Annotated in this window: 50 protein-coding genes (2 of these 50 only partly in view); 30 read left to right on the top strand and 20 right to left on the bottom strand. The window is 64.7% G+C overall.

Translation table 11 applies throughout. From position 1 onward, the window contains the following. On the top strand, positions 1 to 1,709 hold the 3' portion of the coding sequence (gene htpG, locus ABID59_RS04325) for a molecular chaperone HtpG (RefSeq protein WP_354082535.1). 166 nt of this gene lie to the left of the window's left edge; 1,709 of the gene's 1,875 nt are visible here — the last part of the coding sequence; the start codon falls outside the window, past its left edge; its stop codon occupies positions 1,707 to 1,709. Positions 1,710 to 1,721: 12 nt separating this feature from the next. On the opposite strand, the gene ABID59_RS04320 is transcribed toward htpG, so the two are convergent. Beyond that, the gene (locus ABID59_RS04320) at positions 1,722 to 4,856 is read right to left on the bottom strand and encodes an efflux RND transporter permease subunit (RefSeq protein WP_354082534.1); all 3,135 of its coding nucleotides are present in this window, start codon (positions 4,854 to 4,856) and stop codon (positions 1,722 to 1,724) included. Positions 4,857 to 5,282: 426 nt separating this feature from the next. Here ABID59_RS04320 and ABID59_RS04315 point away from each other — a divergent pair, with 426 nt between their 5' ends. After that, a complete protein-coding gene (locus tag ABID59_RS04315) occupies positions 5,283 to 5,573 on the top strand; it encodes a DUF3551 domain-containing protein (protein WP_148751751.1) in 291 nt (96 codons plus the stop codon). Between the two features lie 61 nt (positions 5,574 to 5,634). Here the strand turns inward: ABID59_RS04315 and ABID59_RS04310 are convergent, their stop codons facing one another. Continuing rightward, a complete protein-coding gene (locus tag ABID59_RS04310; protein WP_148751752.1) occupies positions 5,635 to 6,615 on the bottom strand; it encodes a Bug family tripartite tricarboxylate transporter substrate binding protein in 981 nt (326 codons plus the stop codon). A 223-nt stretch (positions 6,616 to 6,838) separates the two neighbouring features. On the opposite strand from ABID59_RS04310, the gene ABID59_RS04305 reads away from it, so the two are divergent. The 6 genes from ABID59_RS04305 (at position 6,839) to ABID59_RS04280 (ending at position 12,781) form a co-directional block, all read left to right on the top strand. Next, entirely contained in the window at positions 6,839 to 8,653 is a 1,815-nt protein-coding gene (locus ABID59_RS04305; RefSeq protein ID WP_354082533.1) for a long-chain-acyl-CoA synthetase, read from the top strand. 152 nt (positions 8,654 to 8,805) lie between these two features. Then, positions 8,806 to 9,051 carry an acyl carrier protein gene (locus ABID59_RS04300; RefSeq protein WP_008135396.1) on the top strand — a complete coding sequence of 82 codons (246 nt, stop codon included), beginning with the start codon at positions 8,806 to 8,808 and terminating at the stop codon, positions 9,049 to 9,051. Continuing rightward, the gene (locus ABID59_RS04295) at positions 9,038 to 10,420 is read left to right on the top strand and encodes a class I adenylate-forming enzyme family protein (RefSeq protein ID WP_354082532.1); all 1,383 of its coding nucleotides are present in this window, start codon (positions 9,038 to 9,040) and stop codon (positions 10,418 to 10,420) included. The genes ABID59_RS04300 and ABID59_RS04295 overlap by 14 nt, the downstream gene beginning before the upstream one ends. Continuing rightward, positions 10,413 to 11,135 carry an SDR family NAD(P)-dependent oxidoreductase gene (locus ABID59_RS04290; RefSeq protein ID WP_148751754.1) on the top strand — a complete coding sequence of 241 codons (723 nt, stop codon included), beginning with the start codon at positions 10,413 to 10,415 and terminating at the stop codon, positions 11,133 to 11,135. The genes ABID59_RS04295 and ABID59_RS04290 overlap by 8 nt, the downstream gene beginning before the upstream one ends. 124 nt (positions 11,136 to 11,259) lie before the next feature. Then, complete coding sequence (locus ABID59_RS04285) at positions 11,260 to 11,469, top strand: hypothetical protein (protein ID WP_148751755.1); 210 nt, start codon at positions 11,260 to 11,262, stop codon at positions 11,467 to 11,469. A gap of 169 nt (positions 11,470 to 11,638) precedes the next feature. Then, entirely contained in the window at positions 11,639 to 12,781 is a 1,143-nt protein-coding gene (locus tag ABID59_RS04280; protein WP_354082531.1) for a DUF3095 domain-containing protein, read from the top strand. A 133-nt stretch (positions 12,782 to 12,914) separates the two neighbouring features. Here the strand turns inward: ABID59_RS04280 and ABID59_RS04275 are convergent, their stop codons facing one another. Then, on the bottom strand, positions 12,915 to 13,355 hold the full coding sequence (locus ABID59_RS04275) for a DUF2147 domain-containing protein (protein WP_354082530.1): 441 nt from the start codon (positions 13,353 to 13,355) through the stop codon (positions 12,915 to 12,917). 99 nt (positions 13,356 to 13,454) lie between these two features. Next, positions 13,455 to 13,982 carry a GNAT family N-acetyltransferase gene (locus ABID59_RS04270; RefSeq protein WP_354032841.1) on the bottom strand — a complete coding sequence of 176 codons (528 nt, stop codon included), beginning with the start codon at positions 13,980 to 13,982 and terminating at the stop codon, positions 13,455 to 13,457. A gap of 210 nt (positions 13,983 to 14,192) precedes the next feature. Between ABID59_RS04270 and ABID59_RS04265 the strand changes: the two genes are divergently transcribed. The 9 genes from ABID59_RS04265 to ABID59_RS04225 all read left to right on the top strand — a co-directional run bounded on the left by ABID59_RS04265 (position 14,193) and on the right by ABID59_RS04225 (position 21,039). Beyond that, complete coding sequence (locus ABID59_RS04265) at positions 14,193 to 14,789, top strand: superoxide dismutase (RefSeq protein WP_063985730.1); 597 nt, start codon at positions 14,193 to 14,195, stop codon at positions 14,787 to 14,789. 193 nt (positions 14,790 to 14,982) lie between these two features. Then, positions 14,983 to 15,231 (top strand): hypothetical protein, encoded by a 249-nt coding sequence (locus ABID59_RS04260; protein WP_148751759.1) that lies wholly within the window; start codon positions 14,983 to 14,985, stop codon positions 15,229 to 15,231. A gap of 2 nt (positions 15,232 to 15,233) precedes the next feature. Then, positions 15,234 to 15,989, top strand: coding sequence for a metal ABC transporter ATP-binding protein (locus ABID59_RS04255; protein WP_354032842.1), 756 nt, complete (start codon positions 15,234 to 15,236; stop codon positions 15,987 to 15,989). A 6-nt stretch (positions 15,990 to 15,995) separates the two neighbouring features. Continuing rightward, complete coding sequence (locus ABID59_RS04250) at positions 15,996 to 16,865, top strand: metal ABC transporter permease (protein ID WP_148751761.1); 870 nt, start codon at positions 15,996 to 15,998, stop codon at positions 16,863 to 16,865. A 5-nt stretch (positions 16,866 to 16,870) separates the two neighbouring features. Beyond that, on the top strand, positions 16,871 to 17,734 hold the full coding sequence (locus ABID59_RS04245; RefSeq protein WP_354082529.1) for a metal ABC transporter solute-binding protein, Zn/Mn family: 864 nt from the start codon (positions 16,871 to 16,873) through the stop codon (positions 17,732 to 17,734). A 55-nt stretch (positions 17,735 to 17,789) separates the two neighbouring features. Beyond that, positions 17,790 to 18,833 carry a CobW family GTP-binding protein gene (locus ABID59_RS04240; RefSeq protein ID WP_148751763.1) on the top strand — a complete coding sequence of 348 codons (1,044 nt, stop codon included), beginning with the start codon at positions 17,790 to 17,792 and terminating at the stop codon, positions 18,831 to 18,833. Beyond that, positions 18,833 to 19,852 carry a WD40 repeat domain-containing protein gene (locus ABID59_RS04235; RefSeq protein WP_354082528.1) on the top strand — a complete coding sequence of 340 codons (1,020 nt, stop codon included), beginning with the start codon at positions 18,833 to 18,835 and terminating at the stop codon, positions 19,850 to 19,852. Before ABID59_RS04240 ends, ABID59_RS04235 begins: the two co-directional genes overlap by 1 nt. 30 nt (positions 19,853 to 19,882) lie before the next feature. After that, positions 19,883 to 20,599 (top strand): MgtC/SapB family protein, encoded by a 717-nt coding sequence (locus tag ABID59_RS04230; RefSeq protein ID WP_354032844.1) that lies wholly within the window; start codon positions 19,883 to 19,885, stop codon positions 20,597 to 20,599. A gap of 101 nt (positions 20,600 to 20,700) precedes the next feature. Next, positions 20,701 to 21,039, top strand: coding sequence for a hypothetical protein (locus ABID59_RS04225; protein WP_354082527.1), 339 nt, complete (start codon positions 20,701 to 20,703; stop codon positions 21,037 to 21,039). Positions 21,040 to 21,170: 131 nt separating this feature from the next. Here ABID59_RS04225 and ABID59_RS04220 read toward each other — a convergent pair whose 3' ends face one another. The 5 genes from ABID59_RS04220 to ABID59_RS04200 all read right to left on the bottom strand — a co-directional run bounded on the left by ABID59_RS04220 (position 21,171) and on the right by ABID59_RS04200 (position 25,979). Next, the gene (locus tag ABID59_RS04220; protein ID WP_354082526.1) at positions 21,171 to 22,613 is read right to left on the bottom strand and encodes a homospermidine synthase; all 1,443 of its coding nucleotides are present in this window, start codon (positions 22,611 to 22,613) and stop codon (positions 21,171 to 21,173) included. Positions 22,614 to 22,661: 48 nt separating this feature from the next. Then, positions 22,662 to 23,051 carry a RidA family protein gene (locus tag ABID59_RS04215; protein ID WP_148751768.1) on the bottom strand — a complete coding sequence of 130 codons (390 nt, stop codon included), beginning with the start codon at positions 23,049 to 23,051 and terminating at the stop codon, positions 22,662 to 22,664. A 145-nt stretch (positions 23,052 to 23,196) separates the two neighbouring features. After that, a complete protein-coding gene (locus ABID59_RS04210; protein WP_354082525.1) occupies positions 23,197 to 23,784 on the bottom strand; it encodes a GNAT family N-acetyltransferase in 588 nt (195 codons plus the stop codon). A gap of 133 nt (positions 23,785 to 23,917) precedes the next feature. Continuing rightward, positions 23,918 to 25,060, bottom strand: coding sequence for a type III PLP-dependent enzyme (locus ABID59_RS04205; protein ID WP_148751770.1), 1,143 nt, complete (start codon positions 25,058 to 25,060; stop codon positions 23,918 to 23,920). Between the two features lie 664 nt (positions 25,061 to 25,724). Continuing rightward, positions 25,725 to 25,979, bottom strand: coding sequence for a hypothetical protein (locus ABID59_RS04200; protein WP_148751771.1), 255 nt, complete (start codon positions 25,977 to 25,979; stop codon positions 25,725 to 25,727). A 135-nt stretch (positions 25,980 to 26,114) separates the two neighbouring features. Here ABID59_RS04200 and ABID59_RS04195 point away from each other — a divergent pair, with 135 nt between their 5' ends. The 3 genes from ABID59_RS04195 to ABID59_RS04185 are packed head-to-tail and all read left to right on the top strand — an operon-like array spanning position 26,115 to position 29,949. After that, positions 26,115 to 28,196, top strand: a complete 2,082-nt coding sequence (locus ABID59_RS04195; protein WP_354082524.1) for a M3 family metallopeptidase — start codon at positions 26,115 to 26,117, stop codon at positions 28,194 to 28,196. Between the two features lie 5 nt (positions 28,197 to 28,201). Further along, positions 28,202 to 28,834, top strand: a complete 633-nt coding sequence (locus ABID59_RS04190; RefSeq protein ID WP_354082523.1) for a DUF1007 family protein — start codon at positions 28,202 to 28,204, stop codon at positions 28,832 to 28,834. Continuing rightward, entirely contained in the window at positions 28,831 to 29,949 is a 1,119-nt protein-coding gene (locus tag ABID59_RS04185) for a nickel/cobalt transporter (RefSeq protein ID WP_354082522.1), read from the top strand. The genes ABID59_RS04190 and ABID59_RS04185 overlap by 4 nt, the downstream gene beginning before the upstream one ends. Before the next feature lie 186 nt (positions 29,950 to 30,135). Here ABID59_RS04185 and ABID59_RS04180 read toward each other — a convergent pair whose 3' ends face one another. Beyond that, complete coding sequence (locus ABID59_RS04180) at positions 30,136 to 30,534, bottom strand: MAPEG family protein (RefSeq protein ID WP_354082521.1); 399 nt, start codon at positions 30,532 to 30,534, stop codon at positions 30,136 to 30,138. Positions 30,535 to 30,616: 82 nt separating this feature from the next. On the opposite strand from ABID59_RS04180, the gene hemH reads away from it, so the two are divergent. From hemH to ABID59_RS04160, 4 genes are all read left to right on the top strand, one after another. Next, a complete protein-coding gene (gene hemH, locus ABID59_RS04175) occupies positions 30,617 to 31,654 on the top strand; it encodes a ferrochelatase (RefSeq protein ID WP_354082520.1) in 1,038 nt (345 codons plus the stop codon). A 10-nt stretch (positions 31,655 to 31,664) separates the two neighbouring features. Then, positions 31,665 to 32,627 (top strand): ABC transporter substrate-binding protein, encoded by a 963-nt coding sequence (locus ABID59_RS04170; protein WP_354082519.1) that lies wholly within the window; start codon positions 31,665 to 31,667, stop codon positions 32,625 to 32,627. Between the two features lie 207 nt (positions 32,628 to 32,834). Beyond that, complete coding sequence (locus tag ABID59_RS04165) at positions 32,835 to 33,827, top strand: SPFH domain-containing protein (protein WP_354082518.1); 993 nt, start codon at positions 32,835 to 32,837, stop codon at positions 33,825 to 33,827. A gap of 54 nt (positions 33,828 to 33,881) precedes the next feature. Further along, complete coding sequence (locus tag ABID59_RS04160) at positions 33,882 to 34,325, top strand: NfeD family protein (RefSeq protein WP_148751780.1); 444 nt, start codon at positions 33,882 to 33,884, stop codon at positions 34,323 to 34,325. Positions 34,326 to 34,366: 41 nt separating this feature from the next. Here ABID59_RS04160 and ABID59_RS04155 read toward each other — a convergent pair whose 3' ends face one another. Then, a complete protein-coding gene (locus ABID59_RS04155; protein WP_148751781.1) occupies positions 34,367 to 34,705 on the bottom strand; it encodes a winged helix-turn-helix transcriptional regulator in 339 nt (112 codons plus the stop codon). Positions 34,706 to 34,777: 72 nt separating this feature from the next. Between ABID59_RS04155 and ABID59_RS04150 the strand changes: the two genes are divergently transcribed. After that, on the top strand, positions 34,778 to 35,329 hold the full coding sequence (locus ABID59_RS04150) for a carboxymuconolactone decarboxylase family protein (protein WP_354082517.1): 552 nt from the start codon (positions 34,778 to 34,780) through the stop codon (positions 35,327 to 35,329). Positions 35,330 to 35,441: 112 nt separating this feature from the next. Here ABID59_RS04150 and ABID59_RS04145 read toward each other — a convergent pair whose 3' ends face one another. Further along, positions 35,442 to 36,449, bottom strand: coding sequence for a KpsF/GutQ family sugar-phosphate isomerase (locus ABID59_RS04145; RefSeq protein WP_354082516.1), 1,008 nt, complete (start codon positions 36,447 to 36,449; stop codon positions 35,442 to 35,444). 185 nt (positions 36,450 to 36,634) lie between these two features. Here ABID59_RS04145 and ABID59_RS04140 point away from each other — a divergent pair, with 185 nt between their 5' ends. Further along, positions 36,635 to 38,380 carry an outer membrane beta-barrel protein gene (locus ABID59_RS04140; RefSeq protein ID WP_354082515.1) on the top strand — a complete coding sequence of 582 codons (1,746 nt, stop codon included), beginning with the start codon at positions 36,635 to 36,637 and terminating at the stop codon, positions 38,378 to 38,380. A gap of 168 nt (positions 38,381 to 38,548) precedes the next feature. On the opposite strand, the gene ABID59_RS04135 is transcribed toward ABID59_RS04140, so the two are convergent. Together ABID59_RS04135 and gltB are read right to left on the bottom strand one after the other, a co-directional pair. Further along, positions 38,549 to 40,000, bottom strand: a complete 1,452-nt coding sequence (locus ABID59_RS04135; RefSeq protein WP_354082514.1) for a glutamate synthase subunit beta — start codon at positions 39,998 to 40,000, stop codon at positions 38,549 to 38,551. A 145-nt stretch (positions 40,001 to 40,145) separates the two neighbouring features. Continuing rightward, on the bottom strand, positions 40,146 to 44,879 hold the full coding sequence (gltB, locus tag ABID59_RS04130; protein ID WP_354082513.1) for a glutamate synthase large subunit: 4,734 nt from the start codon (positions 44,877 to 44,879) through the stop codon (positions 40,146 to 40,148). Between the two features lie 489 nt (positions 44,880 to 45,368). Here gltB and ABID59_RS04125 point away from each other — a divergent pair, with 489 nt between their 5' ends. Next, on the top strand, positions 45,369 to 46,115 hold the full coding sequence (locus ABID59_RS04125) for a hypothetical protein (RefSeq protein ID WP_354082512.1): 747 nt from the start codon (positions 45,369 to 45,371) through the stop codon (positions 46,113 to 46,115). Between the two features lie 97 nt (positions 46,116 to 46,212). On the opposite strand, the gene ABID59_RS04120 is transcribed toward ABID59_RS04125, so the two are convergent. Together ABID59_RS04120 and ABID59_RS04115 are read right to left on the bottom strand one after the other, a co-directional pair. After that, on the bottom strand, positions 46,213 to 46,983 hold the full coding sequence (locus tag ABID59_RS04120) for an alpha/beta fold hydrolase (RefSeq protein ID WP_354082511.1): 771 nt from the start codon (positions 46,981 to 46,983) through the stop codon (positions 46,213 to 46,215). Positions 46,984 to 47,130: 147 nt separating this feature from the next. After that, positions 47,131 to 47,592, bottom strand: a complete 462-nt coding sequence (locus ABID59_RS04115; protein ID WP_354082510.1) for an Hsp20 family protein — start codon at positions 47,590 to 47,592, stop codon at positions 47,131 to 47,133. 222 nt (positions 47,593 to 47,814) lie between these two features. Here ABID59_RS04115 and ABID59_RS04110 point away from each other — a divergent pair, with 222 nt between their 5' ends. Next, entirely contained in the window at positions 47,815 to 48,762 is a 948-nt protein-coding gene (locus ABID59_RS04110; RefSeq protein WP_354082509.1) for an alpha/beta fold hydrolase, read from the top strand. Between the two features lie 143 nt (positions 48,763 to 48,905). Here the strand turns inward: ABID59_RS04110 and ABID59_RS04105 are convergent, their stop codons facing one another. Both ABID59_RS04105 and ABID59_RS04100 read right to left on the bottom strand, forming a co-directional pair. Further along, a complete protein-coding gene (locus tag ABID59_RS04105) occupies positions 48,906 to 51,713 on the bottom strand; it encodes a di-heme-cytochrome C peroxidase (protein WP_354082508.1) in 2,808 nt (935 codons plus the stop codon). Between the two features lie 176 nt (positions 51,714 to 51,889). After that, positions 51,890 to 53,686, bottom strand: a complete 1,797-nt coding sequence (locus ABID59_RS04100; RefSeq protein WP_354032866.1) for an adenylate/guanylate cyclase domain-containing protein — start codon at positions 53,684 to 53,686, stop codon at positions 51,890 to 51,892. 225 nt (positions 53,687 to 53,911) lie between these two features. Between ABID59_RS04100 and ABID59_RS04095 the strand changes: the two genes are divergently transcribed. Further along, positions 53,912 to 54,544, top strand: coding sequence for a LysE family translocator (locus ABID59_RS04095; protein ID WP_354082507.1), 633 nt, complete (start codon positions 53,912 to 53,914; stop codon positions 54,542 to 54,544). A gap of 29 nt (positions 54,545 to 54,573) precedes the next feature. On the opposite strand, the gene ABID59_RS04090 is transcribed toward ABID59_RS04095, so the two are convergent. Next, positions 54,574 to 55,326, bottom strand: coding sequence for a sulfite exporter TauE/SafE family protein (locus ABID59_RS04090; RefSeq protein WP_354082506.1), 753 nt, complete (start codon positions 55,324 to 55,326; stop codon positions 54,574 to 54,576). A gap of 96 nt (positions 55,327 to 55,422) precedes the next feature. Here ABID59_RS04090 and ABID59_RS04085 point away from each other — a divergent pair, with 96 nt between their 5' ends. Beyond that, positions 55,423 to 56,313 carry a LysR substrate-binding domain-containing protein gene (locus tag ABID59_RS04085; protein ID WP_354082505.1) on the top strand — a complete coding sequence of 297 codons (891 nt, stop codon included), beginning with the start codon at positions 55,423 to 55,425 and terminating at the stop codon, positions 56,311 to 56,313. Positions 56,314 to 56,394: 81 nt separating this feature from the next. Here the strand turns inward: ABID59_RS04085 and ABID59_RS04080 are convergent, their stop codons facing one another. Further along, a protein-coding gene (locus ABID59_RS04080) for a Bug family tripartite tricarboxylate transporter substrate binding protein (RefSeq protein WP_354082504.1) crosses the window boundary here: on the bottom strand, positions 56,395 to 56,539 show its 3' end. Its footprint extends 845 nt past the window's final position; only the last 145 of its 990 coding nucleotides appear in the window; its start codon lies beyond the right edge, outside the window; its stop codon occupies positions 56,395 to 56,397.

Below are 56,539 nucleotides of genomic sequence, written 5' to 3'. Positions count from 1 at the left end.
CCAGTCCTGCACTGCTGGGTGAGGGCGACGCGCTCAAGATCCGGATCATCCCGAACAAGACGGCCACGACGCTCACGATCGCCGACAACGGCATCGGCATGGAGCGGCAGGAGCTGATCGAGCATCTCGGCACCATCGCCCGCTCCGGCACCAAGGCCTTCGTGTCGAAGCTGAAGGAGGCCAAGGACGGCCTCGGCCTGATCGGCCAGTTCGGGGTCGGCTTCTATTCCGCCTTCATGGTCGCCGAGAAGATCGTCGTCGTCAGCCGCCGCGCCGGCGAGAGCGATGTCTGGACCTGGACGTCCTCAGGCGGCTCCGGCTTCGAGATCGCACGCGCAAGCGACGAGGAGGCGGCCCGCGTGGCGCGCGGCACCGAGATCGTGCTGCACCTGAAGGACGATGCGAAGAAATATCTCGAGACCTACGAGATCGAGCGCATCGTTAGTGCCTATTCCGACAATATCCTCTTCCCGATCGAGCTCGTGCCGGAAGAGGGCGAGCCGCGCCAGATCAACTCGGCGAGCGCGCTGTGGCAGCGCTCGAAATCCGAGCTATCGACGGAGGACTACAAGAAGGCCTATCAGCAGATTGCCTCCGCCTTCGACGATCCTGCGATGACGCTGCATTATCGCGCCGAGGGCCGCTACTCCTACGCCGTGCTGCTGTTCGCGCCGTCGACCAAGCCGTTCGATCTGTTCGAGCCGAACCGCAAGGGCCGCGTCAAGCTCTATGTCCGCCGCGTCTTCATTACCGATGATGCGGATCTCTTGCCCGGCTATCTCCGCTTTATCCGCGGCGTCGTCGACAGCGAGGATCTCCCGCTCAACATCTCGCGCGAGATGCTCCAGAACAACCCGCAGCTGGTGCAGATCCGCAAGGCCGTTGCGACCCGCGTCGTCAACGAGCTCGAAACCCTCGCCGAGAAGGATGCGGAGAATTTCGCAAGGATCTGGGACGCCTTCGGTGCGGTGCTGAAAGAGGGCATCTACGAGGATTTCGAGCGCCGCGAGAAGTTGCTCGCGCTGTCTCGCTTCACCACCACCACCGGCGAGAAGCGCGCGCTCAAGGACGTCGTCGCCGATTTCAAGCCGAACCAGACCGAGATCTATTATCTCGTCGGCGACAGCATCGAGCGGCTGAAGTCCAGTCCGCGGCTGGAAGCTGCGACCGCACGCGGCATTGAGGTGCTGCTGCTGTCCGATCCGGTCGATGCGTTCTGGACCTCGATGCCGACCGAGTTCGAGGGCAAGCCGCTGAAGTCGCTGAGTCAGGGCGATCTCAATCTCGACCTGATCCCGCGCGTCGACGAGAAGGACGAGGCGAAGAAGGACGAGCCCGAGGCGGACGAGGCCGCCACCATCGCGGTGATCAAGGCGACGCTTGGCGAGCGCGTCAGCGATGTCAAGGCCTCGACCCGCCTCACCAGCTCCGCCTCCTGCCTCGTCGCCGACAGCCAGGGTCCGAGCCGCGAGCTCGAGCGCATCCTGGCGCAGCAGAACCGCGGCATGCGCACCAGGCCGATCCTGGAGATCAATTTGCGCCATCCCATGGTCACGGCGATCACCAGGGCGCAGGCCGGCTCGAAGACGGTCGACGATCTCAGCCTGCTCCTGCTCGAACAGGCGCAGATTCTGGACGGCGAGCTGCCGGAGGATCCCGCCGCGTTTGCCGCAAGGCTGAACCGGCTGGTGCTGCAGGGGCTGGGTTAGCGCGAGCCCAGCTCACTCCGCCGCGTCCTTCTGCTCTTCGCTCTCGGCCTCCGGCTTCGGCTTCTTCTCCATCCAGCGTGACAACGTGTTGGAGAAGCGGTCGAGGTAAAGGTAGATGACGGGGGTCGTGAACAAGGTGAGCGCCTGGCTGACCACGAGACCGCCGACCATGGCGTAGCCGAGCGGTTGACGGATCTCGGCGCCGGTGCCGGTGCCGAGCATCAGGGGGACGCCGCCGAGCAGCGCCGCCATCGTCGTCATCATGATCGGCCGGAAGCGCAGCAGTGCTGCCTGGCGGATCGACTGCTCTGGCGTCAGATGCTGCTCGCGCTCGGCGGCGATGGCGAAGTCCACCATCATGATGCCGTTCTTCTTGACGATGCCGATCAGGAGGATGACCCCGATCAGGGCGATCAGGCTGAAATCAAAGCCGAAGACCATCAGGATCGCGATCGCGCCGACGCCGGCCGACGGCAGCGTGGACAGGATGGTCAGCGGATGGATATAGCTCTCGTACAGCACCCCCAGCACCAGATAGACCACGACGAGTGCGGCGAGGATCAGCATCGGCACGGTGCCGAGCGACTGCTGGAACGCCTGCGCAGTCCCCTGGAAGCTCATTGACAGCGTCGGCGGCGCACCCATCTCGCCGACCGCGCGCATTACGGCGGCGGTCGCCTGTCCCAGCGCAACGCCCTCGGCAAGGTTGAAGCTGATCGTCACCGCCGGAAACTGGCTCTGATGCGCGATCGCGAGCGGCCGCACCGGCTCGTTGGTCCAGCGACAGATGACAGAGAGCGGGACCTCGTCGCCGCTCAGCGGCGACTTGATGTAGAGCTTGTCGAGCGTGTCGAGCTTGCCTTGCAGCGCCGGCGTGATCTCGAGCACGACATGATAGCTGTTGGTCTGCGTGAAATATTGCGCCACCTGGCGTTGGCCGAAGGCATCGTAGAGCGTGTCGTCGATCAACTGCGGCTGGATGCCGTAGCGTGCGGCGGTGTCGCGATTGATCGTGAGCTGCACCGTCGTGCCCTCGGTCTGCTGGTCGGTGGCTACGTCGCGAAGCTCCGGCAGGCCTCTCATCTCCGTCAGGATCTTGGGCGCCCATGCGTCCAATTCGGCGAGATTGGCGTCCTGGAGCGTGAACTCGAACTGGGTGCGGGTGGCGCGACCGCCGAGCCGTACGTCTTGCGAGGCCTGCATATAGAGGCGCGCGCCCTCGACCTTGGCGAGCTTCGGCCGCAGCCGCGCGATGATCTGTTGCGCATTGGCGTCGCGCTCCCCGAGCGGCTTCAGCGTGATATACATGCGCCCCGAATTGAGCGCCGTGCCACCCCCGCCGATGAACATCGCGATGGAATCGACGGCGGGGTCGGCCTGCACAATGGCATTGAGCGCCTCCTGCCGCCGCTTCATCTCGGCGAAGGAGATGTCCTGGGGCATTTCCGACACCGCGGTGAGGAATCCGTTGTCCTGCTGCGGGAAGAAGCCTTTGGGGATCAGGATGAACAGCAGCGCCGACAGCGCGACGGTGGCGAAAAAAACGCAGAGCGTGACGAGACTATGCCGCAGCGCGAGGTCGAGCCCGCGCTCGTAGGCGCCGAGCAGCCGCTCGTACAGCCGCCCGCTCCATTGGTAGAAGCGGCCGCCGCGGGCCTCGTGGCCGGAACGTAGAAAACGCGAGGCCATCATCGGCGTCAGGGTCAGCGACACCACGAGCGAGACGAAGATCGCCATGGACAGCGTCACCGCAAATTCGCGAAATAGCCGGCCGATAATGCCGCCCATCAGCAGCAGCGGGATCAGCACGGCGACCAGCGATATGCTGATGGAGACGATGGTGAAGCCGATCTCGGCCGCGCCCTTGTAGGCGGCGGTGACCGGGTTCTCGCCCCGCTCGACATAGCGCGTGATGTTCTCCAGCATCACGATAGCGTCGTCGACCACAAAGCCGACCGCGATGGTCAGCGCCATCAGCGAGAGATTGTCCACCGAGTAGCCGAACACCCACATCAGCGAGCAGGCCCCGAGCAGGGCCAGCGGCACGGTGATGCTCGGGATGATCGTGGCCCAGAAGCTGTGCAGGAAGATGAAGATCACCATCACCACCAGCGCGATGGTGATCATGAGCGTGATCTGCACCTCGTCGACCGCGGCGCGGATGGTGATGGTGCGGTCGCTGATGATCTTGATGCTGATCGCGGGCGGGATCGCCGCGATCAGCCGCGGCAGCTTCTGCGTGATGCGGTTGACCGTCTCGATGACGTTGGCGCCTGGCTGCTTGAAAATGACGAGGAATACGCCGCGCTTGCCGTCGGCCCAGGCAGCGGTCTTCATGTCCTCCGGTCCCGACACCGCCTCGCCGATGTCGCGAATCCGCAAAGGCGCTCCGTTACGATAAGCGATGATCACATCCTGCCACTGCGTAGCCTCGAGCAGCTGGTCGTTGGCGTAGACAGTGTAGGCGCGCCGCGTGCCGTCGATGTTGCCCTTCGGGCTGTCCGTGGTCGCAACCGCGATCTGGCTGCGCACGTCCTCCAGCGACAGGCCCTTGGCGACCAGCTTGGCCGGATCGACCTGGATGCGCACCGAGGGCTTCTGCTGCCCGCCGACAAACACCTGCGCGACACCCGGAATCTGGCTGATCTGCTGCGCAAGCTGGGCGTCGGTAAGGTCGCTGACGGTGGTCAGGGGCAGCGTGTCGGAAGTTGCCGACAGGATCATGATCGGCGAGTCCGCCGGGTTGACCTTGCGATAAGTCGGCGGCGAGGGGAGGTTCTTCGGCAATTGGCCGCTCGCTGCGTTGATCGCAGCCTGCACGTCGTTGGCGGCGGCATCGATCAGGCGATTAAGATCGAACTGGATGGTGATCGATGCCGAGCCGAGCGAGCTCGTCGACGTCATCTGCGCGATGCCCGGGATTTGCGCGAGCTGGCGCTCGAGCGGCTGCGCCACGGAGGAGGCCATGGTTTCGGGGCTACCGCCGGGAAGCGACGCGGAAACCTGGATGGTCGGAAAGTCGACCTGCGGCAGCGGCGCAACCGGCAGCAGAGGGTAGGCCACGAGGCCAACGAACAGGATGCCCGCCATCAGCAGCGAGGTGCCGATCGGATAGCGGATGAACGGAGACGAGAAGCTCTCTTGCATGCTCTGGGACCAAAGGTTGGCCAGCGCATCTTCTCCCCGCGCACGGCGGAGCCGCGCTCAAAAGCCCGAGCGCGAATGTGCGTTTCCTCCAGCCCATATGTTTGTTGATTGCCCTGGAACGTCATCGGGCCTGGGCCAGCGTTGTGATCGAGAGACTAGTCCGTTCGCCCAGACGTGCGAACGGATTCCTGCGCCGGTGGCGTGCGACCTTGGTCGAAGGATGGTTGTACGGAGATATGCGTTCAGTGCGGGTCGGGCACGGAGCGCCTTCACCGTTTCGGATCGTTACGGCGCCGTGTCGGATCGTTTTTGATGCTTGTCACAAGCGGGAGAGGTATGAGTAGGAACGATCGCTTCTTTCGCGCCGTTGTGCCATATCGAAATGGCATAACGCCTGCCGTTGCTACCAATTCGAGGAAATGTCCGATGCGCCTGCCTCTCCTGACCCTCACCGCCATTGCCACGCTGTTCGTTGCGGCAGATGCCAGCGCCCAGACCTATGATCCGCGTTACCCGGTGTGCATGCACAAATACACGGGTGGTGGCGGCGGCTTGGGTGGTGGTGGCGGCGGCGGCTATTTCGACTGCAGCTTCACTTCGCTGGAGCAGTGCCGCGCCACGGCATCGGGCCTCGCGGCCAGCTGCGACGTCAATCCCTATTACGCTTTCGATAAGCCGCCGCCCCCGCCACGCAGGCGTCATAAGCAGGTGTACTGACGGATTGTGATGCGGTCGTCCGGGATGACGATCCGCTTGCTTGGCGCGTAGAAGCCGCGAGCTATTCTTTCCTGATCCCCGACAGCTCCACCACCTTGCGCCAGCGCTCGGTCTCGGCGGTCAGCATGCCGCCGAACGCGCCTGCATTGCCGTGCAGCGGGATCGCGCCGAGCTCGGCGAGGCGCGCCTTGATCCCGGCGTCGGACAGCGCCGCGTCGACCTCGCCATTGAGCAGGTCGACGATCTCGCGCGGCGTGTCGTAGGGAGCGCCGACGCCGTAGAACGAGGATGTCTCGTAACCGGAAAGTGTGTCGGCGATCGGTGGCACGTCAGGCAAAATCTCCGAGCGATCGCGCGTGGTGATGCCGAGCGCGCGCAGCTTGCCGGTGCGCACCAGCTCGAACGACGAGGTGACGTTGTCGAACATGCCCTGGATCTGCCCGCTCATCACGTCGGTCAGGCCCGGCGCGGAGCCGCGGTACGGCACATGCGTGAACTGGACGCCGGCCATCGACTTGAACAATTCGCCGGAGAGATGCAGCGAGGTGCCGATGCCGGAGGAGGCGATCGACATCTTGCCGGGATTGGCCTTGGCATAGGCGATGAAGTCGGAGCCGCTCTTCACCGGCAAATCGTTGTTGACGACCAGCACCAGTGGAATGCGCGCAACGCCGGCGACCGGCGCGATGCCCTTGGCGAAATCGTACGGCAGCGCCGGATCGAACGAGGCGTTGATCGCATTCGCTGTCGAGGTCAACAGCAGCGTGTAGCCATCTGGCGCGGACGTGATCACCGCCTGTGTGCCGATATTGCTGCCGGCGCCGGGTTTGTTCTCGACCACGAAGGTCTGGCCGAGCCGGTCGGACAGCCGCTGGCAGATCAGACGTGACAGCACGTCGGTGGCGCCGCCCGGTGCATAGGGCACCACCCATTTCACGCTGCGCGACGGATAAGACGGGTTGCCGATCGCGAAGGCGCGCGGAGCGATGAGCGTGGCCGCGGCACAGGCGGCGGTCTGAAGGAAGTGTCGCTTGGTGATCATCGCAGCCTCCAGTTCATCTTGCGGCGAAGGGGACGCGCACAGCACGTCCGAAAGTCTGGATTTGCTATCGCAAGAATCGCCCCAGGCCGCACGACGTTCCCGTCGGCTTGGTAAAGGATGATCGCAGTTAATCGAGAGCTAACCGAGTTTTACCTTGTCTCTTAACACCTGGGCAGGACGCGCGAGCTAAGTTGCCGGGAACAAGCAGATACCGCCCGAAAGAATGAACGGCATGACCACCGGCGTCATCGAGCAACCGAAAGCCGCGCGCGCGCCCTCGGCTTCAAAGATCTGGCTGAAGGCAATCGAGCTGACTGCGCGGATCGAGACGCGGCCGGGCCGTCTCTTCGCCGACGTCGTCGACGATTGGGCACGTCGCCAGCCCGACCGCGTCGCGCTGGTCACAGACGACGGAAGCCTCGACTATGACGGCCTGTCGAAGCGCATCAACCGCTATGCGCGCTGGGCACTCTCGGCCGGCGTCGCCAAAGGAGATACTGTCGGCCTGATCATGCCGAACGGCATCGATTATGTCGCGGCCTGGCTCGGCATCAGCCGCGTTGGTGGCGTAGTGGCGCTGATCAATACCAAGCTTGTCGGGCAGTCTCTCGCGCATTGCGTCGACGTCGCAAAGCCCTCGCATATCATCGTTGCGCATGAGCTCGCGGAGACGCTGGAGAGCGCGGGGCCGCATCTGAACACCGACGCCAAGATCTGGACCCATGGCGATGCTCGCAGCGCGCGCGCGATCGATGTTGCGCTTGCCGCGCTCGATGACGGGGCGCTGTCTCCGGAGGAGCACGGTGTCGTCACCATCGATGACCGCGCGCTGCTGATCTACACCTCCGGTACCACCGGCCTGCCGAAGGCCGCCAGCATCAGCCATCGCCGCATCCTCAATTGGGGTTTCTGGTTCGCGGGTCTCACTGGCGCGACGCCGCTGGACCGGCTCTATGATTGCCTGCCGCTGTTCCACTCGGTTGGCGGCATCGTCGCGCCGTGCAGCATGCTCGCCGCCGGCGGCGCGGTGGTGATCGCGGAGAAATTTTCGGCCTCGAACTTCTGGCCCGACATCGTGCGGCACGACTGTACGCTGTTTCAGTATATCGGCGAGCTCTGCCGCTATCTGCTCAAGGCGCCGCCGTCGGAATACGAAAACCGTCACTGCCTGCGGCTGGTCTGCGGCAATGGCCTGCGCGGCGATATCTGGGAGGATTTCCAGGGCCGTTTCGCCATTCCCAGCATTCTTGAATTCTATGCCGCGACCGAAGGCAATTTCTCGCTGTTCAACGTCGAGGGCCAGCCGGGCGCCATCGGCCGCATCCCGCCGCTGCTTGCGCATCGCTTTCCCGCAGGCCTCGTCAGGCTCGATCCCGCCAGCGGCGCGCCGCTGCGCAATGGCGAGGGCTTCTGCACCGCCTGCGCGCGCGGCGAGGCGGGTGAGGCCATCGGCCGTATCGGCAACGCGGACGAGGGCGGTGGCCGCTTCGAGGGCTATACCGATGCCGGTGAGACCGAGAAGAAGATCCTTCGCGACGTCTTCACCAAGGGCGATGCCTGGTTTCGTACCGGCGATCTGATGCGGCTCGACGACAAGGGCTTCTTCCACTTCGTCGATCGCATCGGCGATACCTTCCGCTGGAAGGGCGAGAACGTCGCGACCTCCGAGGTCAACGACGCCGTGCGCGATTTCACCGGCGTGGTCGATGCCACCACCTACGGCGTCAGCATCCCCGGCGCCGACGGCCGCGCCGGCATGAGCGCGATCGTCGTGAACGAAGGATTTGATATCGCCGCACTGTCTGCCTATCTCGCGCAGCGGCTGCCGGCCTATGCCCGCCCGGTCTTCATCCGCATCTCGCGCGAGCTCGATGCGACCGAGACATTCAAGCAGAAGAAGGGCGAGCTCGCGCGCGCGGGCTTTGACCCGGGTGCAATAGAAGACGCGATGTTCATGCTCGAGCCGAGATCCGGCGCCTATGTCGCGCTCGATTCCAGGGCTTTTGCGCAGATCGTGGACGGTACGATCAGGCTGTAGCCGCGGCAAAATCGACAGATAGGTCCAATTTTATCTGAATTGTCCAAGAGGCCATTTACTTCTGTCAGGTAAACAAGCGGCCATAGGGAGGCGGTCATCATGAGCCGCCGCAAGACATACGATCGATTAACTAAGTAAGAGGCGAGCCAGCCATGTCGGTACGATCCAAGGTCATTGAAGCGATTCAGCAGATCGCTAGGGAACAGCACGTCACGCTTCCCGCACTCTCGGACGATCTGTCCCTGCACGAGACGGGCTTCGACTCGCTCGCCTTCGCGATCCTGGTCGCACGTCTCGAGGACGAGACCGGCGTCGATCCCTTCACCATTTCCGAGGACGCAGCGTTCCCCGCCACCGTGGGCGATTTCGTGCGGGCCTACGAAAATGTCCCCGCGTGAGATCTTTGCGCTCCGTGACCATCTCGGCGCGGAGCTGAAGGGCCGCAACCTGTCGGATGCGCACCATGTCGTGTCGCTGACCGATATCTTGTCGCAGACCGTCCTCGCCGGCAGCCTGCGCGAGCTGTCCGGCCGCGCCGTGTTGCTGAAGCTGTCGGACCAGCTCCGGTCGGGCCTCGCCATGATCGAGCTCGACGGTATCGTCCGTCGCATGTTGCTGTGCCCGCCGGATCTCGACCCGGCGCATCTGGACGCCCTGATCGCAGATGCCGGGATCGATGCTATCGTCACCGACGAGCCGGATCGCTGGACCGCGACCGCCGTGTCGCTGGTCGTTACTGCACAATTGCCGCTTCAATCCACCGCGCCTGCGCAGACCGAGCGCGCGACCGAATGGCTGATGCTGACGTCGGGCACATCAGGCGTGCCGAAAATCGTCGGCCATACGCTGGAAGCGCTCACGGGCGCTATCGTCGCCGAAGGCCCAGCCAAGGGCCCCGCGCCGGTCTGGGCCACGTTCTATGACATCCGGCGCTATGGCGGCCTGCAGATCTTCCTTCGCGCCGTCCTCTCCGGTGGCTCGATGGTGCTGTCGGACCCGCACGAGGCGCTCGCCGATCACGTTGCCCGGCTGAACGCGCGCGGGGTCTCGCACATCTCCGGCACGCCGTCGCACTGGCGCAAGCTCCTGATGAGCGGCTCCGCCGCGCAGTTTGCGCCGGGCTATGTTCGCCTCTCCGGGGAGATCGCTGACCAGGCGGTGCTCGACGGCCTCAAGGCGGCGTTCCCCAATTCCTCCGTCGGCCATGCCTATGCCTCGACCGAGGCCGGCGTCGGCTTCGCCGTCAATGACGGGCTCGAAGGTTTTCCAGCGAACTATCTCGGCAACCGTAACGGCGTCGAGATGAAAGTTGTCGACGGCTCGCTCCGGATCCGATCGACGCGCACGGCACACGCCTATATCGGCCGTAACGCGGCTGCGCTCACCGACGGCGACGGTTTCGTCGATAGTGGCGATATCGTCGAACTGCGCGGCGACCGCTATTATTTCGTCGGCCGCCGCGGTGGCATCATCAATATCGGCGGGCTGAAAGTTCATCCCGAGGAGATCGAGGCGGCGATCAACTGTCATCCCGACGTGCGGATGTCGCGGGCGAAATCGCGGCGCAGCCCGATCACGGGCGGCATCGTCGTCGCCGACGTGATCCTTGCCGACGGTACCGACCAGGCGCGCACGAAGGAAATTCGTGACCAGATCCTGGATCAGTGCCGCGCGCAGCTGGCGTCCCACAAGGTGCCGGCGGTGGTCCGCTTCGTCGAGGCGCTCGACGTCACGCCGGCCGGCAAACTGGCGCGCACCGATGCATAATGTTCTCGTCACCGGCGGCAGCCGCGGCATTGGCCTTGCGATCGGCACGCGCCTGGCCAGCACCGGCTACAACGTGATCGCGGCCGCGCGGCGCGAGAGCGACGAGCTCAAGGCCGCGATCGCCGGGTCCGAAGGCCGGCTGCACTTCCGCGCCTGCGACCTTGCCGTGATCGATGCGATCCCCGCTTTCGCAAAGCTCGTGCGCGATGAATTCGGCCCGACCTACGGCCTCGTCAACAATGCCGGCCTCGGCACCGAGGGCCTGCTCGCCACCATGCACAATTCCGAGATCGAAGCGCTGGTGCAGCTCAACGTGCTGTCGCCGATCATCCTCACCAAATATGTCGCGCGCCAGATGATGGCGGATGGCGCCGGCCGCATCATCAACATCTCCTCGATCATCGCGACGACGGGCTATAACGGCCTCTCGGTCTACGGCGCAACCAAGGCCGCCGCCACCGGCTTCACCCGATCGCTCGCGCGCGAGGTCGGCAAGCTCGGCATCACCGTGAACGCGATCGCGCCGGGCTTCATCGACACCGAGCTCACGCACAATCTCTCCGACGAAAGCCGCAAGCGCATCGCCGGCCGCAGCGCGCTGCGGCGATTGCCGGCGACGGATGACATCGCGCGCATGGTGGAATATCTGCTCGGCGAGGGCGGCCGCAACGTCACCGGCACCGTGTTCACGATCGACGCGGGCAACACGGCGTAAAGGAACTCCGTTGCCACAATTGAGTTGATCAGGCCCAATGACATTTCACCGGATCTGGTCGTAAGATACGCCGCAATCGATTGGGTTACGTCAATCGATCTGCCCTAATCGAGAGGAGCAGTCCATGGTCGCGTCAAACATGACCGCTTCAAATCTAGGCCGGATCGAACAGTCCCGCGCGAAGCCGGAGGACGTTCACTGCCCCCCGATGACGCATCAGAATTCCGGCGACCACGGCCACGAAATGCATCCGCAGCAATTTGTGCGGCTGGTTGGCTGTCACAACGCCCCCGCGGATGTATCGCGCAAGCATGCGGACGAGAAACTGCATTAGCTTGCGTCCCGGCAGATTGCCTGCGAACAGTGCTCGGGTGGCAGGCGCCGCATCTTGTTGTCATCCCCGTTTCAGCCAATGATGCGCCGTTGTTCGGGCGAGCCGGCAGGCGAACCCGGATCGATCCCGCCCCGTATCTGTTCTCGTGCAAACCTGACCAGCTCCTGCGATGACAGCCGCATCCTTTTATGGCGCCATACCCGTCTTCCGCGGCTTCACCAGCCTGATGGAGCCCAAGCTCTATTCCCCGCTGCCGGAGGACTGGAGCGTCGGCGTCGCCGACATCGTCGATTCCACCAAGGCGATCGCGGCGCAGCGCTACAAGGCGGTCAACATGGCTGGCGCCGCCGTGATCGCTGCGGTGACGAATGCGCTGGAGGGACGCGAATTTCCTTTCGTGTTCGGCGGCGACGGCGCCAGTTTTGCGGTCGCGCCGGCCGATCTCGATGCTGCACGCGAAGCTTTGGCTGCAACGGCGACCTGGGTGCGGGAAGACCTCGATCTCAAAATGCGCGTCGCGCTCGTGCCGGTGAGCGCCATCCGCGCGACAGGTCTTGACGTGCGCGTGGCGCGCTTCGGTCCGTCGGCCAATCTGTCCTATGCGATGTTCTCCGGCGGCGGGCTCGCCTGGGCCGACGCCGCGATGAAGCGCGGCGAGTTCGCCGTCGCTGAGGCGCCCTCAGGCACGCAACCCGATCTCTCCGGCCTGTCCTGCCGCTTCGAGGTGATTCCGGCCTCGCGCGGGCTGATCCTGTCGGTGCTGGTGATGCCGGCAGGCGGCGCCGATCCGCAGGCCTTCCGCGAGGTGATCGAGGACATCATCCATCTCGTCGAGCGCAGTCCGGATTCCGGCCGTCCCGTGCCACCGCAGGGGCCGCCGCTGAAATGGCCGCCGCAGGGCCTGGACTACGAGGCGCGGGCGATCCGTGGCGGGTCGTTGCTCAAGCGCCGCGCCGGTCTGCTCGCCTATACGTTTTTCGTCTATGTCCTGATGCGCTTCGACATCAAGGCCGGCGGCTTCCTGCCGAAGGTCTACAAGCGCCAGGTCGTCGAGAATTCCGACTTCCGAAAATATGACGACGGTCTGCGTATGATCCTCGACTGCACGCCGGAGCTCGAGTGCGCCTTGAGCGATCGTCTTGCGACCGCTGCGCGCGATGGCGTCGTGCGCTACGGGCTTTATCAGCAGGATGCCGCGATGATGACCTGCTTCACGCCCTCGGCGCTGCGCAGCGACCACGTGCACTTCATCGACGGCGCGCGCGGCGGCTACGCCTCTGCGGCGACGGCGCTCAAGGCGATGGTGGCCTGAAATCACTCTCTTGCCCCGGACGCAGCGCAGCACGTAGTGATGCGATGCAGAGCCGGGGCCCATCGTGGCGTGGGTCCCGGCTCTGCGAGGCAGCGCTTCGCGCTGCATCGCGTCCGGGACACGAGGGAGCGGATCAGCGTCCCGCCCGCGTCCAGGTCTCGCCGCCGCAGAGCGCGCCGACGCAGCCTTCGACGCGCAGCGTCGCTGTGCCCGACACCGAGACGCTGCTCGCATAGGTGCTGCCGTCATCGGCATTGTAGATCTGGCCCGACCATTTGTTCGGCCCTGCGGGCTGCATGCCGGAGAACAGCGGCAGGCCGATCATCGGGCGCCTGGCGAGCGCGGGATTGGGATTCTTGCTGTCGGTTGCGGGCTGCCCGGTCGCAGTGTCGGTGGGCTCGCGCAGCCAGACGATGACACCGCAGATGCCGCCGCCGCATTTGCTGATCTTCACGCGGGCATCGCCAGCCTGGGTGAGCCAGGTCCCGCTCGCGTCAGCACTTTGCGCATGCGCGGCCGTCGCGCCGGACAGCGCAGCCAGGAGGACGGAGAGGATGGCGAATCTGCGGGACATGGAGGGGCCTCGGAATGGAGGCGTCTCCATAGCAGCAAATCAGAATCGTGCAACGCCTGATGGAATCACATTGCTGGCTCATTTGCCCCAGCGAATGTTTCACCACGGCAGGCCGCAGAGGTCGATGGTGCCGAGCGTCGGCGCACGGACGATGTCGAACACGTAGGGCGCCATATGCGTGAAGTGGACGCGGCCCTCCGGCTGCTCGCAATAGATGTCGCCGGTGAAGGCGCGCCATTTGCGGGCCTCGTAGAACGCGACATTATGCGGTTCGCAGAACAGGATCGCGAAGCGAACCGCCTCGTTGGCGCGCATGGTGTGCACCGCCGCGTCGATCGCCATGGTCGCATAGCCGCGGTTGCGGCGATCCTCGCGCGTGCAGACGCCGCCGATGCCGCCGACGTGCGCCTTCTGTCCATTCCAGGTGATTGTGCGGAAATAGATGCCGACGTGGCAGACCAGGCCATCCTCGGGCGTCTCGATCAGCACGCGCAGATCGGCATGGGCCCATTTGACGTGACTCCAGGACGGCTGCTCGGCGGCGTCGCGTCCCCAGACTGCGCTGAGCAGCGGTTGCGCGATCGGCCACGCGGCGTCGCCGTTCAAAATGTCGATCTCGATGCTCATGGCTTTCGCAGCTCTGCTCCGTGACGCATTCGTTCTGCCATAAGCACTTCAAAGGCAATGATATTTTTCGAGGACATGAAAGTTGTGCAATCGGGCCATGCCGTCGCAATCGCGCCTTTTCGCAAATTGGCGGTATTTAACGGCGCAGGAACCTTCTATAAGGGGTGACCGTTAGAGAACACGTTCCCCACCAGTTGCGGACAAGAACCCATGACATTCACGCTGCCCCCCCTCCCTTACGCCTATGACGCCCTCGGCCAGTTCATGTCGAAGGAGACGCTGGAATTCCACCACGACAAGCATCATCAGGCCTACGTCACCAACGGCAACAACGCGCTCAAGGGCACCGAATGGGAAGGCAAGTCCCTTGAAGAAATCGTCAAGGGCTCGTTCGGCAAGAACCCCGCGGTGTTCAACAACGCCGGCCAGCACTACAACCACATCCACTTCTGGAGCTGGATGAAGCCCAATGGCGGCGGCACCAAGCTGCCGGGCAAGCTCGAGAAGAAGATCAACGAGGACCTCGGCGGCTTCGAGAAGTTCAAGACGGACTTCCAGGCGGCCGGCGTCGGCCAGTTCGGCTCCGGCTGGGCCTGGCTCCAGGTCAAGAACGGCAAGCTCGAGATCGCCAAGACCCCGAACGGCGAGAATCCGCTGGTGCACGGCGCGACCCCGATCCTCGGCGTCGACGTCTGGGAGCACTCCTACTACATCGATTATCGCAACCGCCGTCCCGACTATCTCAAGGCATTTGTCGAGAACCTCGTGAACTGGGAATACGTCGAGTCCCTGTTCGACAAGGCCTGAGGCTTTACTCCGCCATTCCAGGATGCTGCGTTAGCACCAGACTTGGAATCTCGAGATTCCGGGTTCGGCTTCGCCGCCCCGGAATGACGGAAACAACAGAGGCGGTCGCTCACGCGGCCGCCTCTTTGCTGTGTGGAATCGCCCTGCGTGACGGCCGTGGACAAGCGTAATGTTATAATATAACGTTCTTGGCATGGTTCCCGCCGCGTCCCACGCCCATCATCCCGCCCATGCTCATGGCCACTCCCATGGCCATTCTCATGACCACGGGCAATCGCACGGACACGACCACACCCATGCCCATGTCCACGACGCGGCCTCTCCGCACCCAGCCCAGGACGCGCCCTGGTCGATCCTGCGCATGACCGTGGCCGGCCGCCTCGCAGCCGCCGTCGCCGTCTGCGCCGTGCTCTGGGGTGTGGTCTGGCTCGCGATGAGGTGACCATGGCAGCGCTTCACTTTCACAACGTCACGCTCGGCTATGACCGCCATCCGGCCGTGCACCATCTCAACGGCGAGGTCGCCTCCGGCGCGCTGGTCGCCGTGATCGGCCCGAACGGCGCCGGCAAATCGACGCTGCTGCGCGGCATCGTCGGCATCCTCAAGCCACTCGACGGCAGTATCCATCTCGGCGGGCTCGATGCCAGGGACATCGCCTATCTGCCGCAGAGCGCCGAGATCGACCGCACCTTCCCGATTTCGGTGTTCGATTTCGTCGCGACCGGGCTGTGGCGCGCCACCGGCTTGTTCGGCGGCATTGGTAAGCCGGCGCGTGAAAAGATCCTAGATACGATCGCTTCCGTTGGCCTCAACGGTTTTGAGAACCGTCCGATCGGCACGCTCTCGGGCGGCCAGATGCAGCGCGTGCTGTTCGCGCGCGTGCTGCTCCAGGATGCACGCCTGATCGTGCTCGACGAGCCTTTCAACGCCATCGACAGCAAGACCACGGCCGACCTGCTCGCGCTCGTGAAGCACTGGCACGGCGAAGGCCGCACCGTGCTGGCCGCGCTGCACGACATGGAGATGGTGCGTACCCATTTCAGTGAGACGCTGGTGCTGGCCCGCGGCCCGGTGGCGTGGGGCCCGACGGCGGAGGTGCTCACGCCCGAAAACCTGCTGGTCGCGATGCGGATGTGCGAAGCCTTCGACGACAGTGCGGCGGCCTGCGCGGCCGACGATGCCCGCTCGCGGGCGGCGTGATCCCAGATGGTCTATGACGCGCTGATCGGTCCGTTCACCGAATTCGAGTTCATGCGGCGAGCGCTTGCCGCGGTGATCGCGCTGTCGCTGGCGGGCGCGCCGATCGGCGTGTTCCTGATGCTGCGGCGGATGAGCCTCGTCGGCGACGCCATGGCGCACGCAATCCTGCCGGGCGCCGCCGTCGGCTTCCTGCTCTCCGGCCTCAATCTGTTCGCGATGACCGCCGGCGGCCTGATCGCCGGCTTTGCCGTGGCAATCCTCGCCGGCGTGGTCGCGCGCTCGACCGGATTGAAGGAGGATGCCTCGCTTGCAACCTTCTATCTGGCCTCGCTGGCGCTCGGCGTCACCATCGTGTCGATCAAGGGCACCAATATCGACCTGCTGCACGTGCTGTTCGGCAACATCCTCGCGATGGACGATCAGACGCTGCTGGTGGTCGCCTTCAACGCCACGGTCACGCTGCTGGTGCTGGCGGTGATCTACCGCCCCCTGGTGATCGAGAGCGTCGATCCACTATTCCTGCGCACCGTCAGCCGCGCCGGCGGCCCCGCGCATCTCGCCTTCCTCGCGCTCGTCGTCATCAACCTCGTCAACGGTTTTCAGGCGCTCGGCACTTTGCTGGCGGTAGGCCTGATGATCCTGCCGGCCGGCATCGCGCGGTTCTGGTCGCGCGATCTCACGGTGATGATCTGCATCGCGGTCGTCGCGGCCGCCGTCTCGGGCTATGCCGGGCTCGTGCTGTCGTTCCAGACCCGCGTGCCGTCGGGCCCTGCAATCATTCTGGTGGCGACGGTGTTCTACATCGTCTCCGTCCTGTTCGGCCGCGTCGGCGGCATCGTCCGGCAGCTGTTTCCCGGCCGGCATCTGGAAGCGTGACGGCGATGCGACGTATTCTGCTTTGTGTGCTTCTGCTGATCGCCTCGCCGGTGCACGCCGCGGGCCGGCTCAAAGTGGTCGCGAGCTTCTCGATCCTCGCCGATTTCATCCGCAATGTCGGCGGCGACCGCATCAACATCACGACGCTGGTCGGTCCCGACAGCGACGTCCATGTCTACACGCCGGCCCCATCCGATGCGAAGCGGATCGCGGAGGCAAAGCTCGTCATCGTCAACGGGCTCGGCCTCGAGGGATGGCTGCCGCGCCTCGTGCAGTCCTCCGGCGCCAAGGCACAGGTGGTGACCGCGAGCGCCGGCATCGCGGCCCGCAAGCTCGGTCCCGCCGCCGATCCCCACGCCTGGCAGTCTGTCCCCAACGCCAAGATCTATGTGACCGACATCGCAACCGCGCTCGCCGCGGCGGCCCCTGATGACGCCGAGTTCTTCCGCGCCCAGGCAAAAGCCTATCTGGAAAAGCTCGAAGCGCTCGACCACGAGATTCGCGAAGCCGTGGCCAAGATCCCGCCGGAGCGGCGCAAGGTGATCTCCACCCACGACGCCTTCGGCTACTTCGCCGCCGAATACGGCGTCCAGTTCATAGCGCCCTTAGGGGTCTCCACCGAAACCGAGCCCAGCGCTCGGGATATCGCGGCCATCATCGGCCAGATCAAGGCCCAGAAAATCCCGGCGGTGTTCCTGGAAAATATCAGCGATGACCGCCTGATCCGGCGGATTGCCGCGGAGACCGGGGCAAAGGTCGGCGGGACCCTGATTTCGGACGGTTTGACCGGCGAAAAGGGGCCTGCACCCACTTACATTGACATGGTCAGGCACAATATAAAGGCGCTGACCAGCGCGCTTGACCACTAGGGCAGGGGGGCCACCCCGCCTCGCGTCGCGCGGAAAGCCCGAAGTCGGAGTTGTTATGTCTGAAGCGACCGTCTCCAAAATTCCCGTGACCGTCCTGACCGGCTATCTCGGCGCCGGCAAGACCACGCTGCTGAACCGCATCCTGTCGGAAAACCACGGCAAGAAATACGCCGTCATCGTCAATGAATTCGGCGAGATCGGTATCGACAATGACCTCATCATCGGCGCCGATGAGGAAGTGTTCGAGATGAACAATGGCTGCATCTGCTGCACCGTGCGCGGCGACCTCGTCCGCATCATGGATGGCTTGATGAAGCGCAAGGGCAAGTTCGACGCCATCATCGTCGAGACCACCGGTCTTGCCGATCCGGCGCCGGTCGCCCAGACCTTCTTTGTCGACGAGGACGTGCAGAAGAACGCCCGCCTCGACGCGGTCGTCACGGTCGCCGACGCCAAATGGCTGTCCGATCGTCTGAAGGACGCGCCCGAGGCCAAGAACCAGATCGCCTTCGCGGACGTCATCGTGCTGAACAAGACCGATCTCGTCAGCAAGCCCGAGCTCGCCGAGGTCGAGGCCCGCATCCGTGCCATCAACCCCTATGCGAAGCTCCATCGCACCGAGCGCTGCTCGGTGGCCCTGGCCGATGTGCTCGATCGCGGCGCGTTCGATCTCGACCGCATCCTCGACATCGAGCCGGACTTTTTGCAGGCCGACGATCATGACCACGACCATGATCATCACGGCCACGACCATCATCACGACCATGATCACGGCCACGGCCTGAAGCATTACCACGACGAGGACATGCAGTCGCTGTCGCTCAAGACCGACAAGCCGCTCGATCCGAACGTGTTCATGCCCTGGCTCCAGAATCTGGTGCAGGTCGAGGGCGGCAAGATCCTGCGCTCCAAGGGCATCCTCGCCTTTCACGACGACGACGATCGCTACGTCTTCCAGGGCGTCCACATGATGCTGGAGGGCAACCACCAGCGGAAATGGAAGGACGGCGAGCAGCGCGAGAGTCGCCTCGTCTTCATCGGCCGCGAATTGCCCGAAGAGCTCATTCGCTCGGGCTTCGAGAGCTGCATCGTCTCGTGATGAAAGAGTTTACGCCGGCCCCCGATTCTGCCTCGATCGTCTCCGTCACCGATCGCGTCAAGCCTGTTACGCTCGGCATGGGCGTGACCTCGGTGCATTTCCTTGGCCCCCGCGCTGCCTTCGTCGGCGGCGAGGAGAATGTCGCGTTCGTCGACGCCAAGGGCGAGATCAGCACCGTCGCCGTGCACAGCGGCGGCATCCTCTCGACCACCTCCGACGGCAAGCGCCTCGTGATGGGCGGCGACGACGGCAAGGTCGTTGCGCTCGACGCCAAGGGCGAGGTGACGCTGCTTGCCACCGATCCGAAGCGGCGCTGGATCGATGCGGTGGCGCTGCATCCGGATGGCGCCTTCGCCTGGTCCGCCGGCAAGACCGCGACCGTCAAGAGCGGCAGGGCCGAGGAAAAATCGCTCGAGGTGCCCTCGACCGTCGGTGGCCTCGCGTTCGCGCCGAAGGGCCTGCGGCTCGCGATCGCCCATTACAACGGCGCCACGCTGTGGTTTCCGAACATGGAGGGATCAGCCGAATTCCTGCCCTGGGCCGGCTCGCATCTCGGCGTCACCTTCAGCCCGGACAACAAGTTCCTGGTCACCACAATGCATGAGGCGGCGCTGCACGGCTGGCGGCTCGCCGATAACAGGCACATGCGCATGACCGGCTATCCCGGCCGCGTCCGCTCGATGTCCTGGAGCGCAGGCGGCAAGGCGCTAGCGACCTCGGGCGCCGACACCGTGATCCTGTGGCCGTTCGCCAGCAAGGACGGACCGATGGGCAAGGAGCCCGCGATGCTGGCGCCGCTGCAGGCCCGCGTCGCGGTGGTGGCCTGCCACCCCAAGAACGACATCTTCGCCGCCGGCTACAGCGACGGCACCGTGCTGATGGTGCGGATGGAGGACGGCGCGGAGATCCTGGTCCGCCGCAACGGTACGCCGCCGGTGGCCGGGCTCGCCTGGAACGCCAAGGGCACGCTGCTCGCCTTCGCCGACGAAAACGGGGACGGCGGACTGCTCGAGCTTTGATCTGTCATCGTTCCGGCCGTATAGGGAATCATGCGGTTCCTGACGACCTTCCAGATCGCTGATTTTGCCGACACGTTGGTCAGCCTGTTCACGGCCTTCGTGCTGGGCACGCTGATCGGCGCCGAGCGGCAATATCGGCAGCGCACCGCCGGCCTGCGCACCAATGTGCTGGTCGCGGTCGGCGCTGCCGCCTTCGTCGATCTCGCCATGCATTTGACCGGCGCGGACGGTGCGGTGCGGGTGATCTCCTATGTCGTCTCCGGCATCGGATTCCTCGGCGCCGGCGTCATCATGAAGCAGGGCATGGACGTGCGCGGGCTCAACACTGCGGCGACGCTGTGGGCCTCTGCCGCCGTCGGCTCCTGCGCCGGGGCCGACATGGTCGCGCAGGCCGCAGCGCTCACCGTGTTCGTCATTGCCGGCAACACGATGCTGCGCCCGCTGGTCAACGCCATCAACCGCATCCCGCTGAATGAGAAGACCTCGGAGGCGACCTATTACTTCAAGCTCGCGGTCGCGACCGATGCGTTGCCCGACATGCGCGACCGCGTCGTCGACAAGCTCGCGGCGGCGAAATATCAGGTGGCCGACATCGAAGTCGTCGAGATCGGCGACGATATCCTGGAGATCGTCGCAAAGCTGGTTGCGACCGCGGTCGATCCGAACGAGCTCAACGCGGTGGCGACCGATCTCCAGCATTTGCCCGGCGTGCGCCACGCGACCTGGGAAGTCAGCACCACGGATTGAGCGCGGCGTTTTGGCGCGCAAACCTCCGGTTCCGCCCGGCCCCGGCTTGGAACTGCGGCTTGGCAAATTCGTTGATCCCACAGACAAAAGCGGTGATCGATATGCCCGGCAGGAACGACAAGCGCCGACCTCGACGAGACCTTTTGATCGCTTGCTCGCTATTTGCTGCAGGCGTCGTGATCTCGGGCCTGTCACTCGCGCAGATCCGGGACGAGAGCCGGATGCAGACGGCGCAGGCGACGGGGCCGCTTCAGGGCACGCCGTCCGAGGATCAGAGCAAGACGCCTGCGGAATCAAAGCCCGGCGGCGATCGCCCCACCACGCCGGCGCCCGAGCCCGCGCGCCCCGATCCACAGACGCAGGGCGCTGCGGGCGCGGCGAAACCAGCATTGCCGCCGGCACCTGCCGAGAAGATCGCGCCGCCGATCAAGGAGAAGTAGGTTCTTCGTCATTCCGGGGCGCGCGAAGCGCGAGCCCGGAATCCATTGATCCGCACGTACCGCCGCCCGATGGATTCCGGGCTCGCGCTAAGTGGCGCGCCCCGGAATGACCGGCGGAGAGAACTCGCCCCTCACCGCACCAGCACATTCCGGAACTGCCAGGGATCGCTCGTGTCGATATCCTCCGGAAACAGTCCCGGACGATCGGTCAGCGGGGTCCAGTCGGTGTAGAAACCCTTCACCGGGCCGAGATACGGCAGCTGGATTTCCAGCAGACGATCGAAATCCATCTCGTCGGCTTCGACGATGCCTTCCTTCGGGTTCTCCAGCGCCCACACCATGCCGCCAAGCACAGCGGAGGTCACCTGCAGGCCGGTGGCGTTCTGATAGGGCGCGAGCTTGCGGGTCTCCTCGATCGAGAGCTGCGAGCCGTACCAATAGGCGTTGTTGTCGTGACCGAACAGCAGCACGCCGAGCTCGTCGATGCCGTCGACGATCTCGTTCTCGTCGAGGATGTGGTGCTTCTCCTGCATCTTCGCTGCGCGGCCGAACATTTCATGCAGCGACAGCACGGCATCGTCGGCCGGATGATAGGCATAGTGGCAGGTCGGCCGATAGACTGCCGTGCCCGACCCGTCACGCACGGTGAAGTAATCGGCGATCGAGATCGACTCGTTGTGGGTGACGAGGAAGCCATACTGGGCGCCGCGGGTCGGGCACCAGGTGCGCACGCGCGTGTTGGCGCCGGGCTGCATCAGATAGATGGCGGCACCGCAGCCGGCTTCGTGGGTCCGCGCATTCTCGGGCATCCATTTTTCATGGGTGCCCCAGCCGAGCTCGGACGGCTGCACGCCTTCCGACAGGAAACCTTCCACCGACCAGGTGTTGACGAAAACGTCCGGCTCTTTCGGCGACTTGGAGCGCTGGGTGTCGCGTTCGGCGATGTGGATGCCCTTGATGCCGGCCTGCCGCATCAGATCCGCCCATTCGGCCTTGGTCTTCGGCTTGGGGGCGTTGAGCTTCAGATCCGCGGCGACGTTGAGCAGCGCCTGCTTGACGAAAAAGGAGACCATGCCGGGATTGGCACCGCAGCAGGAGACGGCCGTCGTCGAGCCCGCCGGGCGCGCCTTCTTGGCGGCCAGCGTCGCTTCGCGCAGTGCGTAGTTGGAGCGCGCTTCCGGGCCCTTCGACGAATCGAAATAGAAGCCGAGCCAAGGCTCGTTGACGGTGTCGATATAGAGCGCACCAAGCTCGTTGCAGAGCTCCATGATGTCGGTCGAGCCGGTGTCGACCGAGAGGTTGACGCAAAAGCCCTGGCCACCGCCTTCGGTGAGCAGCGGGGTCAGCAATTCGCGGTAATTGTCCCTGGTCACGGCTTTCTGGATGAAGCGCACATTCTGCTTCTCGCAATGCGCCTTGCGGCCCTCGTCCTTGGGATCGATCACGGTGACGCGCGACTTGTCGTAATCGAGATGCCGCTCGATCATCGGCAGCGTGCCTTTGCCGATGGAGCCGAAGCCGACCATGACGATGGGACCAGTGATCTTCGCGTAGATCTGCGAGGGGTGGCTCATGGGATGGGTTCTCCGGAACGTTCTGGCGGACAAAGGGTGAGGGGTGGCTCAGGCGCTGCGGCGCTTGGCGGTGACTTCGATCTCGACCTTCATCTCGGGCTTGTAGAGCGCGGAGACGACGAGAAGCGTGGCGGCCGGGCGGATCTCGCCGAGGACTTCGCCGCAGACCGCGAAGTGGGCGTCGGCGTCCTTGGCGTCGGTGAGGTAGTAGGTCACGCGGACCACGTCGGCCATCTCGAATCCGCCCTCCTTCAGGGCCGCCTCGATGGTCTTGAAGCAGTTGCGTGACTGGCTCGTGACATCGGCCGGCATGGTCATCGTGGTGTAGTCATAGCCGGTGGTCCCCGCGACGAAGGCGAACTCGCCGTCGATCACGGCGCGGCTGTAGCCAGCGGTCTTCTCGAAGGGGGAGCCGGTCGAAATCAGGCGACGGGACATGTGTTGGACCTCGGCTGAAAGGGTGCTTCGCGGGGTTAAAGGGCGTTTCCGGGGCCTTCGCAACCCCCAAGGAGCGGTGTCAAGTCAGGCGTAGCCGGGCATCGCCGCTCAAAGCGGCTTCGGTCGTCGCCATCATGGCAGTCCCTTAAGCCGCGTGCGCTTCGAGGGGGCGAACCGCCCTCCGTTTGGGCAGGGCCGCGCCGGTCGGGACGATCATCCCGCAGGCGCCATCCAGCGCACCGGCCTGAAATTCGATCGCCAGCAGGCGTTCGCGCTCGAACGGGCCGGGCAGCGCCAGTGCGCCGGTCTTCTCCGCAGAGAAGCCGAAGCGGGCGTAGTAGGGCGCGTCGCCGAGCAGGATCACGGCGGCATGCCCGCGCGCCCGAGCGGCAGCCAGCGCTTGTTGCATCAGCGCGGCGCCGATCCCGAGCTCGCGGCAGGCGGGGTCCACCGCCAGCGGTCCGAGGACCAGAGCGGGCCTGCCTCCGGCGCTGACGTGCCACAGCCGCACGGTTCCCACGAGTGTCCCCTCGTGCATCGCCGACAGCGCAAGGCCCGCGGCAGGTGCACGTCCGTCGCGCAGGCGCTGGCAGGTGCGGTCATGGCGGTTCTCGCCAAAGCAGGCATCGAGCAGCGCTTCACGCATCGTGACGTCGACAGCACGCTCGCTGCGGATGGCGAACGGAGCGGCTTTCGAAGTGAGGGCAATCTGTGGCTTCCGAAAAGCAGTCATGGCGCGTCAGTCCCCGCTTGAGCCGACGTGCACGCAGCACGCCGGTCCAAGGCGTCGTCAGAAATCAAAGGTGTGAGGGAGGAGCCGGCAAGCCGGCTCCCGGGTTCGTCGGGCCTCGGAAAAGAGAGGCCGCCTAGATGTGGTAGGTCTTCAGCGGCGGGATGCCGTTGAACGCCACCGCCGAGTAGGTCGACGTATAGGCCCCGGTGCCTTCGATCAGCAGCTTGTCGCCGATCTCGAGCGTCACCGGAAGCGGATACGGGTTCTTCTCGTACAGCACGTCGGCGCTGTCGCAGGTCGGGCCGGCGAGCACGCACGGGGTCATGTCCGCGCCGTCATGCGGGGTACGGATGGCGTAGCGGATCGACTCGTCCATCGTCTCGGCGAGACCGCCGAACTTGCCGATGTCCAGATAGACCCAGCGCACCTCGTCCTCGTCGCTCTTCTTCGAGATGAGCACGACCTCGGATTCGATGATGCCGGCGTTGCCCACCATGCCGCGGCCCGGCTCGATGATGGTTTCCGGAATCTGGTTGCCGAAGTGCTTGCGCAGCGCGCGGAAGATCGAGCGGCCGTAAGTCACGACCGGCGGCACGTCCTTCAGGTACTTGGTCGGGAAGCCGCCGCCCATGTTGACCATGGAGAGGTTGATGCCGCGCTCGGCGCAGTCGCGGAACACCTGCGAGGCCATCGCCAGAGCGCGGTCCCACGCCTTCACCTTGCGCTGCTGCGAGCCGACATGGAAGGAGATGCCGCACGGCTCCAGGCCCAGACGCTTGGCGACGTCGAGCACCTCGACGGCCATTTCCGGGTCGCAGCCGAACTTGCGCGACAGCGGCCATTCGGCGCCGGCGCAGTCATAGAGGATGCGGCAGAACACCTTCGCGCCGGGAGCGGCACGGGCGACTTTCTCGACCTCGGGGACGCAGTCCACGGCAAACAGCCGGATGCCGAGCGCGAAGGCGCGCGCGATATCACGTTCCTTCTTGATCGTGTTGCCGAAGGAGATGCGGTCGGGCGTAGCGCCAGCAGCCAGCGCCATCTCGATCTCGGCGACGGTCGCGGTGTCGAAGCACGAGCCCATCGATGCCAGCAGCGCTAGTACTTCCGGCGCCGGGTTCGCCTTGACGGCATAGAACACGCGGCTGTCGGGCAGCGCCTTGGCAAAGGTCTGGTAATTGTCGCGCACGACCTCGAGGTCGACGACGAGGCAAGGCTCGGTGTCCCGGCCCTCGCTGCGGCGGTTGCGCAGGAATTCCTGAATACGTTCGGTCATAGCACTCTCCCAAACGGCCCAGCGACGGGGATCCGTTCAAAAAATGTCGTCGGATAAGAGCGCTCCGGCCAGATCACGCGATGGAGGCGTGACGAGCCAAAGACTCACATCAGACTGTGCTGCCGTGGATTGGTTGGGAATTTTCCCGCCCGCACACCTGGCAATGAAGGACAAGCCTTTTCAGTAGCCCGCGCCGGCGTTGGACTGCCGGTAGAGACCAAAAAAGCCCGATCCGTCGTTGCTTTAAGTCGCGTCCCCCGTTGAGAGCGGGGTGCGCCGGTTCGCCTCCGGCTGCCAGTCACGGTTGCAAAGGGCAAAGTCACCTTCGACAAGGCATCTCTTTGAGAGAGATGCTGGACGCTCCGGGTTTGCTTCCGTCATCTGACTTTAAAGGTCTTCCGACTTCTGCACTTCCGAAGAGCCCCTCGGCTTCTTCACCCCTTGGCGGCTGTCCGGCCTCTTGTCCGGATACCTACCGACTGACACACGACCACAGGCACGTGCGAAATTGGGCAAGAACGCACATAAGGGTTTTGAATCTCGATCGCAAGAATTTTTTTAGCCTAGCGACAAGATTACCTAACATCTGCTTGCACTGTGATGCGCGAGCGACGCTGAAGATGAACAGGCGTTAAGTTTTTCCGGAGCAGCGCGCGTACGCGCGTCAGCCGCGCTTCGTGAACGGCTCGACGCGCTGAGCGGCGCGGATGAAGGCGGTCATCACCAGCACGCCGAGCGCAAACATCACGGCCTGAAGGATGTGCGCGCCCTGGTCGCCGAGCCCAAACAGAATTGCGAGTGCCCAGCCGCCGGCAAATGCCGCACCGAACACCTCGGCACCGATCAGGATGGCGGCGCTGACAACGGTGATGACGCTCGGCCAGACGATCTGACGGGAAGACGAGGAGGAGGCGTTCATGGGCTTTGGGGTCCGTAGCTTCGAGGGCCGCAATCTCCCCGAAAAGGCGGGCGGGAGCAAGGCCAAATGGCCCAAAAAAGCCCCATCGCGTGCTATAGCTGGATCCAACAAATCGGCTCAAAAAACGGACTTGTGATGTCAGACCCCCGCCAAACCACGGACACCGAGGCCAACCCGCTGCTGAAGGCCTGGGTGACGCCATTTGCGACCCCGCCCTTCGACGAGATCAAGCCGGAGCATTTCCTCCCCGCCTTCGAGCGGGCTTTTGCCGATCACTCCGCCGAGATCGCGGCGATCACCAACGATCCGGCCGCGGCCGACTTCGCCAACACCGTCACGGCGCTGGAGCGCTCCGGCAAGCTGCTCAACAAGGTTGCTTCCGTCTTCTACGACCTGGTCTCGGCGCATTCCAACCCGGCCATCCTGGAGATCGACAAGGAGGTTTCCTTGCGGATGGCGCGGCACTGGAATCCAATCATGATGAATGCCGTGCTGTTTGGCCGCATCGCCCAGCTGCACGAGAACCGCGCCAATCTCGGCCTCGACCCGGAGCAGTTCCGCCTGCTGGAGCGCACCTACACCCGCTTCCACCGCGCCGGCGCCGGCCTCTCCGACGAGGCCAAGACGCGCATGGCCGAGATCAACGAGAAGCTGGCCCAGCTCGCGACCGGCTTCAGCCATCATCTGCTCGGCGACGAGCAGGACTGGTTCATGGAGCTCGGTGAGGCCGACCGCCAGGGCCTGCCGGAGAGCTTCGTCGCCGCCGCCAAAGCTGCGGCAGAAGATCGCGGCATGGAAGGCAAGGCCATCGTGACGCTGTCGCGCTCCTCGACCGAGCCGTTCCTGAAGAGCTCGGCCCGGCGCGACCTGCGCGAGAAGGTCTACAAGGCCTTCACGGCGCGCGGCGACAATGGCAATTCCAACGACAACAACACGACCATCGGCGAGATCCTGAAGCTGCGCGAGGAGAGCGCCAAGCTGTTGGGCTACCCGACCTTCGCGGCCTACCGGCTCGAAGACTCCATGGCCAAGACGCCGGATGCGGTTCGCGGCCTGCTCGAACGGGTCTGGAAGCCGGCCCGGGCCCGGGCACTCGCCGACCGCGACGAGATGCAGGCGCTGATCACGGAGGAGGGCGGCAATTTCAAGCTCTCTCCCTGGGATTGGCGCTTCTACGCCGAGAAGCTCCGGCTCCAGCGCGCCAATTTCGACGACGCCGCGATCAAGCCTTATCTGACGCTCGACCATATGATCGCCGCCGCCTTCGACTGCGCCACGCGCCTGTTCGGCGTCACCTTCGCGGAGCGCAAGGACGTGCCGGCCTGGCACCCCGACGTCCGCGTGTGGGAGGTGAAGGGGCCCGATGGCAAGCACAAGGCGCTGTTCTACGGCGACTATTACGCCAGGCCGTCAAAACGCTCCGGCGCGTGGATGACCTCGCTGCGCGACCAGCAGAAGCTCGACGGCGAGATCGCGCCGCTCGTCATCAACGTCTGCAATTTTGCCAAGGGCACCGGAGCCGAGCCCTCGCTGCTGTCGCCCGACGATGCCCGCACCCTGTTCCACGAGTTCGGGCACGGCCTGCATGGCATGCTCTCCAATGTGACGTATCCGTCGCTGTCGGGCACCTCGGTGTTCACCGATTTCGTTGAGCTGCCCTCGCAGCTCTACGAGCACTGGCAGGAGCGGCCCGAGGTGCTGCAGCAATTCGCCCGCCACTACCAGACCGGCGAGCCGCTGCCGGACGACCTGCTGCAACGGTTCCTTGCCGCGCGAAAGTTCAACCAGGGCTTTGCCACCGTCGAGTTCGTCTCCTCGGCGCTGGTCGATCTCGAATTCCACTCCCAGCCCGCCGCCGCCGTCCAGGACGTGCGCGCCTTCGAGAGACGCGAGCTTGAGAAGATCGGCATGCCCGAGGAAATTGCTATGCGGCATCGGCCGACGCAGTTCGGCCACATCTTCTCTGGCGACCACTACGCGGCCGGCTATTACAGCTACATGTGGTCGGAGGTGATGGACGCCGACGCCTTCGGCGCCTTCGAGGAGGCCGGCAACATCTTCGATCCTGATGTGGCCAAGCGCCTGCACGACGACATCTATTCGAGCGGCGGATCGGTCGATCCGGAGGCCGCCTACGAGGCCTTCCGCGGCCGACCGCCCGAGCCCGACGCGCTGCTCCGCCGCCGCGGCCTGCTCGACGACGCCAAGGCGGCCTGACCGGCATGCGCGCCCTGTTCGGTCTGCTGTTCGCCGCCGTCGTGATGCTCGCATCAGGCGCGGCGAGCGCGCATCCGCATGTCTGGATCACGGCGACGAGCGAGCTGCTCTATGCCGAGGACGGCTCGGTCACCGGCGTGCGCCACGCCTGGACCTTCGACGATATGTTCTCGGCCTATGCGGTGCAGGGGCTCGAGAGCAAGAAAAAGGGCGCCTATACGCGCGAGGAGCTGGGGCCGCTGGCGCAGACCAATGTCGAGTCGCTGAAGGAATATGCTTACTTCACCTTCGCGCGAGCCGACGGCAAGAAGGAGCGATTCCAGGAGCCGGTCGACTATTATCTCGACTACAAGGACACGGTGCTGACCCTGCACTTCACCTTGCCGCTGAAGACGCCGCTCAAGCCGAAGCAACTGATGCTGGAAGTGTTCGACCGCTCCTTCTTCATCGACTTCCAGATGGCCAAGGACAATCCGGTCAGGCTGGTCGGTGCGCCCGCGGGCTGTGAGATGAAGCTCGATCGTCCCAGCGACGGCACCGCGACTGCGCAGAAGCTCAATGAGCAGACTTTCATGGACGGACCGAACGCCAATTTCGGCATGATGTTCGCCAACAAGATCACGGTGGATTGCCCTTGAAACCGCATCTCTCGGATCTTGGTCGCGGGCTCGTCGCCTGCGCCGCTGTTCTCCTCGTCGTCGGCGTGGCCGATGCCGCGCTCCATGATGTCCTGGCGCAAAATCCGTTCGGCGCGCCGAAGTCGACGCAGGCGGCCGAGCCCGAGGCCAGCGGCCTCATCGGCTGGCTGCTGGCAAAGCAGTCGGAATTCTATCGCCAGATGTCGTCGACCATCCGCGCTGCGAAGACCGACGGCTCAGCGGTGTGGACGCTGCTCTTCATCTCCTTTGCCTACGGCATCTTCCACGCCGCCGGCCCCGGCCACGGCAAGGCCGTGATCGCCTCCTATCTCGTCGCCAACCGCGAGACCGCGCGGCGCGGCATCGCGCTGTCGTTTGCCTCGGCGCTGATGCAGTCGCTGGTCGCGATCCTGATCGTCGGCATCTCGGCCTGGATCCTGAATGCGACGGCCAAGACCATGTGCAAGGCGGAGGGCGCGATTGAGATCGCGAGCTATGGCCTGATCGCGCTGTTCGGCCTGCGGCTGGTCTGGGTGAAGGGCCGCACGTTCATCAGCGCGCTCCAGGCGACGCAGCCGGTGCCGGCGATCGCGGGCGTGCCGCACCACCATCATGATCACGGCCATCACCATCATCATGATGCGCATGATCATCATGACCACGATCATGGACATGATCACGATCACCACGGTCATGCCCATCAAGCGCACGACCACGTTCACGACGAGCAATGCGGCCATTCCCATGGGCCCACCCCGAGCGAACTGGCCGGCCCCGGTGGCTGGCGGCGCGGCTTTGCTGCGATCCTAACCGTCGGCATCCGCCCCTGCTCGGGCGCGATCCTGGTGCTGGTGTTCGCGCTCGCCCAGGGCCTGTTCTGGGCCGGCATCGCCGCGACCTTCCTGATGGGCCTGGGTACCGCGATCACGGTCGCGGCCATTGCGGTGATTGCCGTGTCCGCCAAGGACATCGCCGGCCGCCTGAGCGGAGTCCGCGACGGCGGTGGTGCGCTCTTCATGCGCGGCATCGAGTTCGGCGCCGCCGCCCTCGTGCTGCTGTTTGGCGCGGGACTGTTATTCGGCTACATCGCGGCCGAACGGACGACGTGTTTTTAAGCCAAACTCTCGTGCCCCGGACGCAGCGCAGCGTCCCTTCGACGATGTGCTGCACAGCCGGGGCCCATCTCTCCGTGTGGCAGGGCTTGGCTTTTTGGGTCCCGGCTCTGCGGAGCAGCGCCGTAAGCGCGTTTACGCGCGTCTTCAACGCGCTATGGCGCTGCACCGCGTCCGGGACACGGGTGCTCACACCGGCAAAAACCGCTTCAGCATCGGCATCAAGAAAATCCCGAGATTGAGCGCAAAGCCGATGCTCCAGAGGATGGAGCGCAGCGTCGGGCGGTTGCCGAGATAGGTGAGGACATAGGCGATCCGCACGATCAGGAACAGCACCGCGAGCTCGTCGATCAGGCGCTGCGGCGAGTCCCGGAATTCGGCGAGCAGGACGGCAAAGGCGAAGAACGGGAAGGTCTCGATCCCGTTCTGGTGCGCGCCCAGCGCGCGCTGCGCGATGGCGTCCTGATAGAAGGCGGGATCGCGCGGCCGGGAATTGTCGAAGCCGCGAAACCGGATCCATTTGATCGAGCCGATCGTCAAGAGATAGAGCAGCAGCGCTCCGAGAACGCACCATTCCGCGAGTGTCATCTTCCCTCCCCCGCTCGTGGGGGACCCTAGCGAAACCGGGCTCATCTTGACAAGTTCGGAGCAACGCGCGACGCAACTGACCATGACGGCCACCGCCCCCATTGCGACCGCGAAACCGGCAGCGCCACCGGCCCAGCCGCGCGTCGGCGTGCTGCTGGTCAATCTCGGCACGCCCGATACCGCGGATGCCCCGGGCGTGCGGGTCTATCTCAAGGAATTTCTCTCGGACGCCCGCGTCATCGAGGACCAGGGCCTGATCTGGCAGCTGGTGCTGAACGGCATCATCCTGCGAAGCCGTCCACGCACCAAGGCGCTCGACTACCGGAAGATCTGGAATAACGAGCGCAATGAATCGCCGCTGAAGACTATTACGCGGTCGCAAGCCGACAAGCTCGCCGCCGCGTTGTCGGACCGCGCCCATCTAGTGATGGATTGGGCGATGCGCTACGGCAATCCCTCGATCAAGGCGGGCATCGATGCGCTGATCGCGAAGGGCTGCGATCGCATCCTCGCCGTGCCGCTTTATCCGCAATATTCCGCCTCGACCTCGGCGACCGTCTGCGACGAGGTGTTCCGCGTGCTCGCCCGCCTGCGCAATCAGCCGACGCTGCGGGTGACGCCGCCTTATTACGAGGACGAGGCCTATATCGAGGCGCTCGCAATCTCGATCGAGACGCATCTGGCGACACTGCCGTTCAAGCCCGAGCTGATCGTCGCCTCCTTCCACGGCATGCCGAAATCCTATGTCGACAAGGGCGATCCCTATCAGAGCCACTGCATCGCCACGACAGCGGCGCTGCGCCGCCGGCTCGGCATGGACGAAACAAGGCTGCTGCTGACCTTCCAGTCGCGCTTTGGCAATGACGAGTGGCTGCAGCCCTACACCGACAAGACGATGGAGCGTCTCGCCAAGGAGGGAGTGCGCCGCATCGCCGTAGTGACACCGGGTTTTTCGGCCGACTGCCTGGAGACGCTGGAGGAGATCGCGCAGGAGAACGCCGAGATCTTCAAGCACAATGGTGGCGAGCAGTTCTCGGCGATCCCCTGCCTCAACGACAGCGATCCCGGCATGGATGTGATCCGCACGCTGGTGCTGCGCGAGCTGCAAGGCTGGATATGAGGATCGCTTCATGAACCGCCGCGAATGTCTGGCGCTTCTTGGGGCGATCACCGCGTTGGCGCCGTCCGCTCTGGCGCAGCAGCCGACGACAATGCGACGGCTCGGCGTGCTCACGGTCACCGAAGATGACGTGATCGGGCAGGCTCCCCTTGCCGAGGCGCTGGCCGCGCATGGCTGGAAGGAAACGGCCAATCTGCAAATCGACTGGCGCAGCGGCGACGGTGACAGGCTGCGGACCGCGAAGTTCGCAGAGGAGCTGGTCGCGCTCAAGCCAGATGTCTTGTTCGCGATCGGTACGCCCTCGGTCGAGGAGCTGCAGAAGCGTACGGCGGCGCCGATCGTCTTTGCCGTGATCACCGACCCTGTCAGCCAGGGCTTTGTCAAAAACCTCGCCCATCCCGGCGGCAACATCACCGGCTTCACCGATTATGACGGCCCGCTCGCCGGCAAGTGGTTGGACCTGCTGACGCAGATCCAGCCAAGGGTGTCCCGCGTCTTTGTCGTCTACAATCCCGCGACTGCGCCTTTCGCCGGCCTCATGTTGCACGCGATCGAGCAGGCCGGACGCGCGCTTCATGTGACAGTCGAGCCCGCGCCGGTCCACGACGCAGTCTCGCTTGCCGCGCTGGCCTCGCACAGAGATGGCGGTTTCCTGGTGCTGCCCGACTTCTTCACCATGGCCAATCGCGCGCCTCTGCTCGCGGCCATTGCGCAAGCGCGGGCGCCGGCAATGTTCTGGAGCCGCATCTTCGTCGATGAAGGCGGGCTGATGGCTTATAGCACCGACAGTGCCGAGCAGCTTCGCCGCGCCGCCAGCTATATTGACCGCATCCTCAGAGGCGCGCAGGCGGCCGACCTGCCGGTCCAGAATCCCACCAAGTTCGAATTGGCGATCAACCTGAAGACGGCCAAGGCGATTAGTGTCACGCTGCCTCCAAGCCTGCTCGCAACCGCGAACGATGTCATCGAGTAGCGGTGCAAATCCTTAACATTTGCCGCTAGGTCTGCGCCTCCGAGCTTTCAAGGCCAGACCGCAAATACATAACCGTGACCGTTCCCTCTCCGTGCATCTTGTGCAGAATGGCGTGGATGCCGACGTGAAAGGCGACCGCTGAACCGGTAGGGTCCTGGTCCCGACCAATGGCAGCACGGGAAAGGGCTTTCCCGCCTTGGAGGAAATATGAGCGGTTTCGATATTTTCGCGATTGTTCTGGTGTTGCTCGTCATCGTCACGCTGATCGCCGGCGTGAAGACGGTGCCGCAGGGCTATGACTGGACCATCGAGCGGTTCGGCAAATACACCCAGACGCTGAGCCCCGGGCTCAATCTGATCGTGCCCTATTTCGACCGTGTCGGCCGCAAGATCAACATGATGGAGCAGGTGATCAACATTCCCGAGCAGGAGGTCATCACCAAGGACAACGCCACCGTGACGGTGGACGGCGTCGCCTTCTTCCAGGTGTTCGATGCCGCGAAGGCGAGCTACGAGGTCTCCAACCTCGAGCAGGCGATCATTGTGCTGACCATGACCAACATCCGATCGGTGATGGGCTCGATGGATCTCGATCAGGTGCTGTCGCACCGTGACGAGATTAACGAGCGCCTGCTGCGCGTCGTCGATGCCGCGGTCTCGCCCTGGGGCCTCAAGGTCAATCGCATCGAGATCAAGGACATCGTGCCGCCCGCCGACCTCGTCGAAGCGATGGGTCGGCAGATGAAGGCCGAGCGTGTCAAGCGCGCCGACATCCTTCAGGCCGAAGGTGCGCGCCAGTCCGAGATCCTGCGCGCCGAGGGCGCCAAGCAGGGGCAGATCCTGCAAGCAGAAGGCCGCCGCGAGGCCGCCTTCCGCGACGCCGAAGCGCGCGAGCGATCGGCGGAAGCCGAGGCCAAGGCCACGCAAATGGTCAGCGAGGCCATCGCCAAGGGCGACGTGGCGGCGTTGAACTACTTTATCGCCGACAAGTACATCAAGGCGTTCGGCCAGCTGGCGGAGTCGCCGAACCAGAAGGTCATCATGCTGCCGGTCGAAGCGATGGGCATGCTGGGTTCGCTTGCCGGCATCGGCGAGATCGCCAAGGCGACGTTCGGCGAAAGTGCCGTATCCGCTGCCGCTGCCGCCCGTCGCGGCGGCTCGGTGCCATCCTCCGCTCCTACGCCGCCGCGGCAGGGATAGGATCAGTGTATGGCCTTCCGATAAGGTCATGCGCCAATTTTTAGAGGTCGTGTCATGACCGACATGTTCGTATCGCTCGGCACCTGGAACTGGCTGATCTTCGGCTTCATCCTGATGGCGCTGGAAGTGATCGCGCCGGGCGTGTTCCTGTTCTGGCTCGGACTTGCCGCGTTGCTGGTCGGCCTGATCTCGTTCGCTGTCGTTATCTCCTGGCAAATCCAGCTCGTGATGTTCGCGGTGTTCGCGGCCGCTGCCGTGCCGGTGTGGCGCCGGCTCGCCCGGCCGAAGCCGGAGGCAAGCGCAAGCCCCTTCCTCAACAAGCGCAGCGAGGCGCTGCTGGGCCGCGAGTTCACGCTGGAGAAGCCGATCATCGACGGCAACGGCACCATGCGCATCGGCGACACGGTGTGGCGCGTGGCAGGCCCGGACACACCGGCGGGAACGCGGGTGAAGGTGGTGCAGGTGGACGGCGCCAATCTGACGGTGGCAGCGGCGTAATCCACCGCAATGACGAGCTTGTTGAGGCTGGATTGCCAGACCTAGGCACCGGTCTTGCTGTGCCACCTCTCCGCAAACCTGTGTAGCGGCATGAATGTCTCGCACAGATCCCGCCCGAGCGCCGTCAGGCCATAGCCGCCGCCATCGCCCAGCTCGACGAACCCCGCCTCGCGCAACTCCGTCAGTCGCGCCTGCAGCACCGTCGGCGAAGCCTCGTCGCAGGCGGCGCGAAGCGCGCGCGAGGTGAGGGGATCCTCGCGCAGCTCCCACAGGATCCGCAGGCTCCAGCGCCGGCCGAGCAGATCGAGCAGCGCCATGATCGGCCGCCCGCTGCGCGAGCCACGCACGCGGCGCGCCCCTGATGCTGGTTGTTTCGCCATCGCGCCCCCTCTTGCGTCTTGCTACGGATAATGTAGCGTATTGCTACAGTAAGTGTAGCAAGAAGGACGGCCATGTCATCCCCGACGCCGCGTATCGCTCCGCTCGCGCCGCCTTATCCCCCGGAGATCCAGGCGCAGTTCGATCGCATCATGCGCGGCGCGCCGCCGCTGGTGCTGTTCCGGGTCATGGCGGGGCACACCCGCGCCTGGGACAAGTTTCGCGCCGCCGGCCTGCTCGATCCCGGTCCGCTGTCGCTGCGCCAGCGCGAGATCGTCGTCGATCGCACCTGTGCGCTCAACCGTTGCGAATATGAATGGAGCGTCCATGTCGCGATCTTCGCCGGCGCAGCGAAGCTCACCGAGGATGAGGTACGCGCAACTGTTGAGGGCGATGCGAACTCACCCTGCTGGTCGCCGGCCGAGCAGGCCCTGATTGCGGCGGTGGACGCGCTACATCACCGCGCGACGTTCACCGACGCGGAGTTTGCTGGACTGTCGGCGCATTACGACGAGGCCCAGATTCTGGAGGTCATGCTGCTGTGCGGCTTCTACCGCACCGTGTCGTATCTGGCGAACGGGCTGCGATTGCCGCTGGAGGAGAAGGCGGCGCGGTTTCCGGCGTAGGTCTAACCGCCCGTCATCGCGAGGAGCCCTTGCGACGAAGCAATCCAGACTGTCTCCGCGGAGGCAGTCTGGATTGCTTCGCTTCGCTCGCAATGACGGAGGCGAGAGCGCCCTACGCCACGCCCGCGCGCAGCAGATCGTGCAGATGCACGATGCCGACCACCTGGTCCGCCTCGGTCACCACCAGCGTCGTGATCTTGCGGGTGTTAAGCACCTCGATCATCTCGGTCGCGAGCATCGACGGCGGCACGCTCTTCGGCTGCCTGGTCATGATGTCATCGACCGTCGCCGTCAGCAGGTCTGGCCGCATGTGGCGGCGCAAATCGCCGTCGGTGATGATGCCGACGGCCTCGTTGGCGGCGTTGACGATGCAGACGCAGCCGAGCCCCTTGGCGGACATCTCCATCACCGCGTCCGACATCTTGGTGCCTTCAGGCTTCACCGGGATCTCCGCACCGGTGCGCATGTAGTCGCGGACGAATTTCAGCATCGCGCCCAGCTTGCCGCCCGGGTGGAAGTGGGCGAATTCCAGCGCGGTGAAGCCGCGGCCTTCGAGCAGCGCAATCGCAATGGCATCACCGATCGCGACCTGCATCATGGTCGAGGTGGTCGGCGCCAGATTGTGCGGGCAGGCCTCGCGCGCCTTCGGCAGCTCGATGACGATGTCGGCGGCCTGGCCCAGCGAGGAGGCCGCGTTCGACGTCACCGCGATCATCGGGATGGCGAACCGCGCCGAATAGTTCACCAGCGTCTTCATCTCCGGCTGCTCGCCGGACCAGGACAGCGCCATGATGACGTCGTCGGTGGTGATCATGCCGAGATCGCCATGGGCGGCTTCAGCGGTGTGAACGAAGAACGCCGGCGTGCCTGTCGAGGCCAGGGTCGCTGCGATCTTGCGCGCCATGTGGCCGGACTTGCCGAGCCCGGTGACGATGACACGGCCCTTGGCGTTGCGGATCAGGTCGACAGCCCTAGCGAACGCCTCTCCCAGCGGACCGCGCAGGGCGGTCGCGAGCGCGTTGATGCCGTCGCTCTCGGTCTCCAGCGTGCGGAGCGCGGATTCGACGCTTGTCGGGGTAGGGCCGGATGATGGGGTCATCAGCGGTTTCGAGCTCGGCATGCATCTATCCAGAGAGGTAGGGCGATTGCCGCCTCCTTAGCACGCCCGCGCCGACGAGGCGACGCGGGCTCCAACGCCCTCAACCGGTCATTAACCATAATTGTTTTAACTCCATTAACGATGGTTCCCGCGCATTCGCGGAAGGGCATCGAAGAAGCGTTTGATTTCGTTGGAGTTATTCCATCGTGGGGTCGCCTCCAGGTAGGGGCCGGAGCAGTTGCGCGTACGTCTTTCGCGCCGCTTTGCCATGCCTGCTGCTGACCGCACTGGAAACCGGCCCGGCGGCCGCCCAGAGCCTGACGCCCGATCTGTTCAATCCCAATCGCGGCGGCTTCGTCGCGCCCGACACCCTGCCGACGCGCCGCACGGCCGCTGTCCCGCAGGCGCCATCGGATGCGATCCCGGCGCCGCCGGATCCCAACGACGATCCGCGCAAGAGCCGCGAGAGGCCTGCGCCGTCGCGTATCGGTCAGGTCCCGACCTATGGCCTGCCCGCAGCCAACGGCGCGAGCAGCTCCGGCTACGACTCGCTCAACCGCAAGCGCCAGCAGCCAAGACTCTATCCGGGCCAGCCGAAGCCGAAGAAGCCCACAGGTCCGGGCTCGCCGGTGCCGTCCGTAACACCGACGCTGTCCCCTCTCGGCGCACCGCGCATTGCGCCACCGCCGTCGGAGACCGCGAACAAGACGCCGGTGCCGCCGGCGATGGCCGGCACCGTACCCGGTCAGCCTCAGCGCCGTCGCCTCAAGATCGATGACGATGCGTTCGGCGCGGTCGGCGATTACGCCGGCAGCTTCCTGATCAAGGGCGGCCTCGAGCTTTCCACCGGCTACGACACCAATCCTGCGCGCCTGCAGAAGCCGGTCGGCTCGCCGGTCTACGTCGTCGCGCCCGATCTTCTCGTCATGTCCGACTGGGAACGCCACGCGCTGGTCGCAGATTTGCGCGGCTCGTTCTCGGGCTACACCAACAACATGCCGGCGACGATCGACGGACTTGCCTCGCCGTCGCCGGTCGAAATCAACCGTCCCGATTTCACTGGCCATGTCGACGGCCGTTTCGACGTCGACCGCGATCTCAAGCTGACCTCGCAGCTGCGCCTGCGCCTCGCCACCGACAATCCCGGCAGCCCGAACGTGCAGGCCGGCCTGCAGAAATATCCCGTTTACGCCACCTATGGCGGCACCTTCGGTTTCGACCAGACGTTCAACCGCTTCCAGGTCGCCGCCGGCGCCACCATCGATCGCACCGCTTACACCGACTCCAAGCTCACCGACGGCTCGACCTTCAGCAACGACGATCGCGATTTCAACCAGTATGGCGGCGTCGGGCGTTTCTCCTATGAGCTCAAGCCGGGCCTCAAGCCGTTCGTCGAGATCGAAGGCGACAACCGCGTCCACGACCAGGCCGCGGATCGCAACGGATACTTGCGCGATTCAAACGGCGGCTATGCCAAGGTCGGCTCATCCTTTGAATTCTCGCGCATCCTCACCGGCGAGATCTCGGTCGGCTATTCCGCGCGCAACTATGTCGACCCGCGGCTGAGCCAGCTCTCGGGTTTCCTGACTTCGGGCTCGCTGATCTGGAATGCGAGCGGGCTGACGACGGTGAAATTCAACACCGACACGCAGATCGCGGAAACCACGATCCCCGGCTCCTCCGGCGTGCTGGTGCACACCTACGCCGCCGAGGTCGACCACGACTTCCGCCGCTGGCTCACCGCGATCGGCAAGTTCACCTACGGCACCTACGACTATCAGGGCCAGAATCGCAACGACAAGACCTACTCGCTCGAAGGCAATCTGATCTACAAGCTCAACCGCAATGTCTGGATCAAGGGCACGCTGCGCCACGACATCCTGGATTCGAACCAGCCGGGCTCGAGCTCGCAGGGGACGGTGGTGATGCTGGGGGTGAGGTTGCAGAATTAGTACGCCTGCCGCCGTGCACATTCAGCGAGGCAAAAGGCGAGGGCGCGGCTCTTTCCGCCGTCATTCCGGGGCGCGCGAAGCGCAAGCCCGGAATCCATTTATCCACCGTCCCTGAGGCCCGATGGATTCCGGGCTCGCGCCAAGTGGCGCGCCCCGGAATGACCGAACCTACCGCGGCAGATCCGTCTTCCCCATCAGGAACGTGTCGATCGACCTTGCACACAGCCGGCCCTCGCGGATGGCCCAGACCACCAGCGACTGGCCGCGGCGCATGTCGCCGGCGGAGAACACGTTCGGGCGCGAGGTCTGATAGTCCAGCGTGTTGGCCTTGACGTTGCCGCGCGGGTCGAGGTCGACCGCGAGCTGCTTCAACAGGCCCTCGTGGACGGGATGGACAAAGCCCATCGCGAGCAGGATCAGCTCGGCATCGAGCTCGAATTCGGTGCCGGCAATCGGCTTGAACTTGTCGTCGACGCGCACGCAGTGCAGCTTCTTGACCTTGCCGTTCTCGCCGGAAAACTTCTGCGTCAGCACGGCGTATTCGCGGATCGCGCCTTCGGCCTGGCTCGACGACGTGCGCATCTTGAGCGGCCAATTCGGCCATGTCAGGCCCTTGTTCTCGCGCTCGGGCGGGGCGGGCATGATCTCGAGCTGGGTCACCGAGAGCGCGCCCTGGCGCAGCGAGGTGCCGATGCAGTCAGAGCCGGTGTCGCCACCACCAATGACGACGACATGCTTGCCGCCGGCCAAAATCTCGGTGACGCCGTTCAGCGGCTCCTCCGAGACGCGGCGGTTCTGTTGCGGCAGGAAGTCCATCGCGTAGTGAATACCGTCGAGCTCGCGGCCGGGGATCGCCAAGTCGCGCGGAGCCTCTGCGCCGCCGGTCAGCGCAACGGCGTCGTACTCGTTCAACATCTCGCGCGGATCGACATTGCCGTCGACGCCGACATGGCTGTTGTAGTGGAAGGTGACGCCTTCGCCTTCCATCTGCTTGACGCGGCGGTCGATGATGCCCTTCTCCATCTTGAAGTCGGGAATGCCATAGCGCAGCAGTCCGCCGGCCTTGGCGTACTTCTCGAACAGGTGCACGTCGTGACCGGCGCGCGCGAGCTGCTGCGCGCAGGCCATGCCGGCCGGACCCGAGCCAATCACGGCGATCTTCTTGCCGGTCTTCACGGCGGCCAGTTCAGGTTTCAGCCAGCCATTGTCCCAGGCACGGTCGACGATCGCGCATTCGATGGTCTTGATGGTGACAGGGTTGTCGTCGATGTTGAGCGTGCACGACGCCTCGCACGGCGCCGGACAAATGCGCCCCGTGAATTCCGGGAAATTGTTGGTCGAGTGCAGGTTGCGCGAGGCTTCTTCCCAATTGCCCTGATAGACGAGGTCGTTGAAATCGGGGATCTGGTTGTTGACGGGGCAGCCTGGCGTGCCGGGCGCGACCGAGCCGGTGCCGTGGCAATAGGGAATGCCGCAGTTCATGCAGCGCGCAGCCTGGTCGCGCGTTTCCTTCTCGGTCAAGGGAACGACGAACTCGTTGTAATGCTTCACGCGCTCGGCGACCGGGGTGTACTTGCGGTCATGCCGTTCGATTTCGAGAAAACCCGTGATCTTGCCCATTAAACCCGAAGTCCCTGCCGCTTAAATTCGTTTGTTGCTTCCCCACCGTCATTGCGAGGAGCGAAGCGACGAAGCAATCCAGTCTATATCCGAGGAGAAAGTCTGGATTGCTTCGCCACGCTCGCAATGACGGGCGCTGATATTCCTAGGCCCCGATCGCGATTTTCGGCTCGGCGTCCGCGTTGGCCGCCATTTCGCGCAGCGCGCGCCGGTACTCGACCGGCATCACCTTGCGGAATTTGGGCAGCCAATCCTTCCAATTGGCAAGGATGTCGGCGGCGCGCTTGGAGCCGGTCGCTTTCGCATGGCGCGAGATCAGGACGTGCAGGCGCTCGACGTCGGAGTCGAGCAGGTTCTTGAACACGTCGACCCGGCCATGCGCCTCGAGGTCACCCGAGTGGTTGTAGGTGCCGGCATTGATCAGCTCTTCCGACAGCACCGGCTCGAGCTCGACCATCGCCATGTTGCACAGCTTGTCGAAATCGCCGGTCTCGTCGAGCACATAGGCGATGCCGCCGGACATGCCGGCCGCGAAGTTGCGCCCGGTCTTGCCGAGCACGACCACGATGCCGCCGGTCATGTATTCGCAACAATGATCGCCCGCGCCTTCGACGACGGCGACCGCGCCCGAGTTGCGCACGGCAAAGCGTTCGCCGGCGACGCCGCGGAAGTAGCACTCGCCCTGAATCGCGCCGTACATCACGGTGTTGCCGACGATGATGCTCTCTTCCGGCACGATGCTGCTGTTGGCCGGCGGCTTGACGATGATCTTGCCGCCAGAGAGGCCCTTGCCGACATAGTCGTTGGCTTCACCTTCGAGCTCGAAGGTGACGCCGTTGGCGAGCCACGCACCGAAGGCCTGACCCGCGGTGCCCTTGAGGCTGACATGGATGGTGTCCTGCGGCAGGCCGGCGTGGCCGTAGATCTTGGCGACCGTGCCGGACAGCATCGCACCGGCGGAGCGGTTGGTGCTGTTGATCGCAGCCTCGATCTTCACCGGCGCGCCGCGATCGAGCGAGGGCTGTGCCTTCTCGATCAGCATGCGGTCGAGCACCGCCTCCAGATGATGGTTCTGGCGCTCGGAGTGATAGATCTTCTGGCCCTTCTCCTCCTTCTGCTTGACGAAGAGCTTCGAGAAGTCGAGTCCCTTGGCCTTCCAGTGCGCGACCAGCTTGGTCTGGTCGAGCAGCTGAACCTGGCCGATCATCTCGTTGAAGGTGCGGAAGCCGAGCGAGGCCATGATCTCGCGGACTTCCTCCGCGACGAAGAAGAAGTAGTTGATCACGTGCTCGGGCTGGCCGGTGAAGCGCTTGCGCAGGACGGGATCTTGCGTGGCGACGCCGACCGGGCAGGTGTTGAGATGGCACTTGCGCATCATGATGCAGCCGGCCGCAATCAGCGGCGCGGTGGCAAAGCCGAACTCGTCGGCACCGAGCAGCGCGCCGATCACGACGTCACGACCGGTGCGGAAGCCGCCGTCGACCTGGACCACGATGCGGCTGCGCAGCCGCTCGCGCACCAGCGTCTGGTGGGTTTCGGCAAGGCCGATTTCCCACGGCGAGCCGGCATGCTTGATCGAGGTCAGCGGCGAGGCGCCGGTGCCGCCCTCGAAGCCCGCGATGGTGACATGATCGGCGCGCGCCTTGGCAACGCCCGCGGCGACGGTGCCGACACCGATCTCGGAGACGAGCTTGACCGAAACGTCGCCCGTCGGGTTGACGTTCTTGAGGTCGTAGATCAGCTGCGCCAGATCCTCGATCGAGTAGATGTCGTGGTGCGGCGGCGGCGAGATCAGGCCGACGCCCGGCGTCGAATGCCGGACCTTGGCGATGGTCGCGTCAACCTTGTGGCCGGGCAGCTGGCCGCCTTCGCCGGGCTTGGCGCCCTGCGCCATCTTGATCTGCATCATGTCGGAGTTGACGAGATACTCCGTGGTGACGCCGAAGCGGCCGGAGGCGACCTGCTTGATCGCCGAACGCATGCTGTCGCCGTTCGGCATCGGCTTGAAGCGGTCGGCTTCCTCGCCGCCTTCACCGGTGTTCGACTTGCCGCCGATCCGGTTCATGGCGATCGCAAGCGTCGTGTGCGCCTCGCGCGAGATCGAGCCGAAGCTCATCGCACCCGTGGCGAAACGCTTGACGATGTCCTTGGCCGGCTCGACCTGATCGAGCGGAATGGGCTTGCGCTTCTCTTCGTCCGCATTCTTGATCCGGAACAGGCCGCGCAGCGTCAGCAGCCGCTCCGACTGCTCGTTGAGGATTTTTGCGAAGGCGCGATAGCGCTCCAGCGAATTGCCGCGGGCGGCATGCTGAAGCAGCCCGACCGACTCGGCGGTCCAGGCATGATCCTCGCCGCGGCTGCGATAGGCGTATTCACCACCGACATCGAGCGCGGTCTTGTAGACCAGCGCCTCGCCGAACGCGTCGGCATGGCGGCGCACGGCCTCTTCCGCGATCTCGGCGAGACCCACGCCTTCGACGCGGGTATGCGTGCCGACGAAGAACTTTCCGACGAAGTCCGCCTTGAGGCCGACCGCGTCGAAGATCTGCGCGCCGCAATAGGACTGGTAGGTCGAGATGCCCATCTTGGACATCACCTTGAGCAGGCCCTTGCCGATCGACTTGATGTAGCGCTTGACGATCTCGTAGTCGTCGAGCGGGCCGGGCAGGCGGTCCTTCATCGCGATGATGGTTTCGAAAGCCAGATAGGGATTGATCGCTTCAGCGCCGTAACCCGCGAGGCAGGCGAAGTGATGCACTTCGCGCGGCTCGCCGGACTCGACGACGAGGCCGACGGAGGTGCGCAGGCCGGTGCGGATCAGATGGTGGTGCACGGAGGCGCAGGCCAGCAGCGACGGGATCGGCACGCGGTCAGTGCCGACCATGCGGTCGGACAGGATAATGATGTTGACGCCCTCGCGCACCGCAGCTTCCGCGCGCGCGCAGAGCTCGTCGAGCACCTGGTCCATGCCGGCCGCGCCGAGACCGGCGTGGAAGGTGGTGTCCAGCGTGCGCGACTTGAAGTGCGACTCGGCCACATCCGAGATCGAGCGGATCTTTTCGAGATCGGCATCGGTCAGGATCGGCTGGCGTGCTTCGAGGCGCTTGGTGGTGGCAAGGCCCTGCAGATCGAACAGGTTCGGCCGCGGTCCGATGATCGAGACCAGGCTCATCACCAGCTCCTCGCGGATCGGGTCGATCGGCGGGTTGGTGACCTGCGCAAAGTTCTGCTTGAAGTAGGTGAACAGCGGCTTGGCCCTGTCCGACAGCGCCGAGATCGGCGTGTCGTTGCCCATCGAGCCGGCCGCTTCCTCGCCGATGGACGCCATCGGTGTCATCAGGATGGCGATGTCTTCCTGGCTGTAGCCGAACGCTTGCTGGCGATCGAGCAGCGACAAATTGGAGCGCACGCCAGTGGTCGGCACCTTCGGCAGCTCTTCCAGCACGATCTGGGTCCGCTCCAGCCACTCCTCGTAGGGATGGCTGCGCGCCAGCTCGGCCTTGATCTCGTCGTCGGGGATCAAGCGGCCCTGCTCGAGGTCGACCAGCAGCATCTTGCCGGGCTGCAAGCGCCACTTGGTGATGATCTGGTCCTCGGGGATCGTCAGCACGCCCATTTCGGACGCCATCACGATACGGTCGTCCTTGGTCACGAGGTACCGCGCCGGCCGCAGACCGTTGCGGTCGAGCGTGGCGCCGATCTGGCGGCCGTCGGTGAAGGCGATCGCGGCGGGGCCGTCCCACGGCTCCATCAGGGCGGCGTGATATTCGTAGAAGGCGCGGCGCTTCTCATCCATCAAGGGATTGCCGGCCCACGCCTCCGGAATCATCATCATGACGGCGTGCGGCAGCGAGTAGCCGCCCTGCACCAGGAATTCGAGCGCGTTATCGAAGCAGGCAGTGTCCGACTGGCCTTCGTAGGAGATCGGCCACAGCCGGTTGATGTCCTTGCCGTACAGCTCGGAGCTCACCGAGGCCTGGCGCGCCGCCATCCAGTTGGTGTTGCCGCGCAGCGTGTTGATCTCGCCGTTATGCGCGATCATGCGGTAGGGATGCGCCAGCGACCACGCCGGGAAGGTGTTGGTCGAGAAGCGCTGGTGAACGAGCGCGAGCGCGCTCTCGAAATCCTTCTCGTGCAAATCGGGATAGTACTTGCCGAGCTGGTCGGCGAGGAACATGCCCTTGTAGATCACGGTGCGGCAGGACATCGAGCAGGGGTAATAGCCTGCGAGCCCGCGGTCGCGGCGCTGGTAGATCGCCTGCGAGATCGACTTGCGCAGGATGTAGAGCCGGCGCTCGAAATCGTCCTCGGTCTTGGCGGTGCCGTTGCGGCCGATGAACACCTGCATGCAGGCGGGCTCGGTCGGCTTCACGGTGACGCCGAGCGAGGAATTGTCGGTCGGCACGTCGCGCCAGCCGAGCAGGGTCAGGCCTTCCGCCTTGATCTGGTCGGCGATAATGCTCTTGATGACGTTGCGCCAGGCGGTGTCGCGCGGCATGAACAGCGCGCCGATGGCGTATTCGCCGGGCGCGGGCAGCGCGAAGCCGATCTCCTTGGCCTTGCGGCTGAAGAAGGCGTGCGGGATCTGCACCAAGATGCCAGCGCCGTCACCGGCGCGCGGGTCGGCGCCGACGGCACCGCGGTGCTCGAGGTTGCACAGGATGCTGAGCGCGTCCGAGACGATCTCGTGGGACTTCTTGCCCTTGATGTTGGCGATGAAGCCGACGCCGCAGGAATCCTTCTCCAGGCTCGGATCGTAGAGACCTTCGGCCGGCGGGCGCGAATTGTGTTCCTGAATCGGATCGGTCGTTTTCGAGGCGACCGTCGCCGACAGCTCTTCTGCCACGATGTTTGCGCGCTCGAATTGCGACCCGTTCATGTCCTCGTCCTCTCCATGCGGCAAGCTGCCTCACCGCCATCTTCGGCGCACCTTGGGCGTCCCGCGGCACCCGGTTTTGGGCCACCGCTCGTCCTCTGCGAGCCGCATTTTCTTAAATTCAGGCCAAGGCGCTCTTCGTCCCCGAGAACGGCTTTGCCTGGTACCTTCGCGGCGCTCGAGAGCACCGATTTTTGTTGCAATCCCTATGCCGGAACCGCAAGCAAAATTGAGACAGTCTTCCTGTCCTAAACATCACCTTGCCAAATTTTTGTCTATCACACAAGCGCGCGAAAGTCCCGATTCCCAAAGCGTCAATCGCCGCTTTCTGAATGGCGCGCGGCCCCGGTTTTGAAGCAAACGCGCCCTGATCCGGCCCTGCCGACGCCGAAATCCCGAATGAAGCTTCGGATCGCCCCTTCGAAAGGCGCGCCACGCCGCAAGAAGCGAAAGAGCGCGACCATCCGGGGGCCTGACAGGAGCGTGTCGACCATGAAGTTTTTCACAGGATGTGTGGCCGCGGCCACCCTGGCGCTAGCCGCAACCGCTGCTCAGGCTCAGATTCCGGCGAGCGGTCTTTCCGGCGGGGCCATGATCGCGGTGTCGGATTTCGAGGGACCCTACGGGCCACCGGACGCCGCGCCACCGCCGCGTTACGGCTACCGCTATGGTTATGAGGAGCGCGGCCCGGCGCCGGCGCTGCTGCCGCCCACCGAGGTTTACACGGTGCTGCGCGAAAACGGCTTCTCGCCGCTCGGCATCCCGCGCCTGCGTGGCGCGGTCTACACCATCGCAGTGATCGACCGTCGCGGCGACGACGGCCGGCTCGTGATCGATGCCCGCGACGGGCGGATTATCCGCTTCATGCCGGCGGCTGATGCCTATGGCATGGCGCCGGCCTATGAGGAGCCTTCGGTTGCACCTTACCGGCCGCAAAGCGCGCTGCCGCCGCCGACCATGGTCCGTGGCGGCCCGCCGCGCCCGCCAGCGCCGATCCCGCATGTCGCCAGCCGCGCCGTTCCGCTGCCCAAGGCGGCTCCGCAGCGGGTCGAGACACCGGTCGCGGCAGTGAAGCCCGCCGAGCAGACGGCGCAGCAGGCCCAGGCATCGCAGGCGCAGCAGACGGCCGCCGTGCAGGCAAAGCCGGCCGAGGCTGCCGCACCCACCATTGGTCAGGCGAAGCCGCCGGCAACGATCTTGCCGACGCAAGAGATGCCGGCGGCACAGGGGCTGGATTAGAGCGACGCGCGCTTGACGCGACAGCGCGGAGACAGCTGAGCAAAACAAAAGGCGCCCGAAATGCTCAGGCGCCTTTTGCATTTTCAGCGATCGCCGCTCAGCTGCGCGGATACCCGGCCGCCTCCAGGATCAAATTCGCAACCTCCTTCGGATGCGACACCAGCGAGAGGTGGCCGGCATCGAGCTCGATCGTGGTCGCGTTCATGCGCTTGGCGAGGAAGCGTTCGAAATCGGGGTTGATGGTGCCGTCGTTCTTTGACACCGCGTACCAGCTCGGCTTCGAATGCCAGGCGGCTTCAGTGGTGCGGCCGGCGAAGATCGAGGCGGCCGTCGGCCACTGCACCGCGTAGAGCTCCTTGGCGCGTTCCGGCGCGACGCCGTTGGCGAAATATTTCAGGAAGGCATCTTCGGAAAGTTTTGTGTAGCCGTCGCGCTCGACGATGCCGGCACGCGCGGGTCCCGCCGGAAACTGCTTCGACAACGCGACGAAATCCTCGTTGGCATCGGGGGCGCGCGCGGCGATGTAGACGAGGCCGGTGACCTTCGGATCGGTGCCGACTTGGCTGATCACGGTGCCGCCCCAGGAATGCGCGACCAGCACGGTCGGACCATCCTGCTCGGCCAGCGCGCGCTTGGTCGCATCGACCGACTCGGCGAGCGATCCCAGCGGATTCTGCACGGCGGTGACGTTGAGGCCTGCGGCCTGAAGGATCGGGATCACCTCCGACCAGCTCGAGCCATCGGCCCAGGCGCCATGCACCAGCACGACGTTCTTCGCCTTCACCGTCTGCGGGGTCTGCGCATGGGCAAGGCTGATGGGGGCCGCCAGCAGGCTCGCGGCGACGAAAAGGCTGCGCCAGAAAGTCATGATCGTTCTCCGTCTTGTTTTGGGTGCGATGCCCAAAAGACGGAGCGTAGGGTCGCGGCGTTACGCATCCTCACCACTCTGTGATGCAGCGCAAAAAACGCCCCGGGGCACCGGGGCGTTTTCGCAACCTTGAAGGTTATGTGCTGCTTAGGCGGCGACTGAGCTCTCGATCACCTGCGCCTTTGCTGCGCCGGTGTTGATCGCGATCTGGCGCGGCTTCTTGGCTTCGGGAATCTCGCGCACGAGGTCGACGTGGAGCAGGCCGTTCTCGAGCGAGGCGTCCTTCACCTGCACGAAGTCGGCAAGCTGGAAGGCGCGCTCGAAGGCTCGGGCCGCGATACCGCGATAGAGCACTTCAGCCTTCGAGTCCTCGCCTGCGACTTTCTCGCCCTTGATCGTCAGCGTGTTTTCCTTCGCGACGATGGAAAGCTCATCCTTGGCGAAACCGGAGACCGCAACGGTGATGCGGTAGGCGTTCTCGCCGGTGCGCTCGATGTTGTAGGGGGGATAACCGGGGCTGCCGTCCGAGCTCGTCTGGTCGAGCAGGTTGAAGAGGCGATCAAAGCCGACGGTGGAACGATAGAATGGGGTGAGATCGTAGGTACGCATGGTCAAGTCCTCCATTGAGCGACTGTTCGGGTAACCCGCCCGCCAATCGGGCCGGGCTTTAGTCTGTGTGCAGCCTGATGTTCCGGTTCCGAAACACTGGTAGCGGCCTGCACTGAGGTGATATGGGTGAGTCCAGACAGCGTTCAAGAGGGCGGCAATGGCGCCTTTTAGGCGCTCCCGCCCCCCTGATTTGCAGCACTTGGCGCCCACGCACTCCCAATCATGACGCTGGTCTCGATCCCGTCCAATCCCGTTCCCGAAGACGTCGTCAGCGGCACCATCAAGACGCCCGATGGCGTCGAGCTGCGCTTTGCGCGCTGGGCGCCGCCGGCGAACCGCAAGGGCACCGTCTGCGTCTTCACCGGGCGCAGCGAGCAGATCGAGAAATATTTCGAGACCGTGCGCGATTTGCGCGACCGCGGCTTTGCGGTGGCGATGTTCGACTGGCGCGGGCAGGGACATTCCTCGCGCCGCCTGCGCGATCCGCGCAAGGGCTACGTGCGCAACTTCGCCGACTACGAGATCGACGTCGAGACTTTCGTTCAGCAGGTGGTGCTGCCGGATTGCCCGCCGCCGTTCTTCGCGCTGGCCCATTCCATGGGCGGCGCGGTGCTGTTGCGGCTGGCGCATGCGCAAAAGCGCTGGTTCGACCGCATGGTGCTGTCGGCGCCGATGATCGACCTGCCGGGCCGCGCCACCTCGTTTCCAGTGCGGGCGCTGTTGAAGACGATGCGGTTGCTGGGGCGGGGCGGCGGGTACATTCCCGGCGGCAGCGACCACCTCACCGGGCTGTCGCCCTTCATCAACAATCCCCTGACCAGCGATCCCGTGCGCTATGCGCGCAACGCCGCGATCCTGGAGGAGGACCCCACGCTCGGCCTGGCGTCACCGACGGTCGCCTGGGCCGATACCGCGTTCCGTGCGATGAACGTCTTCAAGGGCATGAACTACCCGTCCGAGATCCGCCAGCCGATCCTGATGCTGGCGGCCTCCAACGACAGCGTGGTTTCGACCGCGGCGATCGAGGAGTTCGCCTACCATTTGCGCGCCGGCTCCCATCTCGTGATCGCCGGCTCGAAGCACGAGATCCTGCAGGAGCAGGACCGCTACCGCTCCCAGTTCTGGGCCGCATTTGATGCGTTCGTGCCGGGCACGCCGCTGTTCAAGTGATGAAGACCCGGAGCATCCAGAGCCACTGAGCGTTCCGCAATCTCCGTCATGCCCGGGCTTGTCCCGGGCATCCACGTTCTCAGTGCCGCGGTAAAGATCGTGGATGGCCGGGACAAGCCCGGCCATGACGGCGAGGGCTTTGACTACAGCGTCTTCAGATACTCGATCAAATCGTAGCGCTCTTGCTCTTTCAGCACGCGGCCGATGGTGCCGTCCTTGCCCGGGCCCGGCGTGCCATCGAACGAGTGGCCGGCATTGCTGTTGCCGAACATCTCGGTGCCATCAGACGCTCGCGTCGAGAAGCGCGACTGGCCGGTCTTGCAGCTCTCGCCATCGACGACTGCGAAGCCGACCTGCTTCGGATCGTAGTCGCGACCGCCACCCATGCAGAACGATTGGGGGCGCTCGGCTGCGGGGCTCAGCATCCAGTAGAGCGAGGGCACCGATCCGTTGTGCAGGTAAGGCGCGGTGGCCCAGACGCCGTTGAGCGGGCGCGCGCGATACCAGGGCGGCGGCTCTTTCTTGTCGGGCGGCTGCGGACCGGGATTCGGGCAGTTCTGGCGCGCACCCCACCAGATCTGCTGAGCCTTCGGGTCGATCTTCGCATCGTCCATCGCTTTGCGGCTGACGATGTCGACAAGCACCATCAAGCCGACCGAGTAAGGCATGTCGGTCGAGGAAATATCCGGCAGATTGCAGCTCCACCAGGCATTGAGCTTCTGCGTGGGATCGAGCTTGAGAAAGCCCGGCACCTGAACCGTCCGCGTCGCCAGCACGCTGGCCTGAGCGGGATCGGTCCCCATGCCTTTTACGCTCTTTTGCACCTCGTTCAGGAATTTGTCGTTGCCGATGGTCTCCCAGCGCGACGAAGACCAGATGCTCTGGTCGGGAAATTCGGTGTCGAACACGGGATCGTTGACCGGCCCGAGATGGCATTCGGCGCAAATCTGCGCGTAGAGCTTACGGCCATTCTTGACGCGGTCGCCATCGATCTTCCAGGCGGCATTGCCAAAGATGTCCGACGGCCATTTCGGTGATGTCAGTCCGGAGAGCTGCTTTTTCGGATAGGGCGGCGACCCCTTCAGCAGATCCTCGATCCAGTTCAGATTCTTGATGTCCATCGATGAGCGGAACAGCGTGTCCTTGGGTGCATTGTCGGACAAGTTGAGCAGCGCGGTTACGCCCAGCGCTTCGCCGGCGTTGCGGATCAGCGGTTGTTCGATGGAAGCGTCATATTGCGCGAATTTGAGCCAAGGCACGGTCCAGATCGGCGGGAAGCTGACCGGCGCGTCCTTGGCATGCAGATTCTTCTCGAAGCCGCTGAGGCCGCTCAGCGTCATGTCCTGGGAGAAGACCTGATTGCCGATGCGGTTGAGTGCGTCGAGGCGGCCGTAACCTTCCTCGGTGTCCTGCTGCTGCTCGTCCCGCTTCGTCTTCTCGTTGAACCTCGTCTTGCCGTCGATGGTTTTCTTGTAGGTCTTCTCCCAGTCGACCAGGAACGTGCCGATCGCGCTCAGCTTCTGCTTCAGCGCATCGCGATCCGCATCGCTGGCGGAGGGGCCGAGCACACGGTCGGCGAAGCGTGTGAAGCGGCCCGGCACGAGGAGCGTGTAGGCGATCGACAGGCCGGTCGTGACCTCCAGCTTCCTGAGGTCGGTCATCGCCGGGCCGCCGTCGAAACGGATGTCGATGCCTTTATAGTGGATCTGGCCGGTGTGGCAGGCGGCACAGGTCAGGCCGATCCGGTCCTCGCCGACCTGGCCGGTCGCAGGATCGGGCACGCCGGTCATGCGCGCAAAGCCGACCGGCAGGCCGTCGACGTTTTCAGCCTGGGCGCCCCAGTTGACCGGCGGATCCCAAAGCCGTGCCGGCACCGGCCTCGTCTTGTCGTAGACGTTGGCATAGCCGAACCGGCGCAGCGTGGCGTCGTCGGTGTTGAGCGTCTGCGGGCTGGGGATGAAGCCGAAGCGCTGCAGATGGTCGCTGTCATGCAGCATCCCCGGCTTTGCGAAGAAATGAAGCCGCGGCTGCTCGAGCGCCATGAACCAGCTATAGGGCACCGGGAAGGTCGCCGTGCCTTGGCTGGCGTGATGAAACCAGTGCCGGTCCTCCAGCGCCCAGTTTTGCTCGAGCCAGTACGCGGCCCGGGGTTCGACGTGCTGTGGTAACGACGGAGCCACGAACTGCCCGATGACGCCGGGCAGCATCGGCTGGAACTGATCGGGAAAACGCAGCGCCACGATGCCAAAGAGGAGGAGCGCGGCGGCTAATCCGCCGGCAACGCGCAATATAAGCGAAGGCGGGGTGACCGGCTGACTGACGACCCGCTGGGTGATCCTGTCAGGGAATTTGCGCTCGTTGAACAATGTCCTCACCTCGGCCACGCTGAGATAGCGGTCATCACCCTGACCCTTGCCCATGATCTTGAGCAGGACCGGCCATTCGAACTTCATCAGGATTGGGTAATACCAGCGCGACTGATTGCCGGCGCGCTTGAGATTGTCGTTCATGAAGGTCTGGATTTGCGAGGCGTTGAGCCCGGTCTCGGTGCCGCCATTGGGATCGGCATAAGTGCCGCCGAAACTGGCGAGCCGCGCAATCTCGTCCTCGTTGACGCCCCCGTCGACGCCGAGGATGCGCGAGCCGGCACCGAGCTTGTCGAGCGGACCGCCGCGCAAGCCATTGAGCTGCGCGCCCCAGAAGATGCTTTGCAGGATGTGACAGGCGCCATTGGCGATCAGCGCAACGCCGCGGACTTGGATGCGGGCCAGCGTCTTTTTCGCTCCAGTCTCGCCGCTTGCATTTGCGATGGTCTGCGACAGCGTCCGGAGCGGGACCGTGCCGCCGTCGACAAAACCCTCGCCGACAAGGCCGCGGAGGAACGGACAGGGATTGTCCGGCGAGACCTGGATCGATGGATCGATGGGGGGCTTCGAGACGGAGTCGTTCATGGCCCAAAATCCTGAAAACAGCGAATCGTGAAATACAGACGCGCCGATCAAGCGCGGAAAGTGCTAACAAACCGGCAGCAATCTATACTACTTCAGCGTGTGGAGAAGTGTGGTTGAATTCACTGTCGTGTCAATAAAGCCGGAGGTGAGATTGCAGCGCATGCGCAGGCTCGCCTTCAGGATTCGGCGGCGCGTCTGACGTCGCTCTGGACCAGGGTGAGCTTGCTGGCCGGGACGCCCGCCTTCAGGAGCCCGTCGCGGTAATGCGCGATGTCCTCGGCCCGCTTCCAGTGAAAATTCCGCAAATGGCGGTCGACATTCAGGGTCGGGTAGTTGCCCATCAGCATGCCTGTCGCCTCGATCGCCTCGCCGGTCCGTCCCAGCTGCGCCAGCGCCGCAGCGCGGATCGCGAGCGCCTGCATGTGGTTCGGATTGACGTAGAGCTGCTCGCGGGCCCACGACAGGGTCGCGTCATACTGGCCGACGAGATAGTGGCTGAAGGCATTCAGCGCCGCCCATTGATAGCGCGGGTCGCTGTTGTCGCGTTGGGCGGCCATCGAGAACAGCTCGATCGCTTGCCGGTGCTCGCCGATGACGAAGTGGCAGATGCCGAGCACGCCGCGCGCGCCCATGTCGTAGGGGTTGAGGGCGACCGCGCGCTTGGCGGCGTCCATCGCCGCCTCGTCATGGCCTTCCAATGCGTGCGCCCAGGACAGGACCGAGAACGCGAACGATGAGCGCGGGTCGAGCCGGACGCTGGTTTCGGCAAGCCTCATCGCCTCGGCCCACATCTCGCGCGTGCCCTTGACCCAGCCGAACTGGATGCTCTGGATCTGGATCGTCGCCAGATAGGCATGCGCGATCGACAGCTTGGGATCGAGCGCGATCGCTTCCCGGAACAGGTCGACGGCCGTGCTCAGATCCTCCTTGGTCTGCCGGTAGTAATGCGACAGGCCCTTCAGGAAGCGGTCCCAGGCGGTGATGTCATTGGTCGGGCGCGCGGGCGCGGAGGCCTCGGCGCGGACGATCTCGGTGGCGATGGCGGCGGACAGATTGGTCGTGATCTCGTCCTGCATCGCAAAGAGATCGCCGATGTCGCGGTCGTAACGGCCGGTCCAGAGCTGCTCGCCGGTCTCCGGCGCGATCAGCTCGGCGGTGACGCGGATCTTGGCGCCGGCGCGCCGCACCGAGCCCTGGATCAGATAGGTGGCGTCGATCTCGCGCGCGATCACGCGGGTGCCGACATTCTTGCCCTTGAAGGCGAAGGTCGAGTTGCGGCTCAGCACGCGGTAGAACGATTGCAGCGACAACGCGTGGATCAGGTCCTCGGTCAGGCCGTCGGAGAAATATTCGTCCTGGGCGTCGCTGAGATTGGCGAAGGGCAGCACTCCGACGATGGCAGTGCGGTATTGCTGCGAGAGTGCGGACCCTTCCTTCAGCTCCGGCGCAAGCGCAGTCGCGCCGTCGGGCGTCCAGGTCCAGACCCCGACCGGATCCTTGATGTTCTTGAAGCGGTGGTTGCCGCCGTCGACCAGCGGCACGGTGAGATGCTTGCTCGCCTCGCGGTAGGCCTTGGCCGAGATCGCGAACCCGCCGGGGCTCGCCACCGATTCCAGCCGGACGGCGATGTTGACATCGTCACCGAACACCTCGTCCTCGTCGGCGATGACGTCACCCATATGGATGCCGAGCCGGAACTGCATGGTGCGTTCGGCAGGCAGATGGTGATTGCGCTCCGCCATCAGCAGCTGCATCGCGATCGCGGCCTCGGCGGCGCCGACGATGGAGGGGAATTCCAGCAGGAAGCCGTCGCCGGTGTTCTTGACGACGCGGCCGCCGTGATTGAGGATAATCGGATGGATCGCGCTGCGATGGGCCTTGAAGGCGGCATGGGTGCCGGCCTCGTCCGTGCCCATCATCCGCGAATACCCGGCGACATCGGCGCAGACGATGGCGGCCAGACGTCTTTCCATATCCTCGGAGCTCCAAGGGAGAGGGGACAGCCACCGCGTGGCAGTCGCCTCGAATCCCGCATTTTCAAAACCCTGCCTTTATAGAGCAGATGAGGCCGAGCGAAAGTATGATCCGCATTGCAAATTCGATGCAAATCCCACGCAATTCCGGCGGTGGACGGCGGGGTGCGGACCGATTAAGGCCAATCCCCTGGGACCGCCCGACCGGGCGGCGGAGCCTCTCACATGCTGGGCATTCATGAAATCTGGCTCTTCGTCCTGTCGGGTGTGCTGCTCAACGTCGCGCCGGGGCCGGATTCGGTCTATGTGATCGGCCGCAGCATGCAGATGGGCTGGCGTGGCGGGGCAGCGGCGGCCTTCGGCATCAGTTGCGGCTGCCTTTTCCATGTCGCGGGCGCTGCGATCGGCCTTTCGGCGCTTTTGATGGCCTCATCCACCGCGTTCTCGATCCTGAAGCTGGTCGGCGCGGCCTATCTCGTCCTGACCGGCCTTTTAATGCTGTGGTCGCGCCCGGCGCTGGTGGCGGTCAAGGACGAGGCCGAGCGGAGCTCGCTGCGGCGGGTTTTCCTCCAGGGCGTCCTCACCAACGCGCTCAATCCCAAGGTCGCGCTGTTCTTCCTGGCCTTCCTGCCTCAATTCGTCGCAGCCGATTCCGCGCACAAGCCGCTCGCCTTCCTGACGCTAGGCCTGATCTTCATCTGCACGGGGACGCTGTGGTGCCTGGTGCTGGCGGCGTTCGCGGCCAAGGCGGCCCGCCGGCTGCGGCAGTCCGAGGGCGTGATCGCCTGGGTCAACCGGACCCTCGGCGGCCTTTTCATCTATCTCGGCATCCGCGTCGCGATGCTGGAGACGCGGTAGCTCATCCGAACGGATGAGTGGATCTCGCGTCAGGCGAATTCCTTCAGCAGCGCGCTGCCGGCCAAATAGACACCGAGCAAGATCATCGCGACCAGGAACCAGCGGCGGAACGCTTCCGCCGGCATCCGCGCCCGCACCGACTGGCCGATGAACATGCCGGCAAACGCCATGGCCATGGCGACGGCGCCCGGCACGGCATTGGCCGGGGTCAGCAGGCCGCCGGCGGTCAGGTTGAAGGCGAGTGCCAGCGTTGCGGTGGTGAAGAACACGCCGAGCGCCTGCACCAGCTCGTCCTTCTCCATGCCGATCGCCTGCATGAACGGCATCGAGGGGATCACCTGCACGCCGGTTGAGGCCGAGATCACGCCGGTGATCACGCCGACCACGCCGCCGACCCATTTCTCGTTCTGCGGTGCGACGTGGAACTTGAATGTGCTGAGGCCGATGATGGCGTAGATCACCAGCAGGATGCCGAGCACAACCGTGCCGTAGCGCGCGTAGGGTCCGGTCAGCGCGCCGGCGTTGAGCCAGCAGCCGATCACGGTGCCGATCATCAGCGGCCACAACCGCCTCAGGATGTCGCGCAGATGGGGGCCGACAAAGGTTTGCCAGATGTTGGTGACAATGGCGGGCACGATCACGATGGCGATCGCGCGGCTGGGCGCCATGTTCACCGCGAGCAGGCCCATGGAGACCGTCGGCAGGCCGAGCCCGACGACGCCCTTGACGAATCCGGCGACAAGAAAGACGGCGGCGATGAGAATGAGAAGCGGGTCAATCATGACCTGCACATTGACCGAAGCCGCGCCCACGCACAATCTGGAGGTTACGGAGACAGCCTTCGTCCACGACGAAAGCTAGGTTTGGAGGAGGCAACAATGCGTTTCGACCTCGTCGATCTCCAGCTCTTCATTGCGGTCGCCGACCAGCGCAGCATCACCCGCGGCGCGGAGCGCTCGCATCTGGCGCTGGCCTCCGCCAGCGCGCGGATCAAGGGGCTCGAGGACGCGCTTGGCGTCGCGCTGCTCAAGCGCGGGCGCCGCGGTGTCGAACTGACCGCGGCCGGCGAGAGCCTGCTCGACCATGCGCGGCTCGTGATCCACCAGATCGACGCCATGCGCGGCGATCTCGCGGGCTTTGCCAGCGGCGTGCGCGCCAGCGTGCACTTCCTTGCCAACACGTCGGGCCTGTCGGAGCATCTGCCGAAGGCGCTGGCCGGCTTCCTGCGCGAGCATCCCGACGTCGCCATCGACATCGAGGAGCGCGAGAGCACCGACATCGCAGCCGCTATCACCGCCGGCGCCGCCGATCTCGGTTTCGCCGCCGAGCACGCGCTGCCTGATCATATCGAGCGCTTCGCGTTCAGCGAGGACCGCCTGACGCTGGTGACATCGAAGCGCGGCCCGTTCGCCGGCCGCCGCCAGATCGATTTCCAGGAGGCCAACGCCTGCGAGTTCGTCGGCCTGACCAGCGCCACCGCGCTTCAGATGCATATTTCAAAGCATGCCGCCCGGCTCGGCATGCGCCCGCATTTCCGGGCGCGGCTGCGCGACTTCGATGCGATCTGCCAGCTGGTCTCAGCCGATGTCGGCGTCGCGCTGGTGCCCGAAGCCGCCGCCCGCCGCTGCGCCAAGCTGATGCCACTCGCCATGGTCCGCCTGCGCGACGCCTGGGCCAACCGCAAGCTCGTGATCTGCGCGCGGAGCTTCAAGGCGCTGCCGCGGCCGGCCAAGATGCTGGTAGAGCATCTGCGCGCAGCTGCAGTGTGAGGGTGAATGCGACGTACTTCCATGCGGGCGATCGGCTCCCTCTCCCGTTTGCGGGGCGCAAGCGGGAGAGGTGTAAACCGGTTACTTCGCCGTCTCCACGCCGGCGTCCTTGATCACCTTCGCCCATTTCGCGGTCTCGTCCGCAATGAATGCGCGAAAATGCTCCGGCTCGTCGCCGATCAGCGTCGCGCCTTGCGCGGCGAGCTTCTCCTTCACCGCGGGATCC

This window comes from Bradyrhizobium sp. S3.3.6 (assembly GCF_040546905.1).
GTDB lineage: Bacteria > Pseudomonadota > Alphaproteobacteria > Rhizobiales > Xanthobacteraceae > Bradyrhizobium > Bradyrhizobium cytisi.
This window is presented reverse-complemented; position numbering and strand designations above follow the sequence as displayed.

Excerpts from the sequence above, each read along its gene's own strand:
- ABID59_RS04105 (WP_354082508.1), bottom strand. The coding sequence starts at position 51,713 with ATGAACGACTCCGTCTCGAAGCCCCCCATCGATCCATCGATCCAGGTC.
- ABID59_RS04235 (WP_354082528.1), top strand. The coding sequence starts at position 18,833 with ATGAAAGAGTTTACGCCGGCCCCCGATTCTGCCTCGATCGTCTCCGTC.
- ABID59_RS04230 (WP_354032844.1), top strand. The coding sequence starts at position 19,883 with ATGCGGTTCCTGACGACCTTCCAGATCGCTGATTTTGCCGACACGTTG.
- ABID59_RS04210 (WP_354082525.1), bottom strand. The coding sequence starts at position 23,784 with ATGACTGCTTTTCGGAAGCCACAGATTGCCCTCACTTCGAAAGCCGCT.
- ABID59_RS04315 (WP_148751751.1), top strand. The coding sequence starts at position 5,283 with ATGCGCCTGCCTCTCCTGACCCTCACCGCCATTGCCACGCTGTTCGTT.
- ABID59_RS04225 (WP_354082527.1), top strand. The coding sequence starts at position 20,701 with ATGCCCGGCAGGAACGACAAGCGCCGACCTCGACGAGACCTTTTGATC.
- hemH (WP_354082520.1), top strand. The coding sequence starts at position 30,617 with ATGACGGCCACCGCCCCCATTGCGACCGCGAAACCGGCAGCGCCACCG.
- gltB (WP_354082513.1), bottom strand. The coding sequence starts at position 44,879 with ATGAACGGGTCGCAATTCGAGCGCGCAAACATCGTGGCAGAAGAGCTG.
- ABID59_RS04155 (WP_148751781.1), bottom strand. The coding sequence starts at position 34,705 with ATGGCGAAACAACCAGCATCAGGGGCGCGCCGCGTGCGTGGCTCGCGC.
- ABID59_RS04135 (WP_354082514.1), bottom strand. The coding sequence starts at position 40,000 with ATGGGCAAGATCACGGGTTTTCTCGAAATCGAACGGCATGACCGCAAG.
- ABID59_RS04190 (WP_354082523.1), top strand. The coding sequence starts at position 28,202 with ATGCGCGCCCTGTTCGGTCTGCTGTTCGCCGCCGTCGTGATGCTCGCA.
- ABID59_RS04260 (WP_148751759.1), top strand. The coding sequence starts at position 14,983 with ATGGTTCCCGCCGCGTCCCACGCCCATCATCCCGCCCATGCTCATGGC.
- ABID59_RS04220 (WP_354082526.1), bottom strand. The coding sequence starts at position 22,613 with ATGAGCCACCCCTCGCAGATCTACGCGAAGATCACTGGTCCCATCGTC.
- ABID59_RS04285 (WP_148751755.1), top strand. The coding sequence starts at position 11,260 with ATGGTCGCGTCAAACATGACCGCTTCAAATCTAGGCCGGATCGAACAG.
- ABID59_RS04180 (WP_354082521.1), bottom strand. The coding sequence starts at position 30,534 with ATGACACTCGCGGAATGGTGCGTTCTCGGAGCGCTGCTGCTCTATCTC.
- ABID59_RS04085 (WP_354082505.1), top strand. The coding sequence starts at position 55,423 with ATGCGTTTCGACCTCGTCGATCTCCAGCTCTTCATTGCGGTCGCCGAC.
- ABID59_RS04090 (WP_354082506.1), bottom strand. The coding sequence starts at position 55,326 with ATGATTGACCCGCTTCTCATTCTCATCGCCGCCGTCTTTCTTGTCGCC.
- ABID59_RS04125 (WP_354082512.1), top strand. The coding sequence starts at position 45,369 with ATGAAGTTTTTCACAGGATGTGTGGCCGCGGCCACCCTGGCGCTAGCC.
- ABID59_RS04110 (WP_354082509.1), top strand. The coding sequence starts at position 47,815 with ATGACGCTGGTCTCGATCCCGTCCAATCCCGTTCCCGAAGACGTCGTC.
- ABID59_RS04170 (WP_354082519.1), top strand. The coding sequence starts at position 31,665 with ATGAACCGCCGCGAATGTCTGGCGCTTCTTGGGGCGATCACCGCGTTG.
- ABID59_RS04160 (WP_148751780.1), top strand. The coding sequence starts at position 33,882 with ATGACCGACATGTTCGTATCGCTCGGCACCTGGAACTGGCTGATCTTC.
- ABID59_RS04100 (WP_354032866.1), bottom strand. The coding sequence starts at position 53,686 with ATGGAAAGACGTCTGGCCGCCATCGTCTGCGCCGATGTCGCCGGGTAT.
- ABID59_RS04145 (WP_354082516.1), bottom strand. The coding sequence starts at position 36,449 with ATGCCGAGCTCGAAACCGCTGATGACCCCATCATCCGGCCCTACCCCG.
- ABID59_RS04275 (WP_354082530.1), bottom strand. The coding sequence starts at position 13,355 with ATGTCCCGCAGATTCGCCATCCTCTCCGTCCTCCTGGCTGCGCTGTCC.
- ABID59_RS04215 (WP_148751768.1), bottom strand. The coding sequence starts at position 23,051 with ATGTCCCGTCGCCTGATTTCGACCGGCTCCCCCTTCGAGAAGACCGCT.
- ABID59_RS04295 (WP_354082532.1), top strand. The coding sequence starts at position 9,038 with ATGTCCCCGCGTGAGATCTTTGCGCTCCGTGACCATCTCGGCGCGGAG.
- ABID59_RS04310 (WP_148751752.1), bottom strand. The coding sequence starts at position 6,615 with ATGATCACCAAGCGACACTTCCTTCAGACCGCCGCCTGTGCCGCGGCC.
- ABID59_RS04250 (WP_148751761.1), top strand. The coding sequence starts at position 15,996 with ATGGTCTATGACGCGCTGATCGGTCCGTTCACCGAATTCGAGTTCATG.
- ABID59_RS04240 (WP_148751763.1), top strand. The coding sequence starts at position 17,790 with ATGTCTGAAGCGACCGTCTCCAAAATTCCCGTGACCGTCCTGACCGGC.
- ABID59_RS04290 (WP_148751754.1), top strand. The coding sequence starts at position 10,413 with ATGCATAATGTTCTCGTCACCGGCGGCAGCCGCGGCATTGGCCTTGCG.
- ABID59_RS04120 (WP_354082511.1), bottom strand. The coding sequence starts at position 46,983 with ATGACTTTCTGGCGCAGCCTTTTCGTCGCCGCGAGCCTGCTGGCGGCC.
- ABID59_RS04245 (WP_354082529.1), top strand. The coding sequence starts at position 16,871 with ATGCGACGTATTCTGCTTTGTGTGCTTCTGCTGATCGCCTCGCCGGTG.
- ABID59_RS04150 (WP_354082517.1), top strand. The coding sequence starts at position 34,778 with ATGTCATCCCCGACGCCGCGTATCGCTCCGCTCGCGCCGCCTTATCCC.
- ABID59_RS04280 (WP_354082531.1), top strand. The coding sequence starts at position 11,639 with ATGACAGCCGCATCCTTTTATGGCGCCATACCCGTCTTCCGCGGCTTC.
- ABID59_RS04195 (WP_354082524.1), top strand. The coding sequence starts at position 26,115 with ATGTCAGACCCCCGCCAAACCACGGACACCGAGGCCAACCCGCTGCTG.
- ABID59_RS04255 (WP_354032842.1), top strand. The coding sequence starts at position 15,234 with ATGGCAGCGCTTCACTTTCACAACGTCACGCTCGGCTATGACCGCCAT.
- ABID59_RS04300 (WP_008135396.1), top strand. The coding sequence starts at position 8,806 with ATGTCGGTACGATCCAAGGTCATTGAAGCGATTCAGCAGATCGCTAGG.
- ABID59_RS04265 (WP_063985730.1), top strand. The coding sequence starts at position 14,193 with ATGACATTCACGCTGCCCCCCCTCCCTTACGCCTATGACGCCCTCGGC.
- ABID59_RS04270 (WP_354032841.1), bottom strand. The coding sequence starts at position 13,982 with ATGAGCATCGAGATCGACATTTTGAACGGCGACGCCGCGTGGCCGATC.
- ABID59_RS04095 (WP_354082507.1), top strand. The coding sequence starts at position 53,912 with ATGCTGGGCATTCATGAAATCTGGCTCTTCGTCCTGTCGGGTGTGCTG.
- ABID59_RS04305 (WP_354082533.1), top strand. The coding sequence starts at position 6,839 with ATGAACGGCATGACCACCGGCGTCATCGAGCAACCGAAAGCCGCGCGC.
- ABID59_RS04320 (WP_354082534.1), bottom strand. The coding sequence starts at position 4,856 with ATGCAAGAGAGCTTCTCGTCTCCGTTCATCCGCTATCCGATCGGCACC.
- ABID59_RS04205 (WP_148751770.1), bottom strand. The coding sequence starts at position 25,060 with ATGACCGAACGTATTCAGGAATTCCTGCGCAACCGCCGCAGCGAGGGC.
- ABID59_RS04115 (WP_354082510.1), bottom strand. The coding sequence starts at position 47,592 with ATGCGTACCTACGATCTCACCCCATTCTATCGTTCCACCGTCGGCTTT.
- ABID59_RS04165 (WP_354082518.1), top strand. The coding sequence starts at position 32,835 with ATGAGCGGTTTCGATATTTTCGCGATTGTTCTGGTGTTGCTCGTCATC.
- ABID59_RS04200 (WP_148751771.1), bottom strand. The coding sequence starts at position 25,979 with ATGAACGCCTCCTCCTCGTCTTCCCGTCAGATCGTCTGGCCGAGCGTC.